The organism is Deinococcus rubellus (assembly GCF_025244745.1).
GTDB classification, from domain to species: Bacteria; Deinococcota; Deinococci; order Deinococcales; family Deinococcaceae; genus Deinococcus; species Deinococcus rubellus.
The window spans coordinates 2342436-2397938 of the sequence record NZ_CP104213.1 but is presented as its reverse complement, the minus strand read 5'-3'; the positions used below and the strand labels follow the sequence as shown (position 1 = coordinate 2397938).

Sequence of the window (55503 nt, the reverse complement as noted above, 5' to 3'; positions counted from 1 at the left end):
AGTGCTGGCCGCCCTCCTTGGATCGGAAGCCCCCAGAGACCTTGCGTTTAACGCACCACGGCCTGATGTCCCGTTCGGCCTGATTGTTGTCAAAAGGCACACCTTCGTCGTGGAGGAAGCGCAGCACCGCCTCGCGGTGCTGCTGGCACCTCAGGGCCAGGTTGCGGCCTGGTGTCTGTTTCGTTCGGCCTCGTCTCCCAGGGACCGGAGGTGCTGGAGGATTGGCCTTCAGTCCAGCGTCCAGCAGGGCATCGAACTGCTGTTCGAAGGCGATCACGAGGTCGGGAGTGATCGTCCCATCCTTCTGCTGGTGGTACACCAGGCGCAGCGCGTCTCGCAGCTCTCCCGCCCATACTTGAGCGTGATGCTCGGCGAGGCCACGCAGTTCGCGCAGCAGGTGTGCCCCGCAGAGTGCGTGTTTCGCGGAGAGCTTGAAAGACGTGCTCCAGGCGTCGTGCATCAGGATGCCCTTGAACTGCGGCAGGACATTCATGGCTTCCAGCGCGGCGAAGCCCCGCTGGGAATGCTGGCCATCCAGGGTGAGCTGCGCGCAGCTCACGACATGCATCCACTGCAGCTTGCCGTTGACCTTGCTGCCGGTCTCATCGGCGTGCAGGACGGGTTGATTGAGCAGCGCGGCTTTGAGCTGTGTCTCGAAGTCGATGAGGCGGTCAGCAGCCAATTGGAGGTTCAGGACAATGGTGCCTTCACTGGGATGCGCTCCACACAACGCTTCGAGGATCTCCGTGGTGCGTTCCAGCGGTATGAAGTGTGCCGCATTCAGGGAGACCGCCAGCCCATGAACCCGAGACCCGTACTGAACCCGGCCGGGAACGTCGTCAGGGAAGGATGCGTGCTGGCGGTGCCGACACCCTGGGCAGACCTTGACGTCCGCGCGGTACTCGGTCACCTGCAAACGCAGCTCTGGCAGGTCCATGACCTGCCGTGCTACGTGCCCTTGGGCACTGACGCTCTCCCACGCGTGTCCACAGGCGCAATATCCGGTCAACGGTAAGGAGACGACCTCATCCACGTGCTCCGCCATCTTGAGGGTCTTACCGACATGACCACGTTGAGCGCCAGAAGACCGGCCGGTCTTCTGGCGCTCACTCTTGGGTACCCACGGCTTGTTTTTGCTCGGTGGTTGACTGGACGTCGTGCTGTCCTGTGCCAACCGGGCCTCGAGGTCCCGGAGCCGTCCGAGCAACTGAGCCACCTGCGCTTCGAGTTCACGAATCCGGGCCTCAAGGCGCTCACAGTTGGGACAGGGAACTTCGCAGATGTCCAACTGTAGCAAGGAGACTGAGCTACCTCGCTGAGTAGTTACCTGGACTCATCCTGAAATTGAGCTTTTCTAAAGTCGGGCTTTGAAGTCGGCACTATCTGCCGCCCCTAAGCTGCCCGCCCATGACCCCGCCGATCACATCGCCGCTGTCTGCGGCCGCCCGCGCTGCACTGACTGTTCCTGCTCCGACTGGGCCGCAGACGCCTTCACCTTTGCAGCGCCTGGCCTGGCACCAGCAGTTCGGCTACAATCCGTCCTCACTGGGGGCGCTGGGGGCGGAGGTGTTCACGGCGAGCGGCATCGAGGGTGGGCTGGGCTACCATTCAGCAGGCCGGGCCTGGATCGGGACCGGCGACCCGTTGTGTGATCCCAATGATCAGGCGGCGCTGCTCGCGGCGTTCGTGGTGGGTGCGCGGCGAGCGGGCAAGTTGCCGCTGCTGCTGCCAGTCACGGCCCGGCTGGCCGCCGCCGCGCCGCCCAGCTTGAGGGCGGTGACGCTGGGGGCCACGCCGTACCTCGACCTTCAACGCTGGTCCCCGGCGGGTAACCGGGGCAAGATGCTGCGCGGCAACCTCGGCAAGGCGCGGCGGCTGGGCGTCAGCTGCCAGCGGGCCGCCCCGACGCCCGTCTTCCAGGCCGAATGTACGGCGCTCATGCAGAGCTGGCAGGCCCAGCGGCGGGCCGGAGCCGTGCTGGGCTGGGTCTTCGACCTCGACCCGTTTGCCTGGGCGGCAGACAAACGCTATTTCCTGGCGCGCGACCAGACCGGACAGGCCGCTGCTTTCCTGGCGGCCAGTCCACTTCCGGCCCGCGGCGGCTGGTATCTGGAAGACATCATTCGCCGCCCCGACGCCCCGGACGGCACGGCAGCGGCGCTGGTGGCCCACGCGCTGAGCGAGTTGCGCGGTGAGGAAGGCGCGCAGCTCGCCACCCTGGGGGCTGTGCCGCTGTGCCTGCCGCGCCGCAGCGACGTCGGTGTCCAGGTATCCAGATCGCTCGAAGCACTGCTCTACGCCGCCCGTCCGCTGCTCTCGCACTGGTACAACTTCGACGGCCTGCGCCAGTTCAAAAACCAGTTTGCGCCGACGTTCTGGGAAAACGAATACCTGCTGTTGCCAGGTCGCCGCTCCCTGCCCGGTGCGGCGCTGGGGCTGCTGAGGGCCACGCTGCCGGGCGGCTTACGAAGTCTGCGGATGCCCTGACCCTTGGGCGGCCTTCAGATTGCCCCCACCGTCACGTTGGTCAGATCGAATTCCGGTTTCGGAAACTGCGGGTTCATGTCGCTGAGGGTGTCGAGCAGGAGTTGAGAGATGACGCGGTTGCGATACCACTTGTGGTCTGCCGGAATGACGTACCAGGGTGCAGCGTCGGTGCTGGTGGCGCTCAGGGCAGCCTCGTAGGCACGGGTATACTCGTCCCACTTGCCGCGCTCCTTGAGATCGGCGGGGTTGAATTTCCAGTTCTTCTCGGGGTTGTCCAGGCGGTCTTGCAGACGCGAGCGCTGTTCCTCGGCGCTGATGTGCAGGTACAGCTTGAGGATGCGGGTGCCCCGGCTGGCCAGCAGCGTCTCGAAGTTGCGGATGTATCCGAAGCGCCGTTCGGCTTCCTGGTCGTCGATGATGTTGTGAACCCGCGTTACCAGCACGTCCTCGTAGTGCGAGCGGTTGAATACGGCGATCATGCCCGCTGCGGGCGTGTGAGGGTGAATGCGCCACAGAAAGTCGTGCTTGAGGTCTTCCTCGTTCGGCACCTTGAAGTTGGTCACGATGATGCCCTGAGGATTGACCGGCTCGAAGACATGCTTGACAGTGCCGTCCTTGCCGCCTGCGTCGCGTGCCTGCAACACCACCAGCAGACTCTGTTGACTCTCGGCGTAGAGCCGGTCTTGAAGTTCGGTCAGCTTGGCACCGATCTCGGCAGTCTCGCGCTCTGCCCTGTCCCGTTCAAGCTTGCCAGTGTCGTCCGTCGAAATGCCGCTGAGCTTGAACTTCTTGCTCACCCGGTAGTCTGAGAGATTCATCTGCTGATGTTAGCGGCGCAGGGCAGGGCGGCGAGGCAAATTCCAAGGAAAAGCAAAAGCTCCGGCCCGCCACTGAGGGCTGGTGCCGGAGCCGGAGAGGTCTGGGGATCAGAGCTGACTGAGCAACGCCTCGACGCGGGCCTTGAGGTCGCCCCTGGCCTGCGGCTGGCCGAGCTGATGCAGGCCGCCGTGATAGGCGTCGGGGTCGCCAAACAGGTGAGAGAGCAGCTCGAACTCGCGCTGGCTGCGCAGGCTGGCGTCGTCACGGAACATGTTGACGTAGCGCTCCTGAAATTCCCAGTCGGGAAGCTGGCCGCCCACATAGGCCTGCATCAACTGCTTGTAGGGCGCGACATTGCCCTCGCCTGCCACCGCGCCTGACATCTGGGCCGCGTCCTGGCGCACCGGCACGTCAGCCTCGAACACCGGGCCGAGCTGCTCGGGCGTGATGTCCCAGTTGTTGACTTCGAAGGTGGGCTGGCCGTCCTTGAAGATGATGAACTGCGGCGACTGGTGCTGCAAACCGCTCAGCTCGGTCACATGGTTGCTGGCCGGACGCCAGTCCACCACCCGGATAAAGCCCACCGGCAGGTCATGCTTGGCCAGGAAGGTTTCCAGTACGCCGAAGCCCTGCATGGTCTTGTGGCAGGTTCCGGCCTTGAAGACGGCGGCCTGGGGGTACTCGGCCAGGAAGCCGTCCACTTCCTCGGGGGTGGTCAGCGGCACCAGCACCTGGGCTGGCTTGGCGTTCGGGTTGTGATCAGTCTGGGTCATGGTTGGATTGTACTCCCTGCTTTACTTTGCAAAGTAAGATGGTCACACACTGGACGCCCGGCGTGCACTGGGGGTTCAGGCCTGCGCCCGCACTTCCGGCGTGTCGAGCGTGGCAATTTCGCCGGGGGTGATCTGGTAGTGCTCGTTGCACCAGTGACACACGACCTCCTGCCCGCCGTCCTCCATCATGCTCTGGCGCTCCTGCATGCCGAAATAGGTCAGTGAGGCCACCGCCCGCTCGCGTGAGCAGCGGCACTGGAACTGGGCGGCCTGGGCCTGCGGGGCCACCACGAAGTCGAGTCCCTGGGTCGCCCGCTCCATGACTTCCAGCAGCGAAGCGCTGCGGAGGTTGTCGGTGAAGCTCCCCATTGTTTTGATGTTGGCTTCCAGCGCTGCCAGGGTCTCGTCGCTGACGCCGGGCATGGCCTGCACGATCAATCCGCCCGCCCGCGCGACCCGCCCGCCTTCCTCGTAGACGCCGAGCTGCACCGCGCTGGGAATCTGCTCGCTGGACGCCAGGTAGTAGGCCACGTCCTCGGCCAGCTCACCGCTGACGAGTTCCACGCTGCCGGTCCAGGGTTCGGCGTTGTCGAGGAGCCGGGTCACGGCCAGTTCGCCGGTCTTGCCGATCAAACCGCTCACGTCGAGCTTGCCGTCCGAGACGCGCAGCGGCAGATCGGCGTCCGGCTCGCGCACGTAGCCGCGCACCCAACCCTCGGCGCTGCCCTCGGCCACCAGCCAGCCCAGCGGCCCGTCACCCTGCACCCGCAGGTTGACCCGGCTGTCCACCTTCTTGCCGAGAATGATCGCCAGCAGCGCAGCGGCGCTCAGCGCCCGGCCCAGCGCGGCGGTGGCAGTCTTGCTGAGCTGGTGGCGCACGCGGGCTTCCTCGACGATCTGCGTGGCGTCGATGGCCACCACCCGTAAGGTGTTGCCCGCCGCTGTGCCGCGCAGGATGTAGGAGGCTGAAGTCTGTGAATCTTGCATTACAAAATCTTATATAAGCAGACTCAGATTTAAAGTGGGAATGATTGGAATTGAGAGGGATAGGTGGGGCGTGGGATTTGGTCTAGCAGAAGGCGTTCCAGCGCTCCGCGCACCCCCTATTTTTGCGAGGTGATGAAACTCAGGTTGCGGTCCTGCTGCGCCCGGTCCAGGCCGTAGCCGTACACGAAGGCGTCGGGGATGGTGAAGCCCAGGTAATCCACCGGCACCTCCACCTTGCGTCGCGAGGGCTTGCTCAGCAGTGAGGCGACCTTGAGGCTGGCCGGGCCGCGCTCGGAGAGGTAGCGCAGGATGTAGTTCATGGTGATGCCGGTGTCGATGATGTCCTCGACCAGCAGCACGTGGCGGCCCGAGAGCGGGAAGCTGAGATCCTTGACCAACTTGACCTCGCCACTGGTCTGCTTGGCGTCGCCGTAGCTGCTGGTCTGCATGAAGTCGATGGTCAGCGGAATATCGAGCGAGCGCACCAGATCGGCGTGAAAGAGAAACGCGCCGTTGAGCAGGCAGATCAGGTGCGGGTTGAGGCCCACGTAATCCTGACGGATCTGGTTGGCCAGCTCATGGACGCGGGCCATCAGTTGCGCTTCGCTGATCTGCACCGGGCCGTCACTGGGACGCAGTTGTTTTTGCTGGAACACGGTCATGAACATCAGCCTAACAGATGACTGCCATAATCTGGTCAGAAAACACCACCGAAATGTCCCTCCTGCGGCGCTTTGCGGCCCTATACTGGCCCGCATGACGCCCGCCCCGTTTTCGGCCCCGGTTGAGTTGCCCTTGCCCAGAACCTACAGCGCTCCCGGCGTCCTGGGCCGCATCGTGGCCGAACGAACCCAGGACTACGCCGGGGCCGACTTCGAGCTGGGCAAGGCCCGCCCGCGTGCCCGGCGCTTTCACGCGGCGCTGGCCCGGCCCGGCCTGCAACTGATCGCCGAAGTCAAGCGTGCCAGCCCCAGCCAGGGAGCAATCGCGCCGCTCGACCCGGCCCAGGCGGCCCGGAGCTACGTGTGCGGCGGCGCGGCTTGCCTGAGCGTGCTGACTGAGCCGAGGCACTTCGGCGGCTCACCCGAAGCCCTGCACGCGGTGGTCGCCGCCGTGACGGTGCCGGTGCTGCGAAAGGATTTCGTCGTTCACCCGAAGATGCTTCAGGAGGCCGCCGACTGGGGTGCGGGCGCGGCGCTCCTGATGGTCAGCGTGCTGGGTGAGGACGTGGGCGCGTACCTCAAGCTGGCCCACTATTTCGGCCTGGACGCGCTGGTGGAAGTTCACGACGAGGCTGAGCTGGACATTGCTTTGGCGGCGGGCGCGGAGATCATCGGCGTCAACAACCGCGACCTCACCACGCTGGCGATCAGCCTGACCAACAGCCCGCGCCTGATCGCCCACGCTCGCGCCGCCGGGTATGAGGGCCTCCTGGTGGCCGAGAGCGGCTACCGTACGCGGGACGACATTGCCAGCATCCGCGAGGTGGCCGACGCCGTGCTGGTGGGCAGCAGTCTGGCGGGCAGCGGCGATCTGGAGCGCGCGGCGCGGGAACTGCTGGCCTGAGCAGGAGGGCGGCTGAATCTTCGAATCAGTCAGGCCGATTGACGCCTGCTGCCCCCGGCCCTACAGTCCAGCCATGACCAACCCAGTACCTCCAGCTGCCGGTGTCCTCTCCAAGTTTCGCCTGGACGGCAAAACCGCCGTCGTCACCGGAGCCACGCGGGGCATAGGCCGCGCTCTGGCCCGCGCCCTGGCTGAAGCGGGGGCCAACATCGTCATCGTGGGGCGCGACGAGCAGGCCGCCCGCGATGTGGAGGCTGAGTTGGGTGAACTCGGCAGCCAGACGCTTTTTGTCAAAGCCGAGATCACCGAGCGTCTTGAAGTGGAACAGGTGCTGGCGGCCACGCTGGAGCGCTTTGGGCGCGTGGACATTCTCGTCAACAATGCCGGGACCTGCGTTCACCGCCCAGCCCTGGACGTGACCGACGAGGAGTGGCGGCAGGTCATGAGCGTCAACGTGGACGCGCTGTGGATCGCCTCGCAGGTCTTCGGGCGGCAGATGGTAGCGCAGGGCGGCGGCAACATCGTCAACATCGGCTCGATCTCGGCGCAGATCGTCAACCGCCCGCAGTGGCAGCCCGGCTACAATGCGTCCAAGGCCGCCGTGCATCAGCTCACCAAGAGCCTGGCCGCCGAGTGGGCCCCCCACAACGTGCGGGTCAATGCGCTGGCCCCCGGCTACGTCAAGACCGATATGGCCCCGGTGGATGACCCCCAGTTCAAGCAGCGCTGGATCGACGACGCGCCGCAGCAGCGCGCTGCCCTGCCGGAAGAGCTGGGGCCAGCCGTGGTGTTTCTGGCGAGTGACGCCTCCTCATTTATGACCGGCTCGGTGCTGGTGCTGGACGGAGGCTACACGCTGTTCTGAGGGCTGGCCCGCGCTGCCGCTCCGAAGCTCTAAACTGCCCCCCATGTCTTCCGATTTTCCCACCGCCTCCGACCTCGCCGCCGCTGTGCAGGGCGGCCAAGACCCCCGGCAAGCTGTCCAGACTGCCCGTGCCCGTGCCGAGGCCGATCCGTTCAATGCCCTGATCAGCGTGCTGAGCGCCGAGCAGATAGAGGCCCAGGCCGCCGAGGTATCGCGCCGCCTGGCCGCTGGTGAAACCCTGCCGCTGGCAGGCGTGCCCAGCGTTATCAAGGACAACCTGAATCTGATCGGCACCGCCACCACCTGCGGCAGCCGGATGCTGGCCCATTATGTCAGCCCCTACACCGCCAGCGCTGTGCTGAAGTTGCAGCGGGCCGGGGCGATCATCGTGGGCAAGGCCAACATGGACGAGTTTGCGATGGGGTCGAGCACCGAAACTGGCGCGTTCGGGGCCACCCTCAACCCCTGGGACGCCTCCCGCGTGCCGGGCGGCACCTCCGGCGGCAGCGCGGCGGCGGTGGTGTCCGGCATGGTGCCGCTCTCGCTCGGCTCGGATACCGGCGGCTCGGTGCGCCAGCCCGCCGGATTCACCGGGGTCTACGGGTTCAAGCCGACGTATGGGCGTGTCAGCCGCTCCGGTCTGGTGTCGCACGCCAGCAGCCTCGACCAGATCGGGCCGTTCGCGACCTCGGCCCGCGATCTGGCGCTCATTCTGGACGCCATCAGTGGGCACGACCCGCACGACGCCACCAGTCTGGACGCTGCACCCAACTTTGTGGCGTCGCTGGGCCACGACCTCAAGGGCCTGCGGGTGGGCGTCATCAGCGAGTCGCTGGGCGGCAACACGGCGGGCGTGGAGGCGGCTTTGAACACCATGCTGGACGCCCTCAAAGAACTGGGCGCGAGCGTCGGCGAGATCAGCCTGCCCACCCTCCAGCACGCCGTCGCCGCCTACTACCTGATCTCCACGCCGGAAGCCAGCAGCAACCTGGCCCGCTACGACGGCATGGTGTACGGCACGCGGGTAGACGCCTCAGACGTGAACACTTCCATGAGCTCGGCACGGGGGCAGAATTTTGGACGCGAGGTCAAGCGCCGTATCCTGATCGGCACCTACGCCCTGTCGAGCGGCTACTACGACGCCTATTACAGCAAGGCCATGAAGGTGCGCCGCCTGATCGCCGACGACTTCAACCGGGCCTTCGGGCAGTTCGACATCCTGGTAACCCCCACCAGCCCCTTTCCGGCCTTCAAACGCGGCGAGAAAGTCAGCGATCCGGTGGCCATGTACGCCGCCGACGTGGACACGGTGGGGGTCAGTCTGGCGGGGCTGCCTGCGCTGAGTGTACCCGCAGGCTTCGAGACGGTAAACGGCGTGCGCCTGCCGGTGGGGATTCAACTGATCGCTCCAGCCCTAAGCGACGAACAACTGCTGACGGTGGCCGACGCCCTGGAGCGCAGCGGAGCGGTGAAGGTGGAGCTGTCACCACGCTAAGCTTGCCTGAATGCCTCCTCACCTGCCCAGTCCTGCCGAACTCGCCGAATTCAGCCTGGCCACCCAGCACCCCCTGACCCTCCAGTGGCTGGACGATCAAACGCGCCTGAAGCGCTTTGTGAGGATTCATGGGTTCGACCTTCAACTCGCCGCCGACCTTGAACTGGCCGGGCAGCGGGCCGGGTTTTTCAAGGTGGGGCAGGACGCGCAGGCGTTTCTGAACCGCTGGGCGAGCGTGCCGCCCGACCTTCACGCCATGCTGAGCATCCGTTTTCAAGGACTGGACGTGACCAGACCCTTCGTGGACGCCTCGCTGCTCAGCCGCCCGCTGACCGAGCTGGATCTGCCCGCACTGGCGGAAGTCGCCCGCGAGGTCTACGGTGCATTCAGGCCGCTTTATCTGCGGCTGTGGAGCGCCGCGCCCGACGGGCACTTCCCCGAAACCCAGCCCGACAAGCGCTTTCTGGCCGCGCCGATCTCAGAGTTGATCGGGGCCAATGTGCCGCCAGAACTCAGCACCCAGCCCACCCAGGACCTCAGTCACTACGCCGAGGCGCAGGCCGCTTACGAAGCTGTGAACGCCGGGCACCCCGCGCACACTGAGCAGGCGGCTTTGGAGAGCAGGGAGGACTTGCAGGAGAGTCTCGAGGCCGGAACGCTCTTTGACGTGCTGGTGCGGGGCGAATGGGCCGGATACGTTGCGACCACCGAAACCTTTGAGGCCGATACGCTGGGCCTGAACGCCTACGTCGTGCAGGAGCTCATTCTCTCGCCGCACTTTCGGGGGCGCGGTTACGGCGCGGCGCTCAGCACCCTGCTGGCCCGCTCGCTTCCCGATCAAAGCCGCGTGCTGATCGGCACCATTCACGCCGAGAACCGGGGCGCGATCACGGCGGCTCTGCTGGCCGGGCGGGTAGATGTGGGAGGCTGGGTTCAGGTGGGATTGTAAGGCCACTGAGCCGCATCTTTTATCATTCCCCCAGCGCTGTCAGCACGCTTTGCGGCACTTCGAGCGGAATCAGGTGGCCGCTGCCTTTGATCGGCTGACCCTGCGTCCCCGCCAGCTTCGCCAGTACCTCGTCGCGGATGACCTCTGGGCCAATAGCCGGGTCGTCTTCCGAGAAGAGCACCGTGACCGGCACAGCCAGGGTGCCCAACTCACCGCCGATGTCCTCGCGGCTGCCCACGTCGGTCCAGGCTTCCCAGGCGTCGCGGCTGGCCCGCAGGCCGTCGCTGACGAGTTGGTACAAATCCTGCTCAGGCAGCGGCTGACGGCTGATATGGCGGTACTGCTTTTCCAGCGCCACCGGGTCTCCCCAGGCGGCGCGGAGCTGCGCCCGGTCCTCGTCGCCCATCGGCTCGGGGCCGGCCGGCGAGGGCGCGATCAGCAGCAACTCGGCCACCAGTGCCGGGTGGCGGGCGGCCAGCAGTAGCGCCACCTTGCCGCCCATCGAATGCGCCGCCAGCCGGTACGGCCCACTGCCCGAGGCCCGCAGCACGCCTGCCAGATGCTCGGCCATGTCGCCCGTCATTTGCCCGTCCCGGCCCAGCGCGGCGGCGTTCCCGAAGCCCAGTAGATCGGGGGTGAGTACCTCAGTGGGGGAGGCCAACCGCTCACGTACCCGCCGCCACAGTCGCCCGGAGGTGCCGAAACCGTGGATCAGTGCCAGTGGCAGGGCAGGTGTCGGCCCGCTCACGCGCTGAGGTCGCCAATGAGGGCGTCGGCGGAGCGCAGGCTCAGCGCCATCTGGGTCAGGCCGGGATTGACGCTCAGCGAACTGGGAAAGGTGGAGTTGTCGCAGATCCACAGGCCCGGCTCGTCGTGAACCCGCCCAAACGGATCGGTGACGCTGCTGGCCGGGTCGCTGCCCATCCGGGCGGTGCCGAGGGTATGGGCCGCGCGCGGCAGCGCCCAGACCTCGCGCGCCCCGATCTTGGCCCACAGCTCGCGCATCAGGGCCTCGGCGTGGGCGGTCATGCGTCGCTCGTTGTCGCCAAAACTGAAGTGGACGCGCGGCTTGGGCAGCCCACGGGCGTCCAGCTCGTCTGAGAGTTCCAGGAAGTTGCGCTCATATGGCAGGCACTCGCCCAGCACGTTGATTCCGGCGACGTGGTTGTACTGGCTCAGGTGCTCGGTCAGGGCCGCGCCCCACACCCCGCCGCCGCGCGCGTACTGGGTGGCGTAGGTCACCGGCATGACGCCCAGCGACTGGAGCAGGTAGCCGCCCACCAGCCCCGGTACCCGGTGGGTATCCTCGCTGATCAGGCCGCCGGGAATGCCCTTGTAGGGACGTAGATCGTCGTCGACCAGGCCCCAGACCTGCACGCCCACGTGGGCCATGAAGTTGCGCCCCACCTGCCCGCTGCCCCTTGCCATATCGCTGAGCATCAGTAACCGGGGTGTCTCGATGGCCCCGGCGGCCAGCACGACCCGCCTGGCCCGCACGCTCAGGGTCTGGTCACCCCGCTGGTACTGCGCTCCGACCACCCGGCCTCCCTCGCGGATCAGGGCGGTGACCTGCACGCCGCTGACGATGACGGCCCCGCGCGCCTCGGCCAGCGCCAGGTAAGTCACGTCGAGGCTGGCCTTGGCCCCCGTCGAGCAGCCCGCCTGACAAAAGCCCCGGTTGGAGCAGGCGGGGCGCAGGCCGTAACCTTCCTGTTCTTGCGGACGGCTCAGCGCGGCGTTGGCCGCCGGGGAGGTCCGCAGGCCCAGTTCCTGGCAGGCGCGTTCCATCAGCCGCGCCGCGCCGCCCAGTGGCAGCGCCGGGTGCGGGTACGGTTGACTCCGGGGCGGTCCCCACGGATAGTCCGCCGGGCCGGAGACGCCCAGGAATGCTTCCACCTCGTCGTAGTACGGCACGAGGTCGCCGTAGTCCAGCGGCCAGTCCACGCCCTGCCCGAACTCCTGAAAGAGCCGGAAGTCGTCGGGCTGGGCACGCGGTGTGTAGGCGGTGTAGTGCAGCGTCGAGCCGCCCACTCCACGCCCGGAGTTGTTGCGCCCGAAGGCCAGCGGGTCGTTGCCTGCCGAGAGTCGCTCGTCCATCCAGAAAAGGCTGGCCTGGGCCACCTCGTCGGTGGGCATCTCGGCAGGCTTGTGGCGCACTCCGGCTTCGAGTGCAGCCACCCGCAGCCCTGACGAGGCCAGCCGCGCCAGCAGCGGCGCGCCGCCCGCTCCGGTGCCGATCACCAGCACGTCGAGGTCTGTGAGCGCCGCCTTCATCTCACTTTCCATAACGGACCTCGCGCGCTTCCAGTTCGTTCGGCCCGACCCTGGGCCAGCCGGGCGCGTCCATAAAACCCGCGTAGCCGAAGCGGTACTGGGTCAGCGGGTGGGCCATGAAGCCCTCGGTCAGCTCGGCCAGCAGGTCCTCGAAGGCGTGCGGGTGGCGGCGTTGAACGTCGTGCAGGGCGGCGTCCTGATCTTCTGAAGCCAGTGTTTTGAAGTCATCGGGCAGGGCTGCCAGCAGTTCCCGGTAGGCCTGCCCGTCGGGCGGGGTGTCGGCGAAGCGCCAGCCATCGGTTTGCCCAAGCTGAAGGCGGTGGTCGATCAGCCCGCTGAGGTCCAGCTCCGCCGGGTCATGTGGCACCAGCCGGACTGCCGCTGCGCACAGGCGCTCGAACTCGGCCTCAGTGAAGTACTGGCGCTCATAGCGGGCATCCAACCGGGCCAGCAGCGCGGCGCGGGTGGGGGCCGTCACCGCCGGGGAGGCCAGCGCGGCCAGAACCTTGGCGCGTTCGTCAGCGCTCACAGTGCGCCGCCGGAGGGGTTATGGGGTTCATCTCTGAGCCTTGAAGACCCGCGACTTCAGTCGTGGGAGGAAAAGACTCTGCCCAAAAGGGGCAATTATGGCTAAGGCATCTTGTTCTTTTATGCTCATATAAGGTAAGCTCCTTTTGTGAAGATCATGCTGAGCGCGAAACTGAAATTGCGGCACACCCCAGAGCAGAAGGCCGCTCTGGACGCCGTGGCGTTGGCGTACCGCGATGGCCTGAACTTCGCGTCCCAGACCGCCTTTGATCTGGGGAAAACCACCTCTGTTCCCAAACTCCATAAGGAAACGTACAGCGTCCTGCGGCAACGCTTTGGACTGGGGGCACAACTCGCCTGCACTGCCGAGCGCCAAGTCACCGCCGCGTACAAAACGCAGTGGACGAAGGCCAAGCAGAATCAGAAGGCTCGCGAAAAGGGCTTTACCAAGCGACGCTACAAAGGACTGGATGACCCCATGAAGTTTGTCAGCCGCACGCTGGAATACCAGCATGGGCGCGACTACTCGTGGAAGAAGGATGGCAAAGTCAGTGTTGGCACGCTTGATGGACGCCTGCAACTTGAGTTTGACGGCTACCAGAAGCACCTTGACTACATCGCGCAGGGTGCGGAAACCGGCGCGGCCAAACTCTATTACCGGAAGTCGAAAAAACAGTATTACTTGATCGTCGCTCTGATCATTGAGCTTCCTGACCCCGTTCCCGCTGACCATAAAACGGTTGTCGGAGTGGACGTGGGGCAGCGGTATCACTTCGTCGCCACCGACATGAACGGGCAGAGCCTGTTCGAGAAGGGGGCGGCAGTCTGTCAGAAAAAAGACCAGTTCGCTCGTGCAAGAAAATCCCTCCAGCGCAAAGGCACCCGTTCCGCGACTCGCCGTTTGGTGAGCTTGTTGGGACGGGAAAGACGGTTCGTCGCTGATCGCAACCATGTTCTGAGCAAGATGCTGTTGACCCGCTTCCCAGACTCGATCTTCGGTCTGGAAGACTTGACCAACATCCGTGAACGCACCGAAGGACGGAGTAACCCAAGCGCCAGCAAGAAGGCGAAGCGGGCCAAACGTCGCCGTAGTCAGTGGTCGTTCGCGGAGTTGCAGTTCAACCTGGCCTACAAAGCTCCGCTGTTTGGGAGTTTGGCGGTCAAGGTGGATGCCAATTACACCAGCCAAGCATGTCCCAGGTGCGGCCATACCTCTAAGGGGAATAGGCCTAACGCTGGGTTGATGTTTGACTGTGAAGTGTGTGGTCATAAGGGTCACTCAGATCGGGTTGCGAGTGTAAATATTGCTTTACGAACGTTGCTTGTCCGGCAAGACTGGATGAGCATGGGTGCCTTATCGATGCGCCCTGATGTGTCGGATGTTGAAGTCAAAGCCGCTCGCTTATCCAAGTACGCGGAACTGCGATGGAATCCAGACCCAAATGCGTGACTTCCGTCATGAGTCATTGATTCTTTTCAATCTGCCAAACCCTGCCCCGCCGCTCGGTAGCGTTTCCTGCTTTATGGGGAGCCGGTAAACTCAGGCGTTGACGTACAACACTGGGCTCTGGGCATTCCTGTTCAGGTAGGCCCGCACCGAGTGGCCCCGGTAGCGATCACGAATCTCCTCCGGCGCAACGTGGCCGGAAAATTCCAGTCGCCCCGGCGCGTCGGTATCTTCGGCGGACCGGGTCTGGTAGGCCAGGGTGCTTGCCGGGTGCCAGCTCTCGATGGCGTAGACCTCGCGCACCACGCCCTCGAACACGGCGAGGGCGAGCCGGACGGTGCTGGCCCTGGCGGCGGCCACTTTCCAGACGCCGCGCGTCGCCTCGTAGAGTTTCAGGGCACCCATCTGATGTCGGTACTGCTGATTGAGCCGGATCAGTAGCACCGGGTCGGTGATCTCGACCGGCCCAGCGGCGTAGTGGCCGCTCAGCTCACTCAGTGACATCCGGCCCAGTCCGACACTTTTCCAGCCGCGCACCACATTCGTCAATGCTCCGGGGCCCAGCAGATCAATCACGGCTGCCTCAATTCGCAGCGCCGTTTCCTCGTTGGGCAGGCGGTGGGCCAGAACGTCGATCTGCGGCTCAAGTCTCAAGTCACGTAACTCGTGCAGCATCCGCACCTTGCGTGACTCGCCCTCCTCGCTGAGATGCGCCAGCACCCGCTCCCCCTGAACCTCACCGACATAGAAGACGGGATTCGTGCGGGGATCGAGGGAGAGGTAGACGTAAAAGCCGAGCTGACGGGCGACTTCGGGTGGGAGAAAGGGAGCCATGCTGGTCACGCTAGAGCGGAAGGTAAAACAGAGGATTGAACGACGGTCTTCGGTTGATGACGCTCTGGCCTCTCCGCGTTCGTACATCTTGCTCCAGTGACCCTCAGCCGCAGTGGAGAGCAGATTGCCCTACGAACAGCGGCCCTGGCACCCTCGCCCGCCGCTGTGCTACACTCTCCGAGTTTGCCCGAAAAAGGGCGAGTTGCCATTGTCTGGCTGGCCCCCACCCCAAGCGGCGGGCCGCGCCGTGAGAAGGAGAAGTTTCATGAAGCGTACCTACCAACCCAACAACCGCAAACGTGCCAAGACCCACGGCTTTCGCGCCCGCATGAAGACCACCGCTGGCCGCGCTGTGCTGGCCCGCCGCCGTGCCAAGGGCCGTCAGCAATTGACCGTCGCCGACGAGAAGTAAGCCGCGAGTTTCGCCGCTTACCTAGACCCCACTGATGCCGCCTTCCAGCGCCACTGCCCCGGCCCCGCGCCCAGCAGTGGCGCTGGCTTCTTTGCGCGGCGAGAAAGAGTTCCGCAAGGTCCGCCAGCATGGGCAGGTCATCCGGCACGCGCTGTTTACTTTGCGGGTCACCGATTATCGCCCCCGCTACGGTGAAACCTGGCAGCCCCGCGCCATCATTGGCATCGTGGTGCCCAAGAAAACACTCAAGCTGGCGGTCAAGCGCAACCGGGTGCGCCGCCGTGTCCGTGAGGCGCTGCGGACCTTGCCGACGCTGCCGCCCTGCCGGGCCACCATCCATCCCAACCTGGCGGCGCTGACCGCGCCGTTCGGGGAGCTTCAGGCGGCCCTCGGGAAAGCGCTGGCGGGCGATTTCAAGGCCCGGAAGAAAAAGCCTGCGCCCACCCAGAATGCCGCCCAGCATGCTCCGTCTCAAAAAAACGCCGGACCCACCTCGTGAGCGCCCCCGCCAGACTGATGGTGCGGGCGGTGCGCGGCTATCAGCGCCACCTCTCGCCGCTCAAGAGTGCGCCCACCTGCCGTTTCACGCCCACGTGCAGCCAGTACGCTGCCGAGGCCATCGAGAAGCACGGCGCGGTCAGGGGCGGCTGGCTGGCCCTGTGGAGAATCGCCCGTTGCCAGCCGCTCAACCCTGGCGGCGTCGACCCGGTGCCGGAGGTGTTTCCCCGGCCCCGCCCGCCGACGTCAGACCGCCCCGATCAGCTGCCCGACTGAGTTCCGTTGAGACTGGGTCCATTTCAACTGGGCCGATTCAAACCTCAGCGCCGACTCGAACTCAGCCAATTCAGACCCATCCGCTTCCACCAAATGAGAGAGTGAAACTATGACAAATCCCCCGCGCTCCGGCGCTCGCAACTGGCTCTACGGCACCGCGCTGACGGCGTTGGTCCTGGTCCTGACCGGCTGTGGGGTCGGCCAGCCGGGATCGTTCGGTCACGTTTTGCAGTCGGGCTGGATTCAGGCTGATGTGGACGGCAACGGCACCAAGGACCTGATCGCCCAGACCAATCTCGCCGACGTGGTGTTCAACCCCGAGGGCGAGATCGTCGGCTGGTTCGTGAAGGTCAACCCCGGCTCGCAGCTGATCAAGACCAACAACGACGGCACCTACAACCTCGATCAGCTCAAGGGCGGGCTGTCCATCAACCTGGTGGGCGGGCGCAACGGGGCCGACAACAAGCCGCTGCTGATCAGCGGGCGCAAGGCGCTGGAAGTCGGGCTGGCGGGCAACACGGCCAAGCCGGTGGCGCAGACCCCCAAAACCGAAACCGACCTCAAGCAAAACCGCCTCAGTGCCACCTTCGTCTACACCCAGGGCGGGGCCACCGTCACCAAGACCGTGGTGCTGCATCCCCGGCAGTTCAGCATCCAGGCCAATGTGAACGTGACAGGTGCGGGTGCGGGCGCGTACACCCTCAACTTCCCCGGCCTGGGCACCACCGCCAACCCCGAGGTCAAGGCCCTGCCTGTGGGCGCAACGACGCCCACCACCACGGCGGGCACGGTGCCGAACGCCAGCTACGCGGCGCTGCAAACGTCCATCGCCGGACTGCTGCACAACTCCCAGACGGCGGCAGCGTTGCTGGTCCGCCCGCAGCAGGGCGGCCAGGGAGGTACGCCGGTTCAGGGACCACTGAACGTGACCACCGCTGGTGGCACCGACGCCCGCCTGACTGTCAATGCGACGGGGCCGCTGGCGCTCGACCTCTACGGCGGCAAGAACGAACTCGTCCACCTGTATCAGGGCGGCTACACCGAGTTGCCGGGCGTCTTCAGCCCCAACGTCTTCGGTTACATCAGCCTCTATATCGCCAAGTTCATGATCTGGCTTTACAGCTTCTTCGGCAACTGGGGGCTGACCATCCTGGTGCTGACGGTGAGCCTGCGCCTGGTGATCTGGCCGCTGATGCAGTCGCAGGGCCGCACCACCGCCAAGATGCAGATGGTGCAGCCGCTGATGAAGGAAGTGCAGGAAAAGTACAAGGACGACCCGGCCAAGGTGCAGGCCGAGACCATGCGGCTTTACCGCGAGTACGACGTGAACCCGGTGGGCTGCCTGAGCATGTTCATTCCGCTGCCGATTCTGTTCGTCCTCTACGGCACCATCCGCAACTTCGAGTTCGACCAGGGCCTGTGGTGGCTGCCCGACCTCTCGATTCCCGATCCGTTCTGGATTCTGGGCATCCTGTACGTCTGCGCCAACCTGCTGCAACTCTACGTCTCGACCCGCAAGGCCCCGCAGATGTTCAAGCAGCAGGCCGTGATGTACCTCTTCTTCGCCTACTTCGCCCTGACCTTCCCGGCGGGCGTGACCCTCTACTGGATCATCGGCACGCTGATCGGCACCGGCCAGCAGTACCTGATCAACAAGCAGGTCGAGTCGCATATGTCCACCGGCCTCCAGAAAGTGGAGAAGAAGATGGCCATGAGTGGTCCGGCCACCGTCAACCTCGGTAAAGACAGCCGGGTGACGACGACCGGCAAAGTGACCCCAGGCAAAGTCACCACGGCCAAGACGGTGACGGTGGAGCCGAGCGGCAAGCCGTCGAGCAGCAGCGCTCCGGCCAAGCCCAGCGGTTTCCGCGCCGTGCTGGAGCAGGCGGCCCGCCAGGCCGCCGAGCAGCAGCGCCAGCAGCAGGAAAAGAAAAAGAGCTGAGCTGCCCTGTCCCGAAAAGTCCCCGCTTGGAAATTCAGGCGGGGCTTTTTAGTCGGTCTCTGGAAGGCCTGATCTTTCTCCACGGACCATTTCCCACCCAACAGTTCCGGCTTGCCACTTCCCGTATCCTGCTTCAATGACTGCCAAACCCTTCAAGCTTCAGACCCTCATCGCCCAGGCGGCGGGCGGGCGTGTGGTCCGCACCGCTTTTCTCGAAGCCGACGAGATCGACCGGCGGATGCTGCACAACGACGAGATCAAATCGGTGATGGCAGGCGGCTTCCCCGATGCCCGGCGGGTGGTGCTGACGCTGCATCCGGTGCATATTCCCTCGGTGGACAGCGGTGTGACCGTCTACCGCGTGACCCCGCAGACGCCCGGCTGGGACGCGCAGGACTTCAGTGTGGCGCTGCGGCGCGAGGGCCTGACGGAAGACGCCCTGGGCGACGTGCGCGAGGACCGGGGGGCGTTTCTGGTCGCCGCCACCGGCAAGGCCGCCAAAGCGCTGGCTGAGCTGACGGCGCTGGGCGGGCGCGAGGTGGACATCGAGGACGTGGGGGAGAGTGCCGGGCGCGGCGCGAAGGTGCGCGAGGTGGTCGTGCCGTCCATGCGCATCGACGTGGTGGGTGCGAAGGGCTTCGGGGTCAGCCGGGCTTACTTTCAGCAGGGCGTGGAGACCGGCAAGGTGCGCCTCAACGGTCAGGTGGCCCGCGCCAGCGCCGAGATCCGGGAAGGTGACAGCCTGGCCGCCGAGGGCCTGGGCCGCATCGACTTTCGGCGGGTGGTCAATGAGACGCGGCGCGGGAACTACAAGGTGGAGCTGAATGTGGAGAAGTGAGCGGTGATTGCTTATAGCGCTGACCCCCACGCCCTCACGCCCGAGCAATTGACGGGCTTCTTCGTCGGCTGGCCCAACCCGCCGCGTCCTGAAACGTTGCTGCGCTTATTGCAGTCGAGCTACCGCGTCAGCCTCGCCCACGACGGCGAGCGGGTGGTGGGCTTTGCCAACGCCATCAGCGACGGGGTGCTGAGCGCCTACATTCCGCTGCTCGAAGTCTTGCCTGAATACCAGGGGTCCGGTATTGGCAGCGAGCTGATGCGGCGACTGCTGACCGAACTCAGTCACCTCTACATGGTGGACGTGATGTGTGACGACGAGGTGGCTCCTTTCTACGAGCGCCTGGGGTTGCAGCGGGCCGGAGGTCTCATTCGGCGCAATTATGCCCGGCAGTCTGGCGAGTGATCTTTTCCGCGCTTTTCACCGGGATCAGAGACCGAAAACGCTGGGCGAGCGCCGCCATGAACCTCTTCTTCGGGCTGGGGCTGGGCGCTTTGTCGGTGGGTGCTGTCCTGGGTGCGCTGGCACTGGCAGGCCTGTTTCGGTCGCGCGGCCTTCAAGCCATGCCCGAAGGTGTGACGCTTTCTCATTTTCCGTACTTCATGCGTCAGTTGGGGTGGCAACTCGCCCTGTCACCGGCGGAGGTCGGTCTCTTCTTCACCCTGCCTCTCTGGTTGCTTCGGCGCTGGCTGCCACTGTGGGCAACGGTCCTGCTGACGGTGGTGCTGTTTGGCGCAGCTCATTACGCCAGACCACACGTCACCCCGCTGCTGTTTCTCGCCATCGCGGTGGTGGTTGGTGTGCCCACCGTGACCCTTTCTCTGGTGAGGGGTTTCTGGGCCGCTGTCGGCTGGCACTTCGCCTGGAATCTGCTGCTCGGTCCTGTCTTTGGTCTGATCGTCGCCGGACAGGACATTTTCGGTTGGTTCGACTCTTTGACATCAGGCGCGGCGCTCTGGACAGGCGGCTTATATGGCCCGGAAGGCAGCTTGACTGCCTGCCTGGTCAACGGGGGTCTCTTCGGCTGGATGCTCTGGCAGGTCTTTCGAAAACGTCTCAGTCTGGGGTTATCCGGGCGCGCTTAAAACTCTACTCACGCCCGCCCCCGGCTATGCCCACTTCCCACCCCGCCCGCGATCAGGTGAGCCGAGCGTAGCGGCTCAGGAATATTCCCGGTCAGCGTTAGGTGGTGCAGCGCCACGCCCGCGTCCTTGAGGCTGAGGCCGACGCGCTGCACCCACACGCCGCGCAACTCTTCCATCGGCCCCAGCTTCTCGATGAGCCGCCACTTGCGCTGTCCGCCCGGCACCTTGTCCAGCAGCGCGGCGCGGATACGTTCCATGTCCGGCTCACGGCGGGCGACGACCATCACTGGCAGGCCAGTGTCGGCGCTGAGCTTGTGGGCGTCTACCACATTGAAGCCCGCCAGTGCCACGCCCTGAAGCAAAATCAGGTGCAGGTGGGGCCGGAACAGCGACGTATCGACCAGCCGGGTCAGCTCGGCGGTGGAATTGCGCCCATCACGCCGTACCTTGCCCGACACGACGCCGTGCAATGTGGTCTGGGCGTAGACGGTGCCGATGATTCGCACGTCGCCGCGCCAGTCGCGCTCAAAGGGCAGATCATCAAAGCCGATGGCGTGGGTGAAGGCGGGCAAACGCGCTCCTTAAGTCGAGTGGCCTCCGCGCAGGTGCGGCAGGATGTCGTCGGGGATGCGGACGATTCTGTATTGCCGGTCGGTCGTGATGTGATGCGTCTTGCCCGTCGCCACTAGCGTCTCGCCGCACCTCAGCGTGTAGGCAAACGTCACGGCCCGCGACTGCACTGCTTCCACCGTCGTCACCAGACTCAGCAAATCGTCGTAGCGGGCAGCGGCACGGTACTGCACTTCCAGGCTGGAAAGCATGAAGTACAGCCCCCGCGCCTCGATCTCGCCGTAGGGCACGCCCAGTGTGCGCATCAGCTCGCTGCGGCCCACCTCGAACCAGATCGGGTAGTTGGCGTGGTGTGCCACGGCCATTGCATCGGTCTCGGCGTAGCGGACCCGGATCTCGGTGAGCTGCTCTACCGCCACGCCCTCACCACTTGCGGTCGTCTGCTGCGAAAAACTCCAGCAGCGGCGTGCGGCGCAGCTTGACCACCTGGGCGACCTGACGCTGCAAATGGCCGCGCGCGTTCTGGAGGGCTTCCAGCAGCGCGTCCATATCGCCCATCGAGGACACGTACACGCGGGCCTGCACGAAGTCCGGCGTCAGGCTGACCGCCTCCACCGTCACGATCAGTGGCACGCGGGGGTCATTCAGGCTGCCGATGGCGTCGGTCAGCACCCGCACGAGCTGGGATTCCACCTGCTGCGGCTTCATGGCCTGCACCGGAAGGAGGAGCGGGAAGAAAAAGCAAAGGTCATTTCGCCATGCTAGCTCAGGCCCGCTCCACGAACAGCGGCAAGTCGCTGGCCTTCACTGCGCCCACCGCCACCGCCCGGCGGTGCAACTCCTGCACGGCCCGCGTTCCCTCTTCGCCTACGTCGAGGCTGAACCCGTTGACGTAGAGGTCAATGTGCGCCTGCATCACCTCGTCGGCCATCTCCAGGGCGTGTTCCCGGATGTAGGCTTTGGGTTCCTGCGGATGGGCGTAGGCGTATTCCAGGCTGGCGCGTACCGATTCGTTCAGCGCCCACTGCATCTGGCGCGGCAGATCGCGGCGCACCAGAATCGCGCCGAGCGGCAGCGGCAGGCCGGTTTCGCCCTCCCACCACGCGCCCAGGTCGAGCAGCTTGGTCAGGCCGTGCTGCGGGTAGGTGAAGCGCGACTCATGGATGATCAGCCCGGCGTCGACCCTGACGCCGCCGAGTTCGCCGCGCTCGACGGCGGGCATCACCTCGTCGTAGCGCACCCGCAGCACGTTCACCTCGGGGTAGACGATTTTCAGCAGCAGCTCGGCGGTGGTCAGCGCGCCCGGCGACAGCACCGTCTTGCCGTTGAGGTCGCCCAATGCCTGCCGGGCCACCACCAGCGGCCCCACCCCGCGCCCCAGCGCTCCGCCGCTCCTGAGCGCCACATAGTCGTCCATCACCCCGAAGTAGGCCCGGTAACTGATCTTGGTGATGGGCAACCGGCCCTGCTCGGCCCAGTCGTTGAGTGTCTGCACATCTTCGAGCACCTCGCGCACTGGGGCCGGGGCTGCCACCTTGCCGTGTGAGAGGGCGTAAAAGATGAAGGTGTCGTTGGGGCAAAACGAGTAGCCGAGATCAAGGGGAGTGGGGACGGTGGTCATGTGTTCAGGGTACGCCGGGTAGGCAGGGGCAAATAGCCAGGCGGGCGGCAGGCGTGAGCGTTCGTTCATGTCGCTGCTCGGGCGGCACGAACTGGCCCTGTGATACAGATTCGGATGAAACCGGTTTGCAAAACCAGTTTCATCCGACCAGCGGGCAGAATGGACGCCCATGATGACGCCCGCCCACTTTTCCGGTTGGGATACGAAACAAACGGAACCCGTACTTACGGCATCGGCACCTTGTAGTAAGCGCTCGCTCAGCCCCGCAGCGCCCCCGGCGTCACCGGCTCAGCCAGCAGTTGCCCGAACGTCACTGCGCCTCGCTTGATGGCTTCCCGCACCAGCCTGCCGCCCACGCTGTAGGTGAAGATGTAGGCCCGGAAGGTCGGCTGCGAGATGAATTCCAGGCTCTTTTGCGCCCGTTCCGGGGTCGAGGCGGCGTAGTGCCGGAAGAAGTCCAGCACTTCCCGCTGGCTGGCTCCGTCCTGATGGAGCATCAGCGCGGCGTGGCCGGAGACGCTGCTCATCTTTTCCTTGAGGGCTGCCAGACGCAGGGCGTCCTGAACAGCGTCGGGATCGATTCCGGCCACGCTCGCCAGGTCGCCGGTGAGCCAGATAGCCACCTCGCCTGGTGTCATCACGGCGTCCAGCGCGTTCACGGCGACGCCTTCGCTGACCACGCACTCCGGCGGGTTGATGAGCTGAATGCTGTGCTCGAACCAGCCCTTTTCGCGCACCAGCACCGCTTCCTTGGTGGCGTGCTCGGTGTGGTGGCCGGGGTAGCCCTCATGGGCCAGTAAATCCGGCAAGCCGGTGAGGGCCACTGGCAAATCGGTATTGATGTCGATGCGGCTTTGCAGGTTTCCCAGCGGCCAGTTGTAACCGCCCCAGGGCTTGTTCGTCACCAGCCCGATGCTGAAGTTCTCACCGTCCGGCAGACCGTACTGGCTGGCCGTGCGCCGCCGCAGTTCGGTCAGGATCGGCCCGGCCACCCGCAGCAGTTCGCCCGGCGGCACCGTCACCCGTGAGCGCACCGCCTCCTCGCGCTCATCACGGCTGCCCCGGCCCGGCAGGGCGGCGTCCAGCTCCCGCAGCGCCGCGTCCAGCTCGGCGAGGTCGGCCCGCTCCGGGTCGATGTCGTACAAGCCGCGCACTTCCTCGGCGTAGGGCAGCACCTCGCCGCCCAGCATCCGCGCCAGGGTGTGCATGGCCCGCGTCTGCGCCACCAGAAAGGCTCGGCGCGTGGGGTCGGGTTCGCCCTGAACGTCATGTTGCAGCGCCTGGGCCTCGCTCAGAAGTTCGGAGGCCGGGCGCAGCGTGCGGTCTGCCAGCTCGGCGGGGCCACCATAGCCGTCGATGAAGCCGGGCGAGTGGGCGTCCAGGGCGTGTGCCAGGCGGATGTAGCGGCGGGCCAGGTCGTCGGGGCCGGATGTGCCGGGGTTGGGCTTGGTCATGTTCAGCAGGATAGCCCTGCCGCGCCTCCCTTATCCTGCCCGCCATGACCCTCTTTGATCCGCCCGCCCCGCTGGCCGAGCGCCTGCGCCCCCGCAATCTGGAGGAAGTCGTGGGCCAGCGTCACCTGCTCGGCCCTGGCAAACCGCTGACCCGCACCCTGGCCTCCGGGCGGCTGGGGTCATTCATTTTGTGGGGACCGCCGGGCGTGGGCAAAACCACCCTGGCCCGCTTGATGGCCCACGAGGTCGCGGCGCATTTCATCGCCCTCTCGGCGGTCTCGGCAGGCGTCAAGGACGTGCGCGAGGCCACCGCTGAGGCCGAGCGCCTCAAGGGACGCGGCAGGCGGACCATCCTCTTTCTCGACGAGATTCACCGCTTCAACAAGGCCCAGCAAGACGCCCTGCTGCCGCACGTGGAGTCGGGCCTGCTGACCCTGATCGGCGCGACCACCGAGAACCCCAGCTTCGAGGTCAACCCGGCGCTCAGGTCGCGGGCCAGGACGCTGGTGCTGGAGGCGCTCAGCCAGGACGATGTGCGCGGCCTGCTCGACCGCGCCCTGAGCGATTCGCGCGGCTTGCCCGGTGTGGCGGCCCAGCCGGAAGCGCTGGACCTGCTGGCCCGCCTGGCTGACGGTGACGCCCGCCGCGCCCTGAGCACCCTGGAAGTCGCCTCGACGCTGGCCGACCCCATCACCCCGGAAGCCGTGACCGAGGCGTTTGGCCGCCACCTGCCGCAGATGGACAAGGGCGGCGAGGACTTCTACAACCTGATCTCGGCGCTGCACAAATCGGTGCGAGGCAGCCACCCCGACGCCGCGCTCTACTGGCTGGCCCGCATGGTGGAGGGCGGGGCCGACAGCCTATACGTGGCCCGCCGGATCGTGCGAATGGCGGCCGAGGACATCGGTCTGGCCGACCCGCAGGCGCTGCGACTGGCGATTGCCGCCCGCGACACCGCCGAATTTCTGGGCAGTCCCGAGGGCGATCTGGCGCTGGCGCAGGCGGTGGTGTATCTGGCGCTGGCTCCCAAGAGCAACAGTGTATATACAGCCTGGAAAGCGGCCCTCAGCGCCGTGCGTGAGGGTGAGCATCTGCCGGTGCCGCTGCACCTGAGGAACGCGCCCACCGCCCTGATGCGCTCGCAGGGCTACGGCCAGGGCTACGCCTACTACTTCGACGACCCGGAAGGCAGCTTTGCCCAGACGTATTTGCCGGAAGGCCATGACCTCGCCCTCTACCGCCCGGACGGGGAAGGCTGGGAGACGAAGGTCCGGGAGCGCTGGCGCAAATTGCAGGCCGCGCACCGGGGCGAGCCGGAAAGCGAGTGAGCAGGGCTTGAACTGTTCTTTAGGTGTTTGTGATAAAGCGATCAGGCAGCTCTCAGACCGGAGGACCTTATGCAGCTCCTCTAGACAGCCGGAAGATGATTCTGCCGGGGGCGGCACCTTCACGGCTCTTAGAAATCCCATTTCTCCCTGCTTCTCATGAGCGATATCGCACTGAAATCCGTGCTAGGGCGAGTTTTTCGTGTTGACACTGCCCATTCCTCTTCGTATACTCTCCTACAGGATTCACATTCTTGCCGGAGATGTGGAGTGAGTGAGTACGGCAGAGGTATGGAGAGGGCAGGAAACTCGGCAACTGCTTTTGACCGCTTCTAATGTACAATCACACTCGGCACGAACAGAGCAACAATGAGAAGCCGCCTTTTCCACGGGAGGAAAGCATGAAGAAAAAGTTTGGCCTTTTGGCCCTCACCGGTGTCATCGCCCTGGCGTCCTGCTCACAGGGCACTACCGTTCCAGGAGCCACCCAGAAGCTGACCATCAACGTCTCGGGTGTCTCCTCGGCCCCCTTCACCATCACCAAGTCGGGCAGCGCTGCCCAGACCGTGACGGTGAGCGGCACCCTGACCCAGACCCTGCCTGCGGGCAGCTACACCGTGACGCCCGGCGCAGTGACGGGCTACACCACGCCCTCCTCGCAGACGGCTGACCTGACCAGCACCGACAAGACGCTGTCGTTCACCTACACGGCGACGGGCACGGGCGGCACGGGCGGCACGGGCGGCACGGGCGGCACGGGCGGCAACGGCAACCCCAGCACCATCGCTGGCATTCAGATCACCTCGCCGTTGCCCAACAGCACTGTGACCGGCACCTCAGTTGTGGTGGGCTACAACATCACCGGTACCCTGACCAACATCAAGTGCGGTGTCCAGGGCGGCACCCTCACCCCCAGCACCAACTCGTCGGCCACCGCCGGCAACTGCCCTGTCAGTCTGGTGGGCGTGCCCAACGGCCCTGTGACCCTGGTCGTGAGTGGTACGGACAGCACCGGCGCAACCGCGACGGCTTCCGTGACTATCAACCTGAACGTCGCGGCGGGCACCACTGGCCTGACCTTCGATCCTCAGATCACGTCAGACCCCGTCACCGGAATCGTGAACTACGAAGATCCGAAGTACAACAACGGTGCAGCCCGCATCGTCCCGCAGCAGATCGACACCACCGGCTACACCCCGGTGCAGTACCTGCGCGGCACCGTCGGCATCAACTTCAACCCGGCCGTCGCCACCGGCAGCCGCGTCGAACTGTACGTGGCCAACAGCTCCAGCGGCCCGGCGCTCAACTACCTCTACGACAGCCTGGCCCCCGGCCCGCGCCCCACGCCCGACCTCTACCCTGCGGATACGGTTGCCTTCGACACCACCCAGCTCAACAACCAGCAGGGACAGTTGCTCTACTTCGTGACCCGCACGACCACCGGCACGAACATCACGACTGCTGCCGTGCCGTTCATCGTGGACAACACCGGCCCGCAGTCGCCCCAGGTGACCACCCAGGGCGCAGGCGACGCCAACAGCAACTTCATCGAGAGCCTGTGCAACACCCCCGGCTCTGCTGCGGCGCGCGGCACGGTGCTGGAGCGCCTGGCCAACGGCGGCCTGACCGACAACGCTGGCCCGCTGCCCTCCGGTCTGGAGAACATCCGGTACTACTACGTTCCGGCTAGCTTCCAGAACCAGCTGCCCCCTCCCGGTGCGTTGGGCTCCTCGCAGGCGACCGCACGTGCCAACTTTGTCATCCAGAATGGTCTTCTGGCGGCGGGTACCACCGTTGAGGCAGCTGGCCCCAACGGCGATTACCGCGTCACCGTACCGACCAACCCCCTTGCCCCCGCTGCGCCTGTCGCTTACCGCGACGGCCGCTACATCGTGATCGCGGTGGCCACCGACAAGCTGGGCAACAAGACCGCTTCTCAGGCCAACGCGCTGCTGACCATCGACAACACCGGCCCGGTCATCAACGGCGGCATTGTCGACACCAGCCCGCTGCCCTTCAAGGCCAAGCCCGGCTTCCTCAGCGACTACGGCTCACTGGCCGGCAGCATCACCGACACGGGTGGCGTGGGCTTTGCGGGAGACGGTGTCTTCGGCTCCAATGGCCTTGGGCTTACCCTGGGCGGCCTGAACTTCCCCATTTTCAACGGGACCTGCGGTGCGACCAATCTCAACCTGGCCGGTCAGTTCAGCACGATCATCAACAGCAACCTGATCGCCGACGGCACCTACAACCTCGGCGGCTCGATCACCGATTTGCTGGGTAACCCGGCGCAGGCCGCGACCAACGGTGTGGGCACGGTCAACGGCACCGCCGCTGCACCCGCGACCATCACCATCGACAACACCGACCCCTCGGTCGACATCGTCTCTCCGAGCATCGGTCAGTCGTTCCTCGCGGGCGACAATCTCGGCATCAACAGCCAGGTCACCGATCAGACCTCCGGTCTGGCCGATACCTACGCCTTCCTCAGCGACCGCGATCCAGCTGGTCTGAACGGTGCGCCTGTGGCGCAAGGAATCGGCACGACCGGTTACACGGCGCGTAACTTCGCTCCCTTCATCAGCGACGGCGACCTCGGTGGTGCCTTGAACCCGGTCCAGAACGAGAATCTCCGTGGCTACGCCGTCATTGACACGCCAGTGCAGATCGGCGGCGCTCGCGGCAACGCGCCCGTCTTCAATGTGGCGGTTGCTGGTGCCCCCGTGGCCCCGACCGTTCAGAAGCAGTTGAGCACGGTCGTCAGCGCGACGGCGCTCTACGCACGCTACCCGGCCGAAGCCAATGTCAAGAACAACCAGCCCCACCAGTCACAGGTTATGATCATGGCCGTCGACAACGCCGGTAACGCGACCTTGCAGGCCCGCTCGATCATCGTTCGCCCCTCGGTTGACAATCCCAACCCCGGTCAGGTGCCTGTGAGCACTGGCAACGGCGGCGGCGTGCTCTTCCCGGTCGGCAGCCATGTCCCGACGCTGGACAAATTCGACGCTTACCTCCAGAGCCTCGGCACGGTTTCAACGTCCACCTTCACTGGCCAGGCTCCTGATTACCGCTACATCACCAACGGCAGCTTGCAGGCGGGCGGCAGCGACAACTTCGATGCAGGCGGTGCAACGTTGGTTCCCCCCTTCCTCTTGGGCGACACCCTTAACGACATCTACAACATCGACTTGCTGATTCCCAACACCCGTTCCAACAACGGCGCGTCGGCTACAGGCGCGGTGACCAACAACTTCTACAAGCAGTTCGGTGTGGGTGCCTGGCAGAAGATCGTCTGCTGGCAGGATGACACGGTGCTTGGTACTGGCACCGGCGAAGGCACGACTCCCTGTGGACCGTTCGTGGCGACTGGTGTTGACACCAACTCGACCAATCTCGCCCAGTTCACTAGTCTCCACGATCCCTCGTTCTCTACCCCGAATGGTACCCCCCGCCAAATCGCGGGCACCCGCTCGGTCTGGGGCGATACCTCGATCGCCAACGCTGGCCGCACGGCCCTCAACGACTACGCACCCTGGTTCAGCTACGGCAACGGCTTTACGGCCAGCAACGTCTCGCGTGCCAGCGTAACCATCGATGATCCCACCAACACCAACCCTGGTGGCGGTGCCAGTGCCTTCGCCGTCATCACCAACGACAGCAAGGGTTATTACCAGTCCACAGGTGAAACGGTGGCTCAGACCTCCAGCGTTCAGTTCGCGCCGGAGTTCAGCAGCACCAACTACACCATCAATCAGGGCCAAACGTTGACCTTCCTGGTCACCGATCAGAACAACGCCACCGGTGCAACGACTCCTGAATACCGTGTGCTGAGCGGTGCCACTGGTAACACGACGTCAAGCGGCTACGTTGTCACGAGTGTCACGCCTGTGAACATCTCGGCCAGCACGGCTGCGTACTACGTAACTGTCACAAACGACGGTAAGATCAATGGAAATCAGGTGGTTCCGCCTACACTGACCCCAGCGGGCAGCGTGGCGGGTAGCAGCATCATTCGTCTACAGAAAATCTCGGCTCCGATCGCAACCTCCGCGCCGGTGACTGTTACGGTGACTGCCTCCACCACCACGAACCCGTAAGCTAAACCCTCATTCAAGAAGGAGCCTCGTATATGAGGCTCCTTCTTTTTTTGTGCTGGTTTACCGAGAAAGGACTAGATCAATCAAGGATATTTGTATCCTGTCTTCGAAAAGACCATCGTTGTCTTCTCTCCCTCAGTCTTTACAGCCAATTGCTCGCCGTTCAGTCGACCCACACCGATTACGTAAGTATCGGTGTTCGCTTTTTTGGAAAAGAGACGGTAAGCGCCAAAGTCAGCAGGTTTCAGATCTTTTACGTCAATCAGCCCAAACTGCCATCCTCCGGAAGTGTACTTGACGAGAATGATGCTCTTGGCATACTTCTCGAAGCCAGTTAGTGCCAGCACATACTGTGTGCCGATCTTTATGTTCGATTTTCCCGCTGTGTAGGGGTCAGGCGATGCGATGATGTTGCCAATTTTTGTGGCGAGGGGCGTGCTGCTCGATGCAGCGAAGGCCGGTGAAAACGTAGCGGCAGCCAGGGCAGAGATCATGATCAAAGACAGGCGGTTTGTTCGGTTCATTTTTTCCTCCAGGTCAAGAGTCGGCGCATAACTTCGTGTTTTGGCGTTCTTCTCTTGGCCTATACTGCTGATTATGGATTATGTTCTTGAAAGCGCCATGATGGAGAGCACCCGCGCCCGTGTGCCGGGGCTGGGGATGCTGGCCCGCACTTCAGCGGGTTGGAAGGGTCTGTTTGTCAGCGATCAACTGACCCAGGATATTCTGGCGGGTCTGACCCCCTTTGCTTACCTGGGCCGGGTCGAGGGGCTGGCGCAGGGCCGTTACATCTACGCTGCCGTCACTGTCAGCGAGGCCATTCAGCACGGCCAGCAGTTCGAGCTTCACTTCCAGCCGAGCCACCCCGACCGGGTGTTCTACGGACCGAGCGCCGAGGCTGTCTATAACTACGCCACCCAGCAGTTGCTGGAAACGGCAGAAAGTTGAGATCGGCCAGTATCCTGTACAGATGACCCAGCGCCAATTTTTCGGCACCGACGGCATCCGCGCTGTGGCGGGCGAGTACCCCCTGACCCCTCTGTGGGTCATGCAACTCGGCGCGGCGGCGGGTGAGGTCCTGCGGGGCCGCAGCGTGCGCCCCAGCGTCGTCATCGGCAAAGACACCCGCCAGAGCGGTGACATGCTCGAAGCGGCGCTGGCTGCCGGGCTGACCAGTCGGGGCGTCAACGTAACCCACCTGGGGGTGCTGCCGACCCCCGGGGTGAGCTACCTGACCCGCGAACTCCACGCCGACGCGGGCGTGGTCATCAGCGCTTCGCACAACCCGTATCAGGACAACGGCATCAAGTTTTTCGGGGCCACCGGCGAGAAACTCAGCGACGCCCTGGAAGCCGAGATGGAGACCATGCTCAGCCGCGTGACCGACCTCGTGCCCGTGACCGGCGTGGACATGGGCAGCGTCACCAACTACACCGAGGCCGAGCGTCTGTACGCCAGCTTTCTGCGCTCGCACGCGCCGGACCTGTCGGGTCTCAGAATTGCCATGGACTGCGCCAACGGGGCGGCCTACCGGGTCGCGCCGCGCATCTTCCAGGCGGCGGGCGCGGACGTGTTCGCCGTCTACACCAACCCCGATGGGCGCAACATCAACCGGGGCTGCGGCAGCACCCACCTCGGCCACCTCAAGCAACTGGTGCGCGGCGACACCTTCGACCTGGGCGTGGCTTTCGACGGCGACGCCGACCGCTGCCTGTTCGTGGACTCGCGCGGCAACGAGGTTCACGGCGACCATATGCTGCTGCTGGCCGCCCGCGCCCGCAAGGAGCGCAGCGTCGTGACCACCATCATGAGCAATATGGCGCTGGAGGTGATCTTGCAGACCGGCGGGGTGGCCCTGGAGCGCACGGCTGTCGGTGACCGCTACGTCTACGAGCGGATGCAGGCCAAGGGGCTGACCCTGGGCGGCGAGCAGAGCGGGCACCTGCTGTTTCTGGACGTGTCGCCCACCGGGGACGGGGTGCTGAGCGCCCTGCTGACCCTCAAGGCCATGCGCCAGCTCGGCACCACGCTCGACGCCCTGCACGACGAACTGGTGATGTTCCCGCAGACGCTGATCAGCGTGCCGGTCAAGGACAAGCAGGCGGTCAGCCGCGACCCGCAGGTGCAGGCGGCGCTGCGGGCGGCGGAGGTGCAGCTCTCGGGCCGGGGACGGGTCAATGTGCGCCCCAGCGGTACCGAGAGCCTGGTGCGGGTGATGGTGGAGGGCCAGGACGCCGCCGAGATTCACGACTTGGCCCGGCACCTGGTGAACGTGATCGAGGGCTGCGGCGTTTAGCGGGTGTCGGTCGGCAGATACTCGAATTGAGCGCCCAATTCTTCCAGGTGGCGGAAAAACAGCGGGTAGCTCTTGCGGATGTGGTGTGCGCCGGTAATCCGCAGGGGGCGCTCGGCGCGCAGGCCCAGTACGGTCAGCAGCATGATCATGCGGTGGTCTCCGTGGCCGCTGACCGTGATTCCACCCGCGATAATCGGCGTGCCGGTGATGCTCAGGCTGTCTCCAGTTTCGCTGACGCTCAGGCCGAGTTGTTCCAGCTCGCGCCGGGTATCGGAGATGCGGTCACATTCCTTGAGGCGCAGCGTCGAGACATTCTTCCAGGTGGTTTCGCCCTCCGCACAGGCGGCGGCGGCGCTGAGGGCCTGCACCGCGTCGGTAAAGCCGTCACCGTCGCGGGTCACGGCTTTGAGGGGCTGCCCACCACGCACCGTCAGGGTGTCGCCCGTTCGCTCGATGTCCGCGCCCATCTCGCGCAGCACCGCGACGGCGTCGCGCTCGCCCTGGAGGTCGTTCTCGCGCAGGTTGCCGAGCCTGACCTCGCCCGGCAGGATGGCTGCTGCCGCCAGAATTGCCGCCGAGCCGGGGTAATCGCCGGGCACCAGCACCCGCTCGGCCATGTACTTCTGCCCGCCGGGAACGCGGATGCGTGACAGGTCCTCGTTGGCGCTGGCTTTGATGGCGAACGTCGCCAGGGTGTCCAGGGTCTGACGCAGCGGGGCGTGGCTCTTGATGTCGCCGGTCAGGCGCAGGTCCAGGCCACCGGGCAGCAGCGGCGCGAGAAACAGCAGCGCCGAGGCGTACTGGCTGGACTTTTCCGCCGAGACTTCCACGCTTCCGCCGCGCACCGGGCCGCTGATCTGCACTGGCAGTCTGCCGCCGTCGCTGCTGACCCGTGCGCCCAGCCGCCCCAGGGCTTCGAGCAGGTCACCCTGGGGCCGTTTGCCGAGCGAGTCGGGGTAATCGGTGACGAAGGTGGTATCGGTCGTCAGCGCCGCCACGCCCATCAGGAAACGGGCCACCGCGCCCGCGTTGCCGGGGTTGAGGGTGACACCTGCTGCGGGACCCGCGCCGAAGCCGCGAATCACAGCGTCCTCGCCGACAAGTTCGGTACCCGCGCCCCAGTCGGCCAGGCAACGCAGCATGGCGGCGGCGTCCTCGCTCTGGGCCACGCCCACGACGCGTACCGGGCCGTTGCTGCTGGCCTGGGTGAGCGCCGCCGCCAGCAGGTAGCGGGTGGTGTAGTTCTTGCTGGGCTGGGCGCGCAGCGTGCCGCGCAATTCGCGGGCCGGGTGAACCCGCACGTCGAAGGTGTCGGGCAGGCCGTCAGCGTGGGCATGGGGAGGATGAAGAGCAGTCATGCTGAACAGGGTAGCGCGTGGAAAGTGGCGCAGAAACGCAGCGCTAGACTGGGGCCATGAAGCTGGAGCCACCGGACCGGGGCCATGATTCCTGACTTCGCGCCGGGTCAGCGCTGGCAATACCGAACACGCAGCGGTGAAGAGGCGTCGCGCCTGCTGATTTTGAAGCTGGAGGAGGTGGAAGGCGCACAGGTGGCCCATCTCTGGATTGAGGGTCTGGCCATGAAAACCCCGCAAGCGGTCTATCCTGTTCTTGGTCACGCCCCCATCTCCATCAAGTCCCTGGCTGAAAGTGTCACGTCACTTGAAGCAGAGCATCTGCCCTTGCCAAGCGACGAATCCAGCCTTGAGGAGTGGCGGACCGCCTATAAGCGTGGCGAGGCGGGCATGTTTACCTGGGGTGTGGCTGGACTCGCCAGGCAAATGGAGCGGGCTATCAGTGCCGAGGAGATTCGGCAGATGCCATTTCAAAAATCAATTCTGGAGCGGTTCAGGGCCTTTTTTCGCGCATTGAAGCGTTGAACGCCGCCGACCCTCCCCGCCCGATGCTCAGCGTCTGCCACCCGTCGCCGCGCAAGGTTTTGACCAGCAGCACCAGCTGGTAGATGTGGCCGCTGTAGTGCATGACCTGGCGCTGCACCGCTTCCAGAATGGTATGTGTCTCACCCCGGATGCTCAGGGTGCGGGTCAGGTCGGCGGGGGAGAGGTGGTCGAGCGTCTCCAGAAACACAGCCCAACCCCCATCCCAGACGCCTCGAAGCTTATCGGCGCTCAACTTGCCGTCCTCGAACTCGGCGTCGCGGTTGCGGCCTGCCGTCTCACCGTCCAGCCCGGCCTGGTAGCCGTGCCTGAGTCCGTTCCAGCGTGAGTGCATGTTGCCGCTGAGATGCTGTACCAGCACGGCGGCCGAGTTTCCCCCATCCGAGAGAACCGTATGCCAGTCGGCCTCAGTAAGTTGCACGAGCGCTCCTTCACCCAGCGCTTTGAGGTTCCGCATCCGCGTCCGCACATCGGTCAGATAAAGGTGGGCCACATCAGATTGAGTGTCAGGCATGGTCTATTGTCGCGCTGGGCGCGAATACGGGCAAGCCGATCGTTCCTCCGAAGGCCGCCAAGCCTATTTCTGCACATACGTCCGCCCTTTCCATACCACCCGCCGCCCCAGTGCCCGGCGGTAGGCAGGCAGCGCCAGCAGGGGCGTCAGGGGCGCGAGCAACCCTTCAGCCAGATCGAGCGGGCGGCGGCGGCCCGTGACCAGGTTGACCAGGCTGCGCTCCAACAGCCCGGCCAGCCGCAGCCACCAGGGCATAGGCAGCAGCCAGGGCAGGGTATAGACCGCCAGGTGCCACAGCCCCGAGAGAATCAGCAGCGGGCGCGAGTGCAGGTGAATGGCCAGCGAATTCTTGCCGAAGCCCTCCACCGAGGCCGGGTAACTCCCGTACATGGTGACGCCCACCGCCGACGCGCCCAGGGCCAGGGTCAGCCGCCCGCCCTGCTTCTTGAGCCGCCGGGCCAGCTGGGTGTCTTCCAGAATCTGCGCCCGCACGCCGCTGTAGCCCCCGGCCAGCTCGAAGGCGGGGCGGCGAAAAGCCATCAGCTGGCCGTTGCCGGTGCTGAGGCTGGGTTGCGGCCAGCTGATCATCGGGTACGGCAAGTAACACAGCACCACCGCGTCCACCAGCGGCGTCAGGAAGCGTGCGCCCAGCGTCAGGCGTTCGGGCCTAGGCAGCACGCTCAGCAGATCGGCCTGCTTGTCACCCAATTCGTGCAAAATCGCGCCGAGCGCGCCCGGCTTCCAGGCCACGTCGGCGTCGGTGAAGATCAGGACGTCGCCGCTGGCCGCCTGGCCGAGTTGCTGACAGGCCCAGGGCTTGCCGTACCAGCCGTCTGGCAGCGGCTGGCCCCGGATGACGCTTGCGCCCAGGGCGCGGGCCACTTCGGCGGTGCCGTCACCGCTCTGGTCGTCCAGCACGATCACCTCGTCCGCACCCTGGGCCAGCAGCCCCGGCAGGGTGCGCGGCAGGTTGTGGGCCTCGTCGCGCGCCGGAATCAGCAGCGAGACGCGCGGGCGCAGCGACGCTGCGGGCGTCTCACGCGGACGAAGGCGCGGAAAGGTGAGGGCATTGGTCAGCAGCACCGCGCTTTTGACAATGAAGAACCCAGCGGCAGCGCCGAGATAGAGGGAGAACAGGTGGGAAGGCGGGCGGGGCATGCAAGCGGCAGTCTAGAGCCTGAACCGCGCCGGAAGCCGGGGCAAAAGGTACGGAAGGAAAGGAACCCGGCACTCACAACGTCACGATCAGGCCGCCCGCCGTGAGGCCCGCGCCGGTGCCGACCAGCAGCAGGCTGTCGCCGGGAGTTGCCCGCCCGCTGCTGAGCGCCTGGTGCAGGGTCAGCGGCAGGCTGGCGGCGATCACGTTGCCCAGTGTCGGCAGGGTCACCTCCACCCGGTTTTCGGGCCAGCCGTAGCGCCGCATCAGGGCGAGCCCCGCCGCGCTGGCCTGGTGCGGGATGACCCGGTCAATGCCTGGCAGCCCGGCGCTCAGGCCGGGGCGCAGCCGCTCCAGAAAGCCCGGCACCACCCGGCTGGCGAGTTTCAGGATGCTCAGCCCCTGCATCTCGAACAGGTAATCCTCGCGCCGGATGCCGCCGGGGCTGCGGTCATTGAGCAGGCTGCCCCCGCCCCGGATCTGGGTGTGGGCCGCACCTTCCGGGTAGGTTTCGAAGCGGGCGGCGTGCAGGCCCTGGTCCGCGCGCTCGGCAGGCCCCAGCAGCACCGCCGCCGCTCCGTCACCGATCAGCAGGCTGCTCTCGGCCTCAGCGAAATTCAGTCCGAGACTGCCCGACTCGCTGCTGATGATCAGGACATGCTGTGCCCGCTGCGTGCCGATCAGCAGGGCGGCGTGCTGGAGGGCCAGCAGAAAGCTCAGGCAGGTGCCGTGCAGGCTGTAGGCGGCCAGTCCACTTGCCCCCAGTTCGCGGGCCAGCAGCGCCGCGCCGTCGGGAATCGGTTGCAGCTGGCTACCGGAGGCGTTGAGCAGCACGTCCACGTCGCCGATTTCAAGTTGAGCTGCCGAGAGCGCTTCACGCGCTGCCTGTGCGCCCAGCGCCAGCGCGGTTTCGCCTTCCGAGAGCCAGCGCCGCTCACGCACCCCGCTGCGTGCCTCGGCCACTTCAGCAGGCACGCCGCACAGCGCGGCCACCTCCGCTGTCGTGACCACCCGCTGCGGCAACGCCTGGGCGGTGGAGAGAATTTGGAAGGGCAGCGGGGTGATCATGCGGTCAGTTTGCGCCAAATCGCGGCGGCGCGCACAGCTCAGTGCCAGCTTTGCACCACCCGCCGCCGCTTGGCTCCCGGCCAGTCGGCCAGCAGCGGTCCAAACATCAGCTCTATGTCGCCCACGCCCAGACGCGCGAGGGCCGACCTCATCTCACGCTCCGCTGCTTCCCGCAGGGCGGGCGCGTCCGGGTCGAGCTGAAGGTGGAGTGTCGCCGCACCGACCTGTGCAGCCCGGTACTCGCGCAGGTCGGCGACCCGGTTCAGCGCTCCCCGCACGAAGTCCGGCCAGATGGTGAGGCGGGTGCCGGAGGCCGAGGGCAGATTCAGGGCGTCGTCCTGCCGCCCGGCGATGCGCGCCACCCGCCGGGCGGCCTGTTCGCAGGTGCAGCCGTCCGCCAGCACCAGCAGGTCGTTCAGGCGGTGGCGGATCATCGGCTGGGCGCGGCGGCGCAAATCGGTCAGGACGGGTTGGACATAACCGTTACCCAACGCCTCGAAGTCGAAATGGACATGCGCCTCGTTGAGATGCAAGTGGCCGTGCGGGCAGGGCAGGGCCAGCAGCCCCTCGGTGGCCTGATAAACCTCCACCACCGGGCCGAATCCTGCTTCCAGTGCGGCGCGGTCTGCGTCTTCGAGTACCTCGGCCACGCTGACGACGCGCTCGGGGCGGGCGGTGGCTCCGGCATTGAGCAGCGCGCACAGCACACCCGGTGGGCCGATCAGCAGTGTGGGCCGGATGGCCGTAAGGCGCTCGGCCAGTTCGTCCACGGGCCGCAGCAGATCCAGAAACTCGAAGTGCAGGCGCGAGCTGCCCACACTCCGGTAGAGCTGGCCCTCGGCCCGCAGTACGAAGGCGACCCGCTGCCGCCTGAGCAGCCCCGCAGGCCAGCCCGGCAGCAGATGACGCAGCACCACCCCGGCCCACTGGAGGCGCTCGGTGCGGCTGACCAGAAACGCGCCCTGGTTGCCACTGGTGCCGCTCGACAGGCCCACCGTGATCTCGCCGCCCGGCGTGCGGAGCACCGGCGAAAAGTCGCGGGTCTGCTCGGCGTGGCGGGCCACGGCCAGCACCTCGGCCAGCGTCACCCCGGCGGTGTTGAGCGTGCCAAAATTCGCCATCATCTCGGCCTTGCTGATCGGTGGGAGTTGCCGCCACTGGCCCACGCCCAGTCCGGCCTGACGAAAGCGGCTGGCGGTGTAGGAGCTATGAACCGCTGCCCAGCGCAGATGTTCGGTGGCCAGCCGGGATTGATGCCGTTCCAGCTTGGCGCGGTCACGGAACAGCAGGCCGCCTTCGTTCAGCGCGTGGCCCAGCACCGTCAGGCGGTCAAGCATCTGGTTCCGGCGCGGCGGGTTCCGGCTCCGGTGCATCGTGGCTGACGATCACGCGGGTCCGGGGGTGCGCGGCGAGCCAGTCGCGAAGCTGCTCGCGGCTTCGCTGGCCCTGTTTCACGTCCCAGAACAGCAAATTGGACAGCGGGTGGCCCTGCTCGCCACTCCGCGCCGCCTTCGCGCTCCAGGCGGCGTCGCTGGCGAGCAGGGTCAGGCCGCTGCCGTCCCCGTCCAGCGCAGCATTGTCTTGCGTTCGTACCACCAGGGCAATCATGCCCGGCGCGTGGCCCGGCACTGGCAGGGCGTACATGCTGCCATCGCCGAACACGTCGGCCACGGTCTCAAAAGGGGCGAAGGCGGGTGGGGCAGATTCAAACGTCAGCGCCCGACTTCTGGCCTCGAAATCTGGCGGCAGGAGTTCTGGCAAGAAGGCCCGCCGCACCGCCCGCAGGCCCCGCAAGCCCCGCAACGGTGGATAGGCCCCGGCGTCGAGATATATGTCCGCTGCTGGGAAGTCGCGCAGCGCCCCCACGTGATCGGCGTGCAAGTGCGAGACGATGAGGTGCCGCACGTCGCTGGTGGTGATGCCCAGCCGTGCCAGGCGCGCCAGTGCGGTCTGCGAGGAGTGCAGGCGAACCGGCGTGACGAGGCCGTAGAGCAGGCCCGGCCAGCGCCGCATCAGGGTCTGGACCCGTGGAGAGTAGCCGGTGTCGAACAGCACTGCGCCCTGGGCCGGGTGCAGCAGCAGCGCGAAGCCCGCCGGGTAGGCCCGGATGCGCCATGCCGCGCCGCGTTCGGTCAGCGCCGCGATATTCAGGCACTCGCCCGCCGCCAGGGGAATGACCTGCACGTTCATAGGGCGGCGATCACCTCATTTAAACCGTCCTCGGGATGAATGACCGGCGTGTAGCCCAGCATCTCGCGGGCTCGGGTCAGGTCGAGCGTCATGGGCCGGGTCAGCAGGCGCAGGCCGCTGGCCGTGATGGGCGGTTCGGGTGCGCCGGGACTCAGTCGGTAAAGGCCTTCCAGCAGCGCTGCCGCTCGCTCCGCCACTTTCGCCGGAACGTAGCGCGTCGGGCGCGGCACCCTCAGCGCGCCCGCGAGGCGGTTGAGCGTGGCCCAGATCGGCACGCTCACGCCGTCGGTGATGTTGAAGACCCCGGCGGCGGGCCGCTCCAGGGCCAGTTCGATGGCGTGGACGACGTTTTGGACGTGGGTGAGTTCGGTATGGACTTCCTGGCGGCTGAGTCTGGGGAGCCGCCCGCTGCGGAGTGCCCGCACCAGCCGGGGCATCAGGCTGCTGTCGCCGGGGCCGTAGAGGCCGCGTGGGCGCAGGATGGTGGCGTCGGGCAGGTGAAAACGCACCTCCAGCTCGGCCCGGTATTTGCTGCGGGCGTACAGGCTGTCGAAGCGCGGGCCAAGTGACGCAGTTTCCGGCACCTGACGGGTCAGGCCGGTGGCGTTGTAGACGCTGGGCGTGCTGATATGAACGAGGCGCAGCCCCCGCTGAGCGCAGGCGCAGGCGAGCCGGGCGCTCACCGCCACGTTGTCGGCCTCGAAGTCGGCCCAGCGGCCCCACAACGACGAGCGGGCGGCGCAGTGCAGGACGGCGTCCAGGCGGCTGAGAAGCGGGCTGGGAGGCTTGTGCAGGTCGAAGGCCACGAAGCGCACGCCTGCCGCCTCCAGAGCGGCCCCCCGCTCCAGGTCGCGGCCCGTACCGATCACGTCATGGCCCGAGCGGGCCAGGGCACGCGCCGCCGCGCCGCCCAGAAAGCCGGTTGCGCCCGTGACCAGAATTCGCATGACCGCAGAATACGGGGTCGCCAGGTGCACTGTTAATGAGTGTGTTACATACGATATGCACAACACTCCTGGTACTCACTTCACTTATGCTGACCGGGCCACGACTGAACCCGACGCGCCGCCCGCCGTCTGCCATGCCGCCCCTGCTGCTTACCGCATAGATGGAGCCGGGCTGATTGTGACCGTCGCGGTCCTCAGCAGGGCGCTGATCTGGACCGTGCGGCGCAGAGGAAATCAAAGCAGATCGACCCTCACCCGCTGCCCTGATGGTGCTGGGACTGGGCCAGGCCTGCGCGGTGGCCCTGGTCCTCCGTGACGGCGCGCTGATGATAGGCCTCGATCTGCTCGGTCTGCTGGTGCGCTTAGCCTGGGCACGGCTTTTTTGCGGTGGCTGGGCCTCAGCCGCTCAGGTACGGGCGGGGTCATCCTTGCACTGGCGCTCGGTGTCGGGCGGGCGTTTCATGGGTTTCCCACCGTGCTGTTCCGCTTTCTCTGGGTGCGGTTGCGCGGCGGCACACGGCAGCGGCGGTACGGCGGGCGAGTCCTGATCGGTGTGTTGCTGACTGCTCCAGTGCTGCTGGTCTTCGGGACGTTGCTCGGCTTGGCGGACGGGTGGTTCGGCCAGATGCCCTCGCGCCTGCTGACGTGGAATCTGGGCGATTTGCCCACTGCTTTCCTTCAGCTCGGCGTTGTCTCCACCACCCCGGGTCAGGACCTCAAGCCCTCACGGGGCCAGGCCGAACAGCGCAGGCGACGGCGCTGGGGGACTGGCGAGAACAGAAGACCGACAAGGGACCAGACGCGGAACACGTTCTGGTCCCTGCGGTGGTCCGGCGTTACTTCCTGTACACCTGATAAGTCCCGTTCTGGTAACGGATACTGCCGCCCTCGAAGTCGCCCGCCCAGCCGCCGTTCATCAGGTATTGGTCGCGGATGGGAAAGCCCAGGAAGCTTCCGGAGCCGCCCAGCCCCTGATATTTTTTGAGCAGGTCGCCGACCAGCCAGTAGGTCCCGTACCTCTCCGAGAAGTAAAGCGCCCCGTTCTGGAAGAAGCCGTAGAGGCCGGTGGAGCCGTAACGGTTGCGCGGAATGATCTTCTCGTCGCCTGCTGCCCAGCCCAGCCGGGCGGGGGGTTTCGTGCCGCCGCTCTCAGCTTGGCTCAGTGTCAGATAGCGCTCCAGAATGCGGCCGTGAACGGCGTAGGCCCGGTTGCTGCCATCGGCGTGCAAAATCACTGCGCGGCCATAAGCGGCGGCCCCCGTAAACTTTTGCCGCACGCCCGTGCCCCAGCGCGCCACGTAGCTCTCGGCGCTGCCGAGGGCCTGTGCCCCCGTCGTCCGGTCAAATGCCTCGCGTACGGTGCTGTCAAAGCTGCCGTCCCCGCGCTCGCCGGGCTGAATGGTGACGACGGGGATGGGTGGTGGCGCGGGCTGCACGGGAGTTGGCTGGGCTGGCGCGGGCTGGACAGGTGCGGGCGGCGGCACCACCACGATGATCGGGCCAGTGACCTGCGGGTTGCCCTGCCCACGCACGCCGACGCCGTAGTACGTCACCGCCGTGACCCAGTCCTGGGCGTCGAGGTTGCTCACGGCCCCCGACAGTACCTGGCCGAGCTGGGCCTCGCCCTGCACCGTGACGGAGCCGAAGCCCTGCGATCCGGCGAAGCTGGCGATGTCTGATAAGTCGAGCGCCGTCCGGCTGGCCAGCGCCAGAATCCGGTCCTGACCGCGCGGGCCGCCCACCGTCAGGGTGTACTGCGCGCCCTGGCCGGGAAAGACCATACGACGCCCCGCCGCCACGAAGTTGCCCTGGGGGCCGTCATAGCCGTTGGGCACGAACAGGCTGATCTCGCCCGCGCTGTTAATGTCAAACAGATACACGTAAGCGTCCTGGGTGACCTGCACGCCCACCCGGATTGCCTCGCCGATGCGGTAGCTGGCGGTGCCCTGGCCCTGGGCGTCCTTGCCCACCCACACCTGTACGCCGAGCGAGGGCTGGGCCGGGTTGACGATGATGCTCTGCGGGCTGAGGGTGGCCCCGCTGGCGTGGGCGGGGGCGGCGAGCAGGGCGGCGGACAGGGTCAGCAGCAGGATTTTTGTCGTGGGCATATGGGGCCTCCAGAGGCAGGATTCAGATGCTGCCCACTGTTGGCCTGCCGCCTGACTCAAAACTGAAGGGTAGGGTGACGTGAAGGCCGCGTCAGCTTCAGCCCGCGCCGGAGTCCATGGATGTAGAGGGCGGTCCAGTGGCAACATGGCCCCCAGGACAGGGCTCCTGTCATAGACAAGCTGTTCGGTTTCTGATGCTGGGCTGAGGCTTCCTCATGTTTGACACATCGTCAGATGGAAGGCAGCCGTTAGGCTGAGGATTATGAATCGTCTGTCTCAGGGAGCAGCAGTTGCCTTGTTCTTCGGGCTGGTGGGCAGCGGCCTCGCCCAGGCTGCCACGGTCCAACTGTCCAACTTGCCGCTCAGCGTGGAAACCAGCGATACCCTGCTGACGCTGACCCCCGTCGCCATCCAGAAAATCTATCCGGCCCAGAGCCGTCCCGAAGCGGTCTTTCTGACCAACGACAAGAAGGTGACGATGGGCTTCGAGTGGCGTCAGGCCGCGCTCAAGCCGGGTGAGGTCAGCGGGCTGGTCAGTCAGTTCCCCGCCGTCATCAAGGCGCAGGTGGCAGGCCTCAAAACGCTCACGCCCAAGCTGCTCACCATTCAGGGCACCCCCTGGGCGCAGTTCATCTATACGCTGGCCGGAAAGAACGGCGACCTGCGGCGCGAGATGCTGGTGACCAGTGCCCAGGGCCGGATGCTGATTCTGAACGTGGACTCGTCCGTCAAGGATTACAGCACCAACGACATCGCCGTCCGGACATTCGTCAACGGCATCAAGGTCTCGCAGTAAGGTTCAAAGACCGGGCTGTGACAGGGGCTGCCGCGAGGTGGCTCTTTTTTGTTGCCGCCTGCACTCCATTCTGCCCCCAGCGAAACACTGGCCCCAAACATCAGCCGCTAGAATGCCCGACATGCAGATTCGTCTCGACCCCTGGCCCGTGGATACCCTCGATGGGCAACTGACCCTCAAGCCCTTCGCCGGACTGGTGTTCGACGCCGAGACGCCGCGCTGGGCCGCCGTTGCCAGAAAGCCGGTGCCGGAGCGCCTGAAGAGGGTCTTGACCATTGACGGCAAGCCGCGCATGGAAGCCCGCTTGCTGCTCGACGACGACGGCGCACTCAGCGTGGCGGGTTTCGGGGCCTACGTGGTGGGCGCGGTGGATCTGTGCCCGCACGGCTCCCGGCAGGCCGAACTGCTGGGTGTGCGGGCGCGGCGCATCCTGGCCTACAGTGACGAGGCGCTCAGCCGGGTGCCGGTGGCCCGCTTCTCGCCGCGCAACCCCCACACCGGGGCGCTGGAGTACCAGCCGCACTCGTTTGCGGGCGCGCAACTCGAAGGCCCCAAGAGCGCTGTGCAGCGCCTGATGCTCGCCAGTGAGCAGGCCCTGGCCGCCGAACTCGCCTCACCGCTGCCGCTGGACGACACCGATGCCAACGCCCTGGCCGAGACGCTGGTGCTGCAAGACGGCCCGGTCAGAATCGGCACGGCGGGCAGCGCGGTGGTGGGCTGCGTCAAGACCCTGCACACCGATTACCTGGGCGCGGACCGGATCGGACTGCTCAGCCAGCTCAAACCCGGCGAGCGCACCCCGATTCTGCGTTTTGCGGTGGGCGACAACGGACTCACCCCCGCCCGCACCCGCGAGCAGCGCTTTACCTGGTACGTGCGGCTGTGCGAGGCCCCGTTTTATCAGCACCCGCTTGCCGGGGTCATGCGCCTGGAGATGCACGCTCCCGAGGACACCGACTTCGTGCCGCGCGCGGTGCTGGACATCGCCAACCTGTCGGGGGCACTGCTGTGCCGACTCGCCAGTCAGCCGCACAAGGACGCCCGCGCTCCGCAGAACCTGATTCCCACGGCGGCGCTGGAGCAGGCCATGGGCCGCGCGATGGGCAGCCTGGACCTGGTGACCCGGCGCATCAGAAGCCATCTGGCACGGGAACTGGGGGTCGTCGCGTGACCCAGAACCTCTCGCTTGAGCTGCTGCCGGAGCGCATCGGCATGGTGCTGGGCACCGAGGACGCCACGCCGACCATTTTCTGGTTCTCGGTGTTGCCCGGCGCGAGTGTGCAACTCGACGACCTGGTGGTGGTGCAGACCTTGAAGCCCAACGGCCAGCCGGTTCATTTCTACGGCGCGGTGGATAACGTGCGAAAGCGCCACGAGGGCGTCACCTTCGAGTCGGACGTGGAGGACATCGTGGCCGGGGTGCTGCCCGCCTCGGTGAGCTACGCCGCCAGGGTGCTGGTGACCCGCGTGGACCCGGAAGACTTCATTCCGCCGCAGCCGGGCGACGTGGTGCGGCACGCGCGCGGCGACGCGCTGAAGATGGCCCTCAGCGCCGACAAGATGGAGGAGGCCGCCTTCCCGGCGGGCCTGATCGCTGATGGGCAGGTGCTGCCACTCAATTTCCGCTTCGTCAACGGCGAGTCCGGTGGGCACATCAACATCTCCGGCATTTCCGGCGTCGCCACCAAGACCAGTTACGCCCTGTTTTTGCTGCACTCCATCTTCCGCAGCGGCGTGATGGACAAGGTCGCCCAGAAAAGCGGCGGGCGGCAGGCGGGCACGGCGGGCGGTAAGGCCATCATCTTCAACGTCAAGGGCGAGGACCTGCTGTTTCTGGACCAGCCCAACAGCAAGGTGGCCGACAAGGAAGCCCAGGCCCGCGTCACCAAGGGGCTGAGCGCGGACCGCTACGCACTGCTGGGGCTCCCGATGTCTCCCTTCCGCGATGTGCAGTTCCTGGCCCCGCCGCGTGCAGGTGCAGTGGGCGCGGCCATCGTGCCGCACGTGGACCAGCGCGCTTCGGGCGTCACGCCATTCGTGTTCACCCTGCGCGAGTTCTGCCTGCGCCGGATGCTGCCGTATGTCTTCTCCGACGCCGGAAGCAGTCTCAACCTGGGGTTCGTCATCGGCAACATCGAGGAAAAACTGGCCCGGCTGGGGGCGGACGGTACGGGCGCGGCCCTGCTGGTGGCCGACTGGGACCCCTTGCAGTCCGAGGATGTGCCCGACGACATCCAGTTCGATGCGCTGGGCAAGGTCAGCCTGCAAACCTTCCCGCAACTGATCTCTTACCTCGAATACAAATTGCTGGAGCAAAACGACGGCGAGGGCGATCCCAAGTGGGTGCTCAAGCAGTCGCCCGGCACCCTGCGGGCCTTCGTGCGGCGGCTGCGCGGCGTGCAAAAGCACCTGACACCCCTGGTGCGCGGCGACCTGACCCCGCAGCAGGCCGAGCGGTACCGCCCTAACCTGATCAGCGGCGGCTTTCAGATGAGTGTGGTCGACATCCACAATCTCTCCGGCCCGGCGCAGATGTTCGTGGTGGGCGTGCTGCTGCGCGATTTGTTCGAGTACAAGGAGAAAAACGGGCGGCAGGACACGGTGTTCGTGGTGCTGGACGAACTCAACAAGTACGCTCCGCGCGACGATTCCAGCCCGATCAAAGATGTGCTGCTCGACATTGCCGAGCGGGGCCGCAGCCTGGGTATCATCTTGATCGGCGCGCAGCAAACCGCCAGCGAGGTGGAGCGCCGGATCGTCTCGAATGCGGCCATCCGGGTGGTGGGCAGGCTCGATCTGGCCGAGGCCGAGCGCCCCGAGTACCGCTTTTTGCCGCAGAGCTTTCGCGCCCGAGCGGGCATCTTGCAGCCCGGCACCATGCTGGTCTCTCAGCCCGACATTCCCAATCCGGTGCTGGTCAATTACCCGTTTCCGGCGTGGGCCACGCGCGGCGACGAGGTGGGGGAGAGCGGCAGGCCGGTGGTGGAAGAGGGCGAGGAGTGGCTGACCTGATGGGACGGCTTCTCTCCAGTCTTTGACAGGCGTTTGACGCGCCCGCCACTAGGCTCGGAAGTCAGGAGGGGAGACATGCTGAAGGCGCACTCTTCGGACGTGGTGGCTGCCGTCATCTTTATCCGGGCGGAATACTCCGGCGGCGTGGTGCTCGACAGCCAGGGCCTCAGACACGCGCCCATCGGCCCGGACGACTGGCGGATGATCGAGGCGAACCTGCTGCTGTTCGAGGCCGCCCAGCTCATCAAGGACCCGCTGGCCGCCCAGTACATGCGTCAGGCTGCCCAGGACCGGCTGCGTGAGCAGGCCGCCAAACTGCTGGAACCGGAATAGACCCGTATCCTGCCGTCCAGGATCCCCGCCACCGACCCACTGGCACGACAGATGAAATTGACCGTCTGATCCTGATTCCGCTTAATTCTAGTACACCCCACAAACAGCGTGGGATGTCCTTCCACAACGCAGAATCAGTATCTTCTCCTACTCCCGCTGGTCGGATTAAATCGCGTTCAGCACACATACTCTGTACACGATCTAATCGGAGTCCGTCTGATATTCGGGCCGCCAGAGTTGACAGGACTTTAACGCCCCGGCGTGTTGACTGGCTTCACAGCGGCGAGGCGTTGAGCTGACCGACTGTGGAGGTCACCCTATGAAACGTCCTGTTCGCATCCTGACTGCCCTGATGATCGCTTTTGCCAGCAGTGCCAGCGCGGCTTCCCTCTACTGGACCTCGACCCCGACCAACGCCGGGCGCACCAGCACCTGTCTGAGTTTCGCCCAGAGCAGTTTTCGGTATCTGGGCTATCAGGGCATCCGGGTGACGCCGGGAATAGAAGTGTCGGGCAGCAAATCGGGCGTGTATGTGGCGGTGACCTGCATCGGCACCCAGCCGCGCGCAACGGCGATGGTAATGGCAGTGGGCGACGACGGCAATCTGGTCAACAAGCTGCAAGGCGAGATGGCGCTGCGGGTCTCCAAGGTGATCTGCTTCGATACCTGCGACTGAAGATCACTGCATCAGCCACATGGGAGAAATCACATATGAAACGCACTTCCCCCTTATCACTTCGCCTGCTGCTCCCCGGTATGTTGGTCCTGTTGCTTGGTGCGGGCGGGCCAGTCTTCGCCTCGGACGACAGCTTCGGATCGTGGAAGAGCGCTGCTGAGGACTGGATTGCCAAGACCCGCGACATCTACACCCTCAACGAACGTGCCCTGCAAATGATCTGGGAGGCCTACTGCGGCCAGCTCGATACCAGTTACGGCGAAGAAACCGACGACGCCAAGAAGTTTGCCACCGAGATCGGCTATAGCTGGCAGCAGCAGGAACTGGAGCAGATGAACAAGCTGCGGCCCGTGCTGGCTGAGCTCAAAAAACGGGCCGATGACCTGCGGAGCGCTGATCCGTCCAGCGAGGGTGATGTGAAGACCCTTCTGGAGAACCTGGGGAGTGAGGAGAAGAAGTTGAATGCCCTGGACGACGGTCTGGTGCTGAAAGGCAGCGGTCATCCCTTCGTGCAGTTCGCGCTGGAGTACGGCAAGAAGGCCCACGCCGATCTGTGCAGCAGTGCTTCGGCGGTGGTCAAGGTCTGCGACAGAACCTTTGACGGCTTGTCCGGCCAGCGCCCCGATCTGGTGCTGGTGAACGGCGACGGGCTGTGGGTCTACGAGTTCAAGCCCGACAACCGTGACCAGATCAGCAAAGGTGAAAAACAGCTTGACGCCTACGCTCCGGCTATCGCCGCCTATTACCAGAAATTCTTTCTCAAGGGCCGCCACGGCGGATTTGACGGTGAACCCGACTCGGATCACGGCGGCGCAGCGATGCTCAAGGCCATCGACGACGAGAGTGATGCCTGGCACGGCGACACGCAACTCGAGGTGCGCCGCGCCGTCGTGACCTACCAGGTCTGCGAAAAGCCGTTTTGAAGACACACTGTGAATCCACACTTCTGATTACACGTTCTGGCGGCGCTCTTCCCTTTAGACTGAGTCCGCCATGCCCACCCTGCCCGAACTGCGCGACAAACTCCGGCGTCCTCTGGAACTGGAACGCCTTCGCGGCTTTGAGAACAGAGCGGTATCGGGCGGCCTGGGAAAATTGCTGGAAGGCCCGCTGGCTGGCCCGTTTCCGCAGGTGCGTGAGGTGCTGCGCGGCTACGATGACCTGAGCATTCCCGAGCGTGAGCAGGCGTTGGAGGAAGCCTTGGGAATGCTGCAAGACAGTCCACCAAGAGCGGTGAGTGTTCCCAGAGTGGCCCGCCAGGACGTCCCGACGCTGGCCCCGTCCGGCGAAACGCTGCTGCCCGGCACCGCCCTGGCCCGGCTCGACTGGGGACACGGCGGCCTGAAGAAGCTGACCGGTCTGGGCCTCCAGACCCTGCGCGACCTGCTGCACAACTACCCGCGCCGTCACGAGGACCGCCGCGCCCTGCCCTCGATTGCCGAGATCGAGGACGGCGCGCGGGCCACCGTCTCGGGCGTGATCGTCTCCAAGACCCGCCGTAGCCCCCGCCCCGGCATGCAGATTCTGGACGCGGTGCTGCAAACCGCAAGCGGCGAGCGGGTCAAGGCGACCTGGTTCAACCAGCCCTGGGTCGAGAAGAACCTGCGTGAGGGTGCAAAACTGATCCTGACCGGGCGGGTCAAGCGCTTCGGCAGGTCGGCCCAGCTCGGCGTGGAGCATATGGAGTTGCTGGACGGTGGCGGCGCAGGCAGCAGTCTGAGCACCGGGCGAATCGTGGGCGTCTACGACAGCAAGGAGGGTGTCAGTCAGGATTTTCTGAGGAAGGCGGCCCAGACGGCCCTCTCGCGCTTTGACATGGGCGATTACCTGCCCGCCCACTGGCGCAAGCAGTGCGACCTGACTGACCTCGCCGACGCACTCCAGGGCATCCACTTCCCACACGACGAGGCGCACCTGGCCCGTGCCGATCACCGCCTCCGATTCGACGAGTACCTGTTTCTGGAACTGCGGATGCTGCTTCAGGGCGAGGACGCCGTGCTGCTGGGCAAGCGCTTTACTGCCACTGACCGCGACATGCAGGACTTCGAGGCTGGGTTGCCGTTCCGCTTCACGGGCGCGCAACGGCGGGTGCTGCACGAGATCGCCGACGACATGCGCTCCGAGCGCCAGATGGCCCGCCTGGTGCAGGGCGACGTGGGCAGCGGCAAGACGGCGGTGGCCGCCTGCGCCCTCTACCTGGCGGTGCGCGACGGCTATCAGGGCGCGTTGATGGCCCCCACCGAGATCCTGGCGCGCCAGCACTATGTCAACATGCAGAACTACCTCGCGCCGCTGGGCGTGCGGGTGGGCCTGCTGATCGGCGCGCTGACACCCAAACAGAAGGCCGAGATGCAGGCGACCATTGCAGCGGGCCTCATCGACGTGGTGGTGGGCACCCAGGCGCTGATTCAGGAAAACGTGAGCTGGGCCAATCTGGGCCTGGCCGTCGTGGATGAGGAGCACCGCTTCGGCGTGGCGCAGCGCCGCAAGCTGCTGGCGGGCCGCCCCGACGTGCTGGTGATGTCGGCCACCCCGATTCCTCGCAGTCTGGCGCTGACCGCCTACGGCGACTTGGAGCTCAGCATCATCGACGAGCTGCCGCCGGGCCGCACCCCGGTCGACACCAAACTGCTGCAAGACACCCACCGCACCCAGGCCTACGGCTTCGTCATGACCCAGATCCGCGAGGGGCGGCAGGCGTTCGTGGTCACGGCGCTGATCGAGGAGAGCGAAACCCTGGAACTGCTGGCCGCCACCCAGCTCGCCGACGACCTCCGGGTCATCTTGCCGGAAGCCCGCATCGACCTCTTGCACGGCAAGATGGCGGCCGCCGAAAAGGACGCCATCATGGAGCGCTTCCGGGCGGGTGAGTTCGACATTCTGGTCTCCACCACCGTTATCGAGGTCGGGGTGGATGTCCCCAACGCCTCGGTGATGGTCATCGAGAACGCCGAGAGATTCGGTCTCTCGCAGCTTCACCAGCTCCGGGGCCGGGTCGGGCGCGGCAGTGCCAAGAGCTACTGCGTGCTGGTGGCGGGCGAGCACTCGCAGAAAACCCGCAAGCGCCTGAAAATCATCGAGGGCAGCACGGACGGCTTCGTCATCGCCGAGGCCGATCTCAAGCTGCGCGGCCCCGGCGAGTTGCGCGGCACCCGCCAGAGCGGCATTCCTGACCTCAAGCTGGGCGATCTGGTGAGTGACGTGGCGATCATCGAGGCCGCGCGTGACCTGGCCAAGCACATCCTGGCGCACGACCCCGTCCTCAAGCACCCGCGCCTGTCAGGGCTGCGTGAGGAGTTGCAGGCCCGCAGCAACCAGGTGGCCTACCGCGAGGTGATCTGAGCGCAAATCAGTGCCGGGATTGGTGTGTGCCGGACGTTAAGGCGTGTTCATCAGGCTGTGACAAGCATGTGACGTTTTGTTGGTACGATGTTCTCAACAGCGCACAATTGAAAGGCGGGCCGAGTGAAGTCCGCCGCGCAGCAGGAACCCTTCTTAAGCCCAGAGCCGGAAGCGGTTCCTTCTTTTTGGTCTCGTTCCCATTTGATCTGGAAACCCTGCTCTCGCAGATTGTTGGTGGGCTGATCGTTTGTAGACGGCATCTCCGGGGTTCAAAATCGCCCCGCGAGCAAAGGCTCCACTTCACCCACCTGACTCACCTGTCTCATCTGGCTGCGCTCTCCTGAGTCAATGACCGTTTCTCTGAACCATCTGAGGCTGGGCCGTCTGGGGCTGCTGGGTGTCCTGAGTCTCACGCTGGGAGCCTGCGCCTATGTGCGCGGCCCCAATACCGCCGCGCCGGATCTGGGCCTGACGCTGCCCGCCGGATTTCATGCTGAGGTCTATGCCTCCGGCTTCAAAAAACCGCGCCTGATGGCGACTGCGCCCAACGGCGACGTGTTCGTCAGCGATCTGGAGGCCGGGCAGGTGGACGTCCTGCTCGACCGCAACGGGGACGGCAAGCTCGACTCCAAACAGGTGTTTGCCAGCGGCCTGAACGAGCCACATGGCCTGGCCTTCCACAAGGGCTACCTCTACGTGGCCGATACCGACGCAGTGGTGAGATTTCCCTACGCAGTGGGCGACACGGCGGCCAGCGCCGCGCCCGAGAAACTCGTTGATCTGCCCGCCAAAGGCAAGCACTACTCGCGCACGGTGGTCTTCGGGCCGGACGACCGGATGTACGTGGCGGCGGGCAGCGACTGCAATGCCTGCGAGGAGACCGACCCCAAGCGGGCCGCCGTGTGGGTCTACGACGAGAACGGCAAGGACGGCCGCCCCTACGCCACTGGTCTCAGGAACGCGGTGGGACTGGCCTGGAACGCGGGCACCTTCTACGCCAGTGCCAACGGCCGTGATCTGCTCGGCAACGACACGCCGCCCGAATCGTTTTTCAAGTTGCAAGACGGTGCCAACTACGGCTGGCCCTACTGCTACCCGCTGGCCGCCAACACCAAACAGACCTGGGACAAGGAGTTCGGCAAGAAGGATCAGGCCTACTGCGACGCTGCACAGCCTTCATTCGCCACCACCACCGCCCACGCCGCGCCGCTGGGCATCACCTTTTACACACCCGCCCAGAATGCGGCCAGGGCCTTCCCGGCCCAGTACGACGGGTTGATGTTCGCGGCGCTGCACGGCTCCTGGAACCGGCTGCCGCAGTCGGGCTACAAGGTCATCACCGTCAACCCGCAGACTGGCGAGACCCAGGACTTCCTGACCGGCTTTCACAGTGGCCTGAGCACCTCCGGGCGTCCGGTCGACGTGCATCTGGCCCCCGATGGCTCGCTGCTGCTGACCGACGACGGCAACGGTCTGATCTACCGCGTCAGCTCCGGCTCCTGAATGGGTTGAATACGAAAGGTCAAAGGGTTTGAGGGAACTGCGGTTCCCCGGACCTTTCGACGTTTAGAGCCTGTTCGGAAAGTCTATTCAGGTGATGAGCGGGGCCAGTTTTCGCCAGATGATGAGGCAGGCAGCCAACTCGACAAATCCCAGATACAGCGCTTGACGCTTTTCCCAGCGGGTCTGGAGCCGTCTGAACCGATTGAACCAAGCGTGCCCAACTTCCACCACCCAACGTCTTGGCGGATGGCGATCTGGGTCTGTTGGCGCAGGAAGCGGTGTTTCCTTTGACGCTTTTTTCGGAATATGCACGACGAAGCCCGCATCGCAGGCTAAGGTGCGACACGTCGGCGTGTCGTATCCACGGTCAAGAAGGAGATGGCGTTGTTCCTCAATCTGCGGTTGAGGAACAACGGTGACAACGGCCTCCAGCACGTCTTTGAGTTTCTGACTGTCATGGCGGTTGGCCCCACACAGCACGACCGCTAACGGAATACCTTTGGCATCCGTCAGGAGAGTGCGTTTACAACCAGCTTTGCCTCGGTCAGTTGGATTGCTCCCCGTGGCTTCCTCGGCACCGGAGGCCCCCTTTTTCCCAACGGCGCTTTGACAATGCTCCCGTCTGCGGCTTGCCACTCCCAATCGATGCCGAGTTCCTCGCCATATTCCTCGAGGATCACCGCCCACGCCCGTCTGAGACAGCCATGTTCCACCCAAGCGCTGAAGCGCTCGTGAGCCGTAGAGACCGGAGAGTAGCGCCGTGGGAGTTGACTCCATTGACTGCCGGTGCGGGCGAGCCAAATTAAACCATTGAAAATGGAACGGGCGTCCCGTGAGGGACGCCCAGACTTCTTGCGCGGTTTGTCAATGATCAGGAGCGGTTCAAGACGTGTCCAGAGGGCATCTGGCACTTCCCAGATGGTTTCTTGCTCATCAATCTGCGCTTGGTGAGGCTGTGTCGTCGTCATGCTCTTAGTCTACATACTTTCCGAATAGACTCTTAGTCTGCTGGCCTGTGGTGGGGCACCCTCTACGCACCAGAAGCGTTCACGCGGGCAGTGACCAGCGCATGGTGAACAGGTTGGCCAGCTTCGGCGCACTGACCGGGTTCAGCGCGCCGCGCATCAGCGCTTCTCTGGCGGGAATGAGCAGCGGGGTCAGCGGACGGCCCAGCCACATGTTGATCTCGGCCTGCTGCGCCGCCCGGCGGGCTGCCCGCAGCCGAGCGGCACTGAACTGCTCGAATGGGCGCGGATCGAAGGCTGGTTGCTGTACCGCCTGCTCCAGGAGAGGTGTGAGCGCGGCGGCGTCCAGCCAGCCGAGGTTCATCCCCTGCCCGCCGATGGGGCTGACCTCATGGGCGGCGTCCCCAATCAGTACGGCGCGGGCCCGCACCATCGTCTGTGCAACGTGCCGCCGGGTTTCGAAGGCGCTGAGCATCGAGCACTCCTGAGCGGGCACATGCAGGCCGGTGCGTTCGGCCAGCAGGGCGCTCAGGTCAGCGGCACTGGCGTCGGGGCGCAGTTCGCTGGTATAGGCCACCCAGCGCCGCCGCTGGCCCGGCAGCGGAAACGACTCGACGATGCCTCCCGGTCCCAGGTGCAGCAGGGCCTGCGACCCGTAAGCGGTGGTGTCGGGAAAGTCGCCCATCAGGTAGGTGTCGGGGTAGGTGTGGCCCTGGAAGGCAATGTTCAGCAGCGAGCGAATCAGGCTTCTGCGCCCGTCGGCCCCCACCACCAAGCGGGCCTGAAAAGTTGTCTCGGCTCCGTCTTCCAGCGCGGTGACGGCGACACTTTCCTTCTTCTGGGTCAGCGACTGCACCGAGACGCCGCGCCGGAGCGAGTGAGGGGCCAGTTCATTCAGCCGGGCTTCCAGCAGCTTCTCGGTGTCGTGCTGCGGCAGCACCAGCACGAAAGGGTAGCGCGCCGAGACGCCCGCGAAGCTCAGCTCCCCGACGACGCCGCCCGGCCCCCGCAGCACGCCGCTGCGAACCAGGACGCCCGCCTGCACTGCCGAGTGCGCCGCGCCGATGCGCTCGAACAGCTCCAGTGCGGGCGGGTGCAGGCCCACTGCCCGCGAGTGGAGACTGGGGGCGGCCCGGCGCTCCAGAATTTGAATACTGAGGCCGCGCTGGGCCAGCAGGCAGCCCAGAAACAGCCCCACCGGGCCGCCGCCCACGATCAGGATGTCAAGCATCCGGGCGCTTTCCTGGGGCGCGGTAGATCAGCAGATTGCGAAACGGTATCAGCGATCTCACCCGCCAGCCCGGCGGCGCGAGCGCGGCCAGCTCGGGTTTGCTGAAGCTGCGGCGAATCGAGAGCAGCCCGTCGTCATGGATAAACGACTCCCGGAACAGCGGCCAGGTGCCCAGCCCGAACAGGGCATAGGCCAGGGCGCTGCGCCCGATGTCGTTGTGGATGACTGTGCCGACACAGAGGTGCTGGCAGTCGTCCAGCAGTGCTTGCAGCTCGGCGGCGCTGAGGTGGTGCAGTAGATGGTTGGACGTGATGAAGTCGAAGGGCTGGCTTCCCTCGCGCACCAGGTCACCGCTCATGGCCTGCCGGAAGTGGAGATGACCCTCTGCGCCACTGGGGAGGGGACGCACTGAGGCGTAGCGAATCGCCCGAGCGTCGGCGTCGATGGCCGTGATGTCCAGGCGCAGTCTGTCGCGGGCCGCCCACTGGGCCAGCCGGATCGGCACGTCGCCGCCGCCGCAGCCGATGTCGAGCAGACGGCTGGGCCGAGTGGCCGACAGGTGCGGGCGAATCCGCCGCAGGTACACGCTGCGCCAGCCCGACAGCACGTCGTTGACCAGACCGAAGTGGTGGTAGGTGCGCTCCAGTTGCCGAGGGTCGCAGGCCAGGTCGTCCATCTTTTCCTGCGCGCCGAGCAGGCGCTGACCAAAGCCCAGCATCAACGCAGTCCGGCAGCCAGTTGCAGCTCGCCTGGTTTTTTCGCCTGGCTTCCCTTCTCAGCGGCCACCGGGCAACGGGTCATCAGCCCGGTCTCGACGGTCAGGCCGGGGCCGAAGGCCATCGCGCAGACGCGCTCGCCGTCAGCGGCACTTTCCAGCAGGTCTTTGAGGATAAACAGCACGGTGGCGCTGCTCATGTTGCCGTACAGCCGCAGCACTTCCCGCGAGGGTGCGAGCTGCTCGTCGGTCAGGTCGAGGCTGGTCTGCACCTTGTCGAGAATGCTGCGGCCTCCGGGGTGAATGGCCCAGCGCTCGATGGAGCGGTGCGGCGTTCCTGACAGCTCCGGCTCGCTCTCCAGCAGCGGCGTCAGCGCGCCCACGATATGCGCCTCGATAATGTTGGGCACGTAGGTACTCAGCACCATCTCGAAGCCCTCGTCACCGATCTTCCAGGCCATGTCGGCCTCACCCACGCCCACCGGGGTCAGGGTGGTCTCGAAAGCGTCCAGCCGCAGGGTGTGGGCGCTGCCGAGCGAGGGCCGGGCGCTGACGATGGCCGCCCCTGCTCCGTCGGCAAACAAGCTGGAAGCGATCAGGGTGTCGGGGTCGTTGTTGACCCGCATATGAATCGAGCACAGCTCGGCGGCGATGACCAGCACCACTGCGTCCGGGTCGGCCTCACAAAACGCCTTCGCCATCTTCAGGGCCGGAAACGCCGCGTAGCAGCCCATGAAGCCCACGTGGAAGCGCTGCGTCTGCGGTGACAGGTTCAGGCCGCGCACCACGTCGTAGTCTGGCCCGGGCGCGTAGAAGCCGGTACATGACACGGTGATCACGTGGGTCACGTCGCCGGGTGTCAGGTCGGGGCAGCCCGCCAGCGCCCGTCGCCCGGCCTCGATAAAGAGCTTGGGCGCGGCCTCGGCGTAGAAGTTGTTGCGGACTCCGGTGCTGGAAAACAGCAACTGGCGGGACACCGGATCGTAGAAGGTGCCCACCCCGTCCTCGGGAGTCCGGCGCAGCTCGCCGATGCTGCTGTGGCGCTGATCAATCGCCGAGGCGTTGTAGATCATGCTGACCAGGCGCTGCGAGAGGCGGTTGAGTTGCGGCTGCGCCTTGACCATGTCTCGCAACTCGCTCTGGAGGTAGACGTTCTCAGGAACGGCAGTGGCAATCGAGTGTGCGTAAACCGGCATAGCGCAGGATAAACACCCGCCCTGACTTCAACTATCAACTTTGGTGCAATTTCTTTGGGTCGTTCTTTATCTGGCAGACGTCATTCAAGGGATGGGCCGCCGCGCTGCCGCCGAGGCCGTACCATGAGTGACATGACTTCTCCTCAAACTCTTTCCCCCGAGACTTCCTCTGAACAGAGCCGTGAGTACAGCCGCCCCATTCCCCGGCAGAGCCAGATGCAGGGCAAGACGGTGCTGGTGACCGGCGCGACGGGCGGCATCGGCAAGGCCACCGCCGCCGATCTGGTTCAGCAGGGAGCCGAGGTGTGGATCGTGGGGCGCAACCCCGAAAAAACTGCCGCCGTGGAGCGCGAGATCGGCGCGGCGGGTCATCTGCTGGCCGACCTCAGCATGCGCGGCGAGGCCGACAGGG

The 55503-nt window shown here is 65.5% G+C and carries 54 protein-coding genes and 2 pseudogenes (2 of these 56 running past the window's edge); 28 read left to right on the top strand and 28 right to left on the bottom strand.

Annotated features, from left to right (window positions below; genetic code table 11):
• Positions 1-1237, bottom strand: partial view of an IS66 family transposase gene (gene tnpC, locus N0D28_RS12320; RefSeq protein ID WP_260561897.1) — the 5' portion only. 113 nt of this gene lie to the left of the window's left edge; only the first 1237 of its 1350 coding nucleotides appear in the window; the start codon lies at positions 1235-1237; its stop codon lies off the left edge, out of view.
• A 170-nt stretch (positions 1238-1407) separates the two neighbouring features.
• Between tnpC and N0D28_RS12315 the strand changes: the two genes are divergently transcribed.
• Positions 1408-2487 (top strand): phosphatidylglycerol lysyltransferase domain-containing protein, encoded by a 1080-nt coding sequence (locus N0D28_RS12315; protein WP_260559803.1) that lies wholly within the window; start codon positions 1408-1410, stop codon positions 2485-2487.
• Positions 2488-2501: 14 nt separating this feature from the next.
• Here N0D28_RS12315 and N0D28_RS12310 read toward each other — a convergent pair whose 3' ends face one another.
• From N0D28_RS12310 to hpt, 4 genes are all read right to left on the bottom strand, one after another.
• Positions 2502-3305, bottom strand: coding sequence for a polyphosphate kinase 2 family protein (locus N0D28_RS12310; RefSeq protein ID WP_260559802.1), 804 nt, complete (start codon positions 3303-3305; stop codon positions 2502-2504).
• Between the two features lie 108 nt (positions 3306-3413).
• Positions 3414-4079 (bottom strand): monothiol bacilliredoxin AbxC, encoded by a 666-nt coding sequence (gene abxC / locus N0D28_RS12305; protein WP_260559801.1) that lies wholly within the window; start codon positions 4077-4079, stop codon positions 3414-3416.
• A 75-nt stretch (positions 4080-4154) separates the two neighbouring features.
• The gene (hslO, locus tag N0D28_RS12300; RefSeq protein WP_260559800.1) at positions 4155-5066 is read right to left on the bottom strand and encodes an Hsp33 family molecular chaperone HslO; all 912 of its coding nucleotides are present in this window, start codon (positions 5064-5066) and stop codon (positions 4155-4157) included.
• A 116-nt stretch (positions 5067-5182) separates the two neighbouring features.
• Entirely contained in the window at positions 5183-5728 is a 546-nt protein-coding gene (gene hpt / locus N0D28_RS12295; RefSeq protein WP_260559799.1) for a hypoxanthine phosphoribosyltransferase, read from the bottom strand.
• Positions 5729-5822: 94 nt separating this feature from the next.
• Between hpt and trpC the strand changes: the two genes are divergently transcribed.
• The 4 genes from trpC to N0D28_RS12275 all read left to right on the top strand — a co-directional run bounded on the left by trpC (position 5823) and on the right by N0D28_RS12275 (position 9941).
• Positions 5823-6632 (top strand): indole-3-glycerol phosphate synthase TrpC, encoded by an 810-nt coding sequence (trpC, locus tag N0D28_RS12290; protein ID WP_260559798.1) that lies wholly within the window; start codon positions 5823-5825, stop codon positions 6630-6632.
• A gap of 73 nt (positions 6633-6705) precedes the next feature.
• Positions 6706-7497, top strand: coding sequence for an SDR family NAD(P)-dependent oxidoreductase (locus tag N0D28_RS12285; protein ID WP_260559797.1), 792 nt, complete (start codon positions 6706-6708; stop codon positions 7495-7497).
• 43 nt (positions 7498-7540) lie between these two features.
• A complete protein-coding gene (gene gatA / locus N0D28_RS12280; protein WP_260559796.1) occupies positions 7541-8992 on the top strand; it encodes an Asp-tRNA(Asn)/Glu-tRNA(Gln) amidotransferase subunit GatA in 1452 nt (483 codons plus the stop codon).
• 10 nt (positions 8993-9002) lie between these two features.
• The gene (locus N0D28_RS12275) at positions 9003-9941 is read left to right on the top strand and encodes a GNAT family N-acetyltransferase (RefSeq protein ID WP_260559795.1); all 939 of its coding nucleotides are present in this window, start codon (positions 9003-9005) and stop codon (positions 9939-9941) included.
• A 22-nt stretch (positions 9942-9963) separates the two neighbouring features.
• Here the strand turns inward: N0D28_RS12275 and N0D28_RS12270 are convergent, their stop codons facing one another.
• From N0D28_RS12270 to N0D28_RS12260, 3 genes are read right to left on the bottom strand one after another with little or no spacing between them, the layout of a single operon-like run.
• Complete coding sequence (locus tag N0D28_RS12270) at positions 9964-10689, bottom strand: alpha/beta fold hydrolase (protein WP_260559794.1); 726 nt, start codon at positions 10687-10689, stop codon at positions 9964-9966.
• Complete coding sequence (locus N0D28_RS12265) at positions 10686-12227, bottom strand: GMC family oxidoreductase (protein ID WP_260559793.1); 1542 nt, start codon at positions 12225-12227, stop codon at positions 10686-10688. Before N0D28_RS12265 ends, N0D28_RS12270 begins: the two co-directional genes overlap by 4 nt.
• Positions 12217-12744 (bottom strand): hypothetical protein, encoded by a 528-nt coding sequence (locus N0D28_RS12260; RefSeq protein WP_260559792.1) that lies wholly within the window; start codon positions 12742-12744, stop codon positions 12217-12219. Before N0D28_RS12260 ends, N0D28_RS12265 begins: the two co-directional genes overlap by 11 nt.
• 156 nt (positions 12745-12900) lie before the next feature.
• Here N0D28_RS12260 and N0D28_RS12255 point away from each other — a divergent pair, with 156 nt between their 5' ends.
• Positions 12901-14193, top strand: coding sequence for an RNA-guided endonuclease InsQ/TnpB family protein (locus N0D28_RS12255; RefSeq protein WP_260561896.1), 1293 nt, complete (start codon positions 12901-12903; stop codon positions 14191-14193).
• A gap of 90 nt (positions 14194-14283) precedes the next feature.
• On the opposite strand, the gene N0D28_RS12250 is transcribed toward N0D28_RS12255, so the two are convergent.
• Positions 14284-15024, bottom strand: a complete 741-nt coding sequence (locus N0D28_RS12250; RefSeq protein ID WP_260559791.1) for a hypothetical protein — start codon at positions 15022-15024, stop codon at positions 14284-14286.
• Positions 15025-15289: 265 nt separating this feature from the next.
• Between N0D28_RS12250 and rpmH the strand changes: the two genes are divergently transcribed.
• The 7 genes from rpmH (at position 15290) to N0D28_RS12215 (ending at position 20075) form a co-directional block, all read left to right on the top strand.
• Complete coding sequence (gene rpmH, locus N0D28_RS12245; RefSeq protein WP_161882664.1) at positions 15290-15436, top strand: 50S ribosomal protein L34; 147 nt, start codon at positions 15290-15292, stop codon at positions 15434-15436.
• Between the two features lie 91 nt (positions 15437-15527).
• Positions 15528-15935, top strand: coding sequence for a ribonuclease P protein component (rnpA, locus tag N0D28_RS12240; RefSeq protein ID WP_376777673.1), 408 nt, complete (start codon positions 15528-15530; stop codon positions 15933-15935).
• A gap of 17 nt (positions 15936-15952) precedes the next feature.
• On the top strand, positions 15953-16210 hold the full coding sequence (gene yidD / locus N0D28_RS12235) for a membrane protein insertion efficiency factor YidD (protein WP_260561895.1): 258 nt from the start codon (positions 15953-15955) through the stop codon (positions 16208-16210).
• A gap of 109 nt (positions 16211-16319) precedes the next feature.
• Positions 16320-18152: a membrane protein insertase YidC gene (yidC, locus tag N0D28_RS12230; RefSeq protein ID WP_260559789.1), complete on the top strand. Its 1833-nt coding sequence runs from the start codon at positions 16320-16322 to the stop codon at positions 18150-18152.
• Between the two features lie 136 nt (positions 18153-18288).
• Positions 18289-18990, top strand: a complete 702-nt coding sequence (locus N0D28_RS12225) for a S4 domain-containing protein (protein ID WP_260559788.1) — start codon at positions 18289-18291, stop codon at positions 18988-18990.
• Between the two features lie 3 nt (positions 18991-18993).
• Complete coding sequence (locus tag N0D28_RS12220) at positions 18994-19395, top strand: GNAT family N-acetyltransferase (protein ID WP_260559787.1); 402 nt, start codon at positions 18994-18996, stop codon at positions 19393-19395.
• A gap of 56 nt (positions 19396-19451) precedes the next feature.
• The gene (locus N0D28_RS12215) at positions 19452-20075 is read left to right on the top strand and encodes a hypothetical protein (RefSeq protein ID WP_260559786.1); all 624 of its coding nucleotides are present in this window, start codon (positions 19452-19454) and stop codon (positions 20073-20075) included.
• A gap of 8 nt (positions 20076-20083) precedes the next feature.
• On the opposite strand, the gene N0D28_RS12210 is transcribed toward N0D28_RS12215, so the two are convergent.
• From N0D28_RS12210 to N0D28_RS12190, 5 genes are all read right to left on the bottom strand, one after another.
• Positions 20084-20647, bottom strand: a complete 564-nt coding sequence (locus N0D28_RS12210) for an endonuclease dU (RefSeq protein ID WP_260559785.1) — start codon at positions 20645-20647, stop codon at positions 20084-20086.
• A gap of 9 nt (positions 20648-20656) precedes the next feature.
• A complete protein-coding gene (locus N0D28_RS12205) occupies positions 20657-21010 on the bottom strand; it encodes an acyl-CoA thioesterase (RefSeq protein WP_260561894.1) in 354 nt (117 codons plus the stop codon).
• 58 nt (positions 21011-21068) lie between these two features.
• Positions 21069-21353 carry a 30S ribosome-binding factor RbfA gene (rbfA, locus tag N0D28_RS12200; RefSeq protein ID WP_260559784.1) on the bottom strand — a complete coding sequence of 95 codons (285 nt, stop codon included), beginning with the start codon at positions 21351-21353 and terminating at the stop codon, positions 21069-21071.
• Between the two features lie 58 nt (positions 21354-21411).
• Complete coding sequence (locus N0D28_RS12195; protein ID WP_260559783.1) at positions 21412-22266, bottom strand: 1,4-dihydroxy-6-naphtoate synthase; 855 nt, start codon at positions 22264-22266, stop codon at positions 21412-21414.
• A gap of 257 nt (positions 22267-22523) precedes the next feature.
• On the bottom strand, positions 22524-23720 hold the full coding sequence (locus tag N0D28_RS12190) for a DUF885 domain-containing protein (protein ID WP_260559782.1): 1197 nt from the start codon (positions 23718-23720) through the stop codon (positions 22524-22526).
• Between the two features lie 44 nt (positions 23721-23764).
• On the opposite strand from N0D28_RS12190, the gene N0D28_RS12185 reads away from it, so the two are divergent.
• Positions 23765-25048, top strand: a complete 1284-nt coding sequence (locus tag N0D28_RS12185) for a replication-associated recombination protein A (RefSeq protein WP_260559781.1) — start codon at positions 23765-23767, stop codon at positions 25046-25048.
• 398 nt (positions 25049-25446) lie between these two features.
• Positions 25447-29145, top strand: a complete 3699-nt coding sequence (locus tag N0D28_RS12180) for a beta strand repeat-containing protein (RefSeq protein ID WP_260559780.1) — start codon at positions 25447-25449, stop codon at positions 29143-29145.
• Between the two features lie 83 nt (positions 29146-29228).
• On the opposite strand, the gene N0D28_RS12175 is transcribed toward N0D28_RS12180, so the two are convergent.
• Positions 29229-29669 (bottom strand): hypothetical protein, encoded by a 441-nt coding sequence (locus tag N0D28_RS12175; protein ID WP_260559779.1) that lies wholly within the window; start codon positions 29667-29669, stop codon positions 29229-29231.
• Between the two features lie 73 nt (positions 29670-29742).
• Here N0D28_RS12175 and N0D28_RS12170 point away from each other — a divergent pair, with 73 nt between their 5' ends.
• Both N0D28_RS12170 and glmM read left to right on the top strand, forming a co-directional pair.
• Positions 29743-30093 carry a hypothetical protein gene (locus tag N0D28_RS12170; protein WP_260559778.1) on the top strand — a complete coding sequence of 117 codons (351 nt, stop codon included), beginning with the start codon at positions 29743-29745 and terminating at the stop codon, positions 30091-30093.
• Positions 30094-30115: 22 nt separating this feature from the next.
• The gene (gene glmM / locus N0D28_RS12165; protein ID WP_260559777.1) at positions 30116-31441 is read left to right on the top strand and encodes a phosphoglucosamine mutase; all 1326 of its coding nucleotides are present in this window, start codon (positions 30116-30118) and stop codon (positions 31439-31441) included.
• On the opposite strand, the gene aroA is transcribed toward glmM, so the two are convergent.
• Positions 31438-32799, bottom strand: a complete 1362-nt coding sequence (aroA, locus tag N0D28_RS12160) for a 3-phosphoshikimate 1-carboxyvinyltransferase (RefSeq protein ID WP_260559776.1) — start codon at positions 32797-32799, stop codon at positions 31438-31440. The genes glmM and aroA overlap by 4 nt on opposite strands.
• 84 nt (positions 32800-32883) lie before the next feature.
• Between aroA and N0D28_RS12155 the strand changes: the two genes are divergently transcribed.
• Positions 32884-33321, top strand: a complete 438-nt coding sequence (locus tag N0D28_RS12155; RefSeq protein WP_260559775.1) for a hypothetical protein — start codon at positions 32884-32886, stop codon at positions 33319-33321.
• On the opposite strand, the gene N0D28_RS12150 is transcribed toward N0D28_RS12155, so the two are convergent.
• From N0D28_RS12150 to N0D28_RS12125, 6 genes are all read right to left on the bottom strand, one after another.
• Positions 33290-33853, bottom strand: coding sequence for a DUF1572 family protein (locus N0D28_RS12150; RefSeq protein ID WP_260559774.1), 564 nt, complete (start codon positions 33851-33853; stop codon positions 33290-33292). The genes N0D28_RS12155 and N0D28_RS12150 overlap by 32 nt on opposite strands.
• 63 nt (positions 33854-33916) lie before the next feature.
• Positions 33917-35011: a glycosyltransferase family 2 protein gene (locus tag N0D28_RS12145; RefSeq protein ID WP_260559773.1), complete on the bottom strand. Its 1095-nt coding sequence runs from the start codon at positions 35009-35011 to the stop codon at positions 33917-33919.
• Positions 35012-35084: 73 nt separating this feature from the next.
• Positions 35085-36077: a 3-oxoacyl-ACP synthase III family protein gene (locus N0D28_RS12140; RefSeq protein WP_260559772.1), complete on the bottom strand. Its 993-nt coding sequence runs from the start codon at positions 36075-36077 to the stop codon at positions 35085-35087.
• Between the two features lie 38 nt (positions 36078-36115).
• Entirely contained in the window at positions 36116-37414 is a 1299-nt protein-coding gene (locus N0D28_RS12135; protein ID WP_260559771.1) for a F390 synthetase-related protein, read from the bottom strand.
• Positions 37407-38267: an MBL fold metallo-hydrolase gene (locus tag N0D28_RS12130; RefSeq protein ID WP_260559770.1), complete on the bottom strand. Its 861-nt coding sequence runs from the start codon at positions 38265-38267 to the stop codon at positions 37407-37409. The genes N0D28_RS12135 and N0D28_RS12130 overlap by 8 nt, the downstream gene beginning before the upstream one ends.
• A complete protein-coding gene (locus N0D28_RS12125; RefSeq protein WP_260559769.1) occupies positions 38264-39214 on the bottom strand; it encodes an NAD-dependent epimerase/dehydratase family protein in 951 nt (316 codons plus the stop codon). The genes N0D28_RS12130 and N0D28_RS12125 overlap by 4 nt, the downstream gene beginning before the upstream one ends.
• Before the next feature lie 367 nt (positions 39215-39581).
• On the opposite strand from N0D28_RS12125, the pseudogene N0D28_RS15710 reads away from it, so the two are divergent.
• Positions 39582-39881, top strand: a pseudogene (locus N0D28_RS15710) (DUF4153 domain-containing protein); the annotation flags it as partial.
• A 169-nt stretch (positions 39882-40050) separates the two neighbouring features.
• On the opposite strand, the gene N0D28_RS12120 reads toward N0D28_RS15710, so the two are convergent.
• Positions 40051-41322, bottom strand: a complete 1272-nt coding sequence (locus N0D28_RS12120) for a DUF4384 domain-containing protein (RefSeq protein WP_260559768.1) — start codon at positions 41320-41322, stop codon at positions 40051-40053.
• A gap of 262 nt (positions 41323-41584) precedes the next feature.
• Here N0D28_RS12120 and N0D28_RS12115 point away from each other — a divergent pair, with 262 nt between their 5' ends.
• The 8 genes from N0D28_RS12115 to N0D28_RS12080 all read left to right on the top strand — a co-directional run bounded on the left by N0D28_RS12115 (position 41585) and on the right by N0D28_RS12080 (position 50984).
• Entirely contained in the window at positions 41585-42118 is a 534-nt protein-coding gene (locus N0D28_RS12115; protein WP_260559767.1) for a hypothetical protein, read from the top strand.
• Between the two features lie 121 nt (positions 42119-42239).
• A complete protein-coding gene (locus tag N0D28_RS12110; protein ID WP_260559766.1) occupies positions 42240-43289 on the top strand; it encodes a DNA double-strand break repair nuclease NurA in 1050 nt (349 codons plus the stop codon).
• Between the two features lie 41 nt (positions 43290-43330).
• Complete coding sequence (locus N0D28_RS12105; RefSeq protein WP_260561893.1) at positions 43331-45130, top strand: ATP-binding protein; 1800 nt, start codon at positions 43331-43333, stop codon at positions 45128-45130.
• A gap of 75 nt (positions 45131-45205) precedes the next feature.
• Entirely contained in the window at positions 45206-45463 is a 258-nt protein-coding gene (locus N0D28_RS12100; RefSeq protein ID WP_260559765.1) for a hypothetical protein, read from the top strand.
• A gap of 319 nt (positions 45464-45782) precedes the next feature.
• Positions 45783-46139 carry a hypothetical protein gene (locus tag N0D28_RS12095; RefSeq protein ID WP_260559764.1) on the top strand — a complete coding sequence of 119 codons (357 nt, stop codon included), beginning with the start codon at positions 45783-45785 and terminating at the stop codon, positions 46137-46139.
• Positions 46140-46174: 35 nt separating this feature from the next.
• On the top strand, positions 46175-47062 hold the full coding sequence (locus tag N0D28_RS12090; RefSeq protein ID WP_260559763.1) for a hypothetical protein: 888 nt from the start codon (positions 46175-46177) through the stop codon (positions 47060-47062).
• Positions 47063-47132: 70 nt separating this feature from the next.
• Entirely contained in the window at positions 47133-49481 is a 2349-nt protein-coding gene (gene recG, locus N0D28_RS12085; protein WP_260559762.1) for an ATP-dependent DNA helicase RecG, read from the top strand.
• A 348-nt stretch (positions 49482-49829) separates the two neighbouring features.
• Positions 49830-50984, top strand: coding sequence for a PQQ-dependent sugar dehydrogenase (locus tag N0D28_RS12080; protein ID WP_260559761.1), 1155 nt, complete (start codon positions 49830-49832; stop codon positions 50982-50984).
• Between the two features lie 87 nt (positions 50985-51071).
• Here the strand turns inward: N0D28_RS12080 and N0D28_RS12075 are convergent, their stop codons facing one another.
• From N0D28_RS12075 to N0D28_RS12055, 5 genes and pseudogenes are all read right to left on the bottom strand, one after another.
• Complete coding sequence (locus tag N0D28_RS12075) at positions 51072-51761, bottom strand: IS5 family transposase (RefSeq protein ID WP_260559760.1); 690 nt, start codon at positions 51759-51761, stop codon at positions 51072-51074.
• Positions 51731-51952 (bottom strand): annotated as a pseudogene (locus N0D28_RS12070) (transposase); the annotation flags it as partial. The gene N0D28_RS12075 and the pseudogene N0D28_RS12070, both read right to left, overlap by 31 nt.
• 79 nt (positions 51953-52031) lie before the next feature.
• Entirely contained in the window at positions 52032-53180 is a 1149-nt protein-coding gene (locus tag N0D28_RS12065; protein WP_260559759.1) for an FAD-dependent oxidoreductase, read from the bottom strand.
• The gene (locus N0D28_RS12060; RefSeq protein ID WP_260559758.1) at positions 53173-53898 is read right to left on the bottom strand and encodes a class I SAM-dependent methyltransferase; all 726 of its coding nucleotides are present in this window, start codon (positions 53896-53898) and stop codon (positions 53173-53175) included. The genes N0D28_RS12065 and N0D28_RS12060 overlap by 8 nt, the downstream gene beginning before the upstream one ends.
• The gene (locus tag N0D28_RS12055) at positions 53898-55091 is read right to left on the bottom strand and encodes a type III polyketide synthase (RefSeq protein ID WP_260559757.1); all 1194 of its coding nucleotides are present in this window, start codon (positions 55089-55091) and stop codon (positions 53898-53900) included. The genes N0D28_RS12060 and N0D28_RS12055 overlap by 1 nt, the downstream gene beginning before the upstream one ends.
• 132 nt (positions 55092-55223) lie before the next feature.
• On the opposite strand from N0D28_RS12055, the gene N0D28_RS12050 reads away from it, so the two are divergent.
• A protein-coding gene (locus N0D28_RS12050) for an SDR family oxidoreductase (protein WP_260559756.1) crosses the window boundary here: on the top strand, positions 55224-55503 show its 5' portion. The gene runs 614 nt beyond the window's last position; only the first 280 of its 894 coding nucleotides appear in the window; the start codon lies at positions 55224-55226; its stop codon lies off the right edge, out of view.

Excerpts from the sequence above, each read along its gene's own strand:
- N0D28_RS12315 (WP_260559803.1), top strand. The coding sequence starts at position 1,408 with ATGACCCCGCCGATCACATCGCCGCTGTCTGCGGCCGCCCGCGCTGCA.
- N0D28_RS12310 (WP_260559802.1), bottom strand. The coding sequence starts at position 3,305 with ATGAATCTCTCAGACTACCGGGTGAGCAAGAAGTTCAAGCTCAGCGGC.
- abxC (WP_260559801.1), bottom strand. The coding sequence starts at position 4,079 with ATGACCCAGACTGATCACAACCCGAACGCCAAGCCAGCCCAGGTGCTG.
- hslO (WP_260559800.1), bottom strand. The coding sequence starts at position 5,066 with ATGCAAGATTCACAGACTTCAGCCTCCTACATCCTGCGCGGCACAGCG.
- hpt (WP_260559799.1), bottom strand. The coding sequence starts at position 5,728 with ATGACCGTGTTCCAGCAAAAACAACTGCGTCCCAGTGACGGCCCGGTG.
- trpC (WP_260559798.1), top strand. The coding sequence starts at position 5,823 with ATGACGCCCGCCCCGTTTTCGGCCCCGGTTGAGTTGCCCTTGCCCAGA.
- N0D28_RS12285 (WP_260559797.1), top strand. The coding sequence starts at position 6,706 with ATGACCAACCCAGTACCTCCAGCTGCCGGTGTCCTCTCCAAGTTTCGC.
- gatA (WP_260559796.1), top strand. The coding sequence starts at position 7,541 with ATGTCTTCCGATTTTCCCACCGCCTCCGACCTCGCCGCCGCTGTGCAG.
- N0D28_RS12275 (WP_260559795.1), top strand. The coding sequence starts at position 9,003 with ATGCCTCCTCACCTGCCCAGTCCTGCCGAACTCGCCGAATTCAGCCTG.
- N0D28_RS12265 (WP_260559793.1), bottom strand. The coding sequence starts at position 12,227 with ATGGAAAGTGAGATGAAGGCGGCGCTCACAGACCTCGACGTGCTGGTG.
- N0D28_RS12255 (WP_260561896.1), top strand. The coding sequence starts at position 12,901 with ATGCTGAGCGCGAAACTGAAATTGCGGCACACCCCAGAGCAGAAGGCC.
- N0D28_RS12250 (WP_260559791.1), bottom strand. The coding sequence starts at position 15,024 with ATGGCTCCCTTTCTCCCACCCGAAGTCGCCCGTCAGCTCGGCTTTTAC.
- rpmH (WP_161882664.1), top strand. The coding sequence starts at position 15,290 with ATGAAGCGTACCTACCAACCCAACAACCGCAAACGTGCCAAGACCCAC.
- yidD (WP_260561895.1), top strand. The coding sequence starts at position 15,953 with ATGGTGCGGGCGGTGCGCGGCTATCAGCGCCACCTCTCGCCGCTCAAG.
- yidC (WP_260559789.1), top strand. The coding sequence starts at position 16,320 with ATGACAAATCCCCCGCGCTCCGGCGCTCGCAACTGGCTCTACGGCACC.
- N0D28_RS12225 (WP_260559788.1), top strand. The coding sequence starts at position 18,289 with ATGACTGCCAAACCCTTCAAGCTTCAGACCCTCATCGCCCAGGCGGCG.
- N0D28_RS12215 (WP_260559786.1), top strand. The coding sequence starts at position 19,452 with ATGAACCTCTTCTTCGGGCTGGGGCTGGGCGCTTTGTCGGTGGGTGCT.
- N0D28_RS12205 (WP_260561894.1), bottom strand. The coding sequence starts at position 21,010 with ATGGCCGTGGCACACCACGCCAACTACCCGATCTGGTTCGAGGTGGGC.
- rbfA (WP_260559784.1), bottom strand. The coding sequence starts at position 21,353 with ATGAAGCCGCAGCAGGTGGAATCCCAGCTCGTGCGGGTGCTGACCGAC.
- N0D28_RS12195 (WP_260559783.1), bottom strand. The coding sequence starts at position 22,266 with ATGACCACCGTCCCCACTCCCCTTGATCTCGGCTACTCGTTTTGCCCC.
- N0D28_RS12190 (WP_260559782.1), bottom strand. The coding sequence starts at position 23,720 with ATGACCAAGCCCAACCCCGGCACATCCGGCCCCGACGACCTGGCCCGC.
- N0D28_RS12185 (WP_260559781.1), top strand. The coding sequence starts at position 23,765 with ATGACCCTCTTTGATCCGCCCGCCCCGCTGGCCGAGCGCCTGCGCCCC.
- N0D28_RS12180 (WP_260559780.1), top strand. The coding sequence starts at position 25,447 with ATGAAGAAAAAGTTTGGCCTTTTGGCCCTCACCGGTGTCATCGCCCTG.
- N0D28_RS12175 (WP_260559779.1), bottom strand. The coding sequence starts at position 29,669 with ATGAACCGAACAAACCGCCTGTCTTTGATCATGATCTCTGCCCTGGCT.
- N0D28_RS12170 (WP_260559778.1), top strand. The coding sequence starts at position 29,743 with ATGGATTATGTTCTTGAAAGCGCCATGATGGAGAGCACCCGCGCCCGT.
- glmM (WP_260559777.1), top strand. The coding sequence starts at position 30,116 with ATGACCCAGCGCCAATTTTTCGGCACCGACGGCATCCGCGCTGTGGCG.
- aroA (WP_260559776.1), bottom strand. The coding sequence starts at position 32,799 with ATGACTGCTCTTCATCCTCCCCATGCCCACGCTGACGGCCTGCCCGAC.
- N0D28_RS12155 (WP_260559775.1), top strand. The coding sequence starts at position 32,884 with ATGATTCCTGACTTCGCGCCGGGTCAGCGCTGGCAATACCGAACACGC.
- N0D28_RS12150 (WP_260559774.1), bottom strand. The coding sequence starts at position 33,853 with ATGCCTGACACTCAATCTGATGTGGCCCACCTTTATCTGACCGATGTG.
- N0D28_RS12145 (WP_260559773.1), bottom strand. The coding sequence starts at position 35,011 with ATGCCCCGCCCGCCTTCCCACCTGTTCTCCCTCTATCTCGGCGCTGCC.
- N0D28_RS12140 (WP_260559772.1), bottom strand. The coding sequence starts at position 36,077 with ATGATCACCCCGCTGCCCTTCCAAATTCTCTCCACCGCCCAGGCGTTG.
- N0D28_RS12135 (WP_260559771.1), bottom strand. The coding sequence starts at position 37,414 with ATGCTTGACCGCCTGACGGTGCTGGGCCACGCGCTGAACGAAGGCGGC.
- N0D28_RS12130 (WP_260559770.1), bottom strand. The coding sequence starts at position 38,267 with ATGAACGTGCAGGTCATTCCCCTGGCGGCGGGCGAGTGCCTGAATATC.
- N0D28_RS12125 (WP_260559769.1), bottom strand. The coding sequence starts at position 39,214 with ATGCGAATTCTGGTCACGGGCGCAACCGGCTTTCTGGGCGGCGCGGCG.
- N0D28_RS12120 (WP_260559768.1), bottom strand. The coding sequence starts at position 41,322 with ATGCCCACGACAAAAATCCTGCTGCTGACCCTGTCCGCCGCCCTGCTC.
- N0D28_RS12115 (WP_260559767.1), top strand. The coding sequence starts at position 41,585 with ATGAATCGTCTGTCTCAGGGAGCAGCAGTTGCCTTGTTCTTCGGGCTG.
- N0D28_RS12110 (WP_260559766.1), top strand. The coding sequence starts at position 42,240 with ATGCAGATTCGTCTCGACCCCTGGCCCGTGGATACCCTCGATGGGCAA.
- N0D28_RS12105 (WP_260561893.1), top strand. The coding sequence starts at position 43,331 with ATGGTGCTGGGCACCGAGGACGCCACGCCGACCATTTTCTGGTTCTCG.
- N0D28_RS12100 (WP_260559765.1), top strand. The coding sequence starts at position 45,206 with ATGCTGAAGGCGCACTCTTCGGACGTGGTGGCTGCCGTCATCTTTATC.
- N0D28_RS12095 (WP_260559764.1), top strand. The coding sequence starts at position 45,783 with ATGAAACGTCCTGTTCGCATCCTGACTGCCCTGATGATCGCTTTTGCC.
- N0D28_RS12090 (WP_260559763.1), top strand. The coding sequence starts at position 46,175 with ATGAAACGCACTTCCCCCTTATCACTTCGCCTGCTGCTCCCCGGTATG.
- recG (WP_260559762.1), top strand. The coding sequence starts at position 47,133 with ATGCCCACCCTGCCCGAACTGCGCGACAAACTCCGGCGTCCTCTGGAA.
- N0D28_RS12080 (WP_260559761.1), top strand. The coding sequence starts at position 49,830 with ATGACCGTTTCTCTGAACCATCTGAGGCTGGGCCGTCTGGGGCTGCTG.
- N0D28_RS12075 (WP_260559760.1), bottom strand. The coding sequence starts at position 51,761 with ATGGAGTCAACTCCCACGGCGCTACTCTCCGGTCTCTACGGCTCACGA.
- N0D28_RS12065 (WP_260559759.1), bottom strand. The coding sequence starts at position 53,180 with ATGCTTGACATCCTGATCGTGGGCGGCGGCCCGGTGGGGCTGTTTCTG.
- N0D28_RS12060 (WP_260559758.1), bottom strand. The coding sequence starts at position 53,898 with ATGCTGGGCTTTGGTCAGCGCCTGCTCGGCGCGCAGGAAAAGATGGAC.
- N0D28_RS12055 (WP_260559757.1), bottom strand. The coding sequence starts at position 55,091 with ATGCCGGTTTACGCACACTCGATTGCCACTGCCGTTCCTGAGAACGTC.